This is a genomic window from Armatimonadota bacterium (assembly GCA_025059775.1).
Taxonomy (GTDB): domain Bacteria; phylum Sysuimicrobiota; class Sysuimicrobiia; order Sysuimicrobiales; family Sysuimicrobiaceae; genus Sysuimicrobium.
Genome location: JANXCW010000002.1, coordinates 170685 through 228355, shown reverse-complemented (window position 1 = coordinate 228355; position 57671 = coordinate 170685). Strand labels below are relative to the sequence as shown.

Sequence of the window (57671 nt, the reverse complement as noted above, 5' to 3'; positions counted from 1 at the left end):
GCGGTGGGACTGGTGCCCAACCCCTTTGCGATTCCCTGGCGGGGCGGGCGTCTGGAAGCGCCGGAGGGGCGGCTGCTGCTGCTGCCGCACCGGCACGACACGGACGGATTCTTCGTTGCCCGGTTGAAACGCAGATCATGAGTGCAGCGCTTTCGCCACAGGCCATGCTCCCCGACCTCCGGTCCATGACGGAGGCGGAGATGGTGGAAGCCCTCACCTCCATGGGCGAACCCCCCTACCGGGGTCGCCAGCTCGCCCGGTGGGTGCATGCCCGCGGTGCTACCACCTTTCAGGGGATGACGGACCTTCCCACGGTCCTGCGGGGGGAACTGGAGGCGCGCTTTCGCCTCACCGCCCTGGAGATCCGCCAGCGTCTTGTCTCTCCGGATGGAAGCACCACCAAGTACCTCTTCGCCTGCCCGGACGGGAGCACCCTCGAGGGTGTGTGGATGCGGTACGCGGATGGCCGGCGCAGCGTGTGCGTGAGCACGCAGGTGGGGTGCGCCATGGCCTGTGCGTTCTGCGCCACGGGCCTCACGGGGCTCACCCGAAACCTCACCGCGGGCGAGATCGTGGATCAGGTGTACGCCATGGCCCGGGACCAGGGTGAGCGGCCCACCCACGTGGTGTTCATGGGGATGGGGGAGCCGCTCGCGAACTACGAGGCCACCGTGCGCGCGGTGCGCCTGCTCAATGCTCCGTACGGCCTGGGGGTGGGGATCCGGCGCATCACCGTCTCCACCGTGGGGCTCGTCCCGCAGATCCGGCGCCTCGCGGAAGAAGCCTTGGACATCACCCTGGCGGTCTCCCTCCACGCGCCCACGGATGAGCTGCGCGCCCGGCTGGTGCCCCTCGCCAGGCGCTATCCACTGGGGGAGCTTCTGGAGACCTGCAGGTTCTACATCGCCCGCACCCGTCGCCGCATCACCTTCGAGTACGTCCTGCTGGAAGGGGTGAACGACACCCCACGGGAGGCCCGTGCGCTAGGGCACCTCCTCCGGGGGATGCTCTGCCACCTCAACCTCATCCCGTGGAATCCCGTACCGGGTCTCGCGTTCCGACGTCCGTCCGTGGAGCGGATGCGAACCTTCGCGTGGACCGTGCGGGCCTACGGGATTCCCACCACGGTGCGGGTGGAGCGGGGCACGGAGATCATGGCCGCCTGCGGCCAGCTGTACCGGGCGGGTACCCCGGGCCGCAGGCCCACGCGGATCGGGATGCGTGGGGAGGGGACGGCCTATGGCGCTCCTTGAGCGGTGGGAGGCGCGGCTGGAGGCCCTGGTGGAAGGCCTCCTCTTCCGCACCGGGGGGCGGGTGCAGCCTGTGGAGGTGGCGCGGCAGCTCCTGCGGGCCATGGACCGACACCACACGGTGAGCGTGCTGCGGGTCTACGCGCCGAACGAATTCGAGGTGGCCCTTCCCCCTCAGGACTTCGAAGCACTCTTGCCCTTCCTCCGGGCCCTGGAGGAGGAGCTGCGGATGTTCCTCCGACAGCATGCGGAGGAGCGGAGCTACACACTCGTGGGGCCCATCACCGTCCGCTTCGCGCCGGACGAGGCCCTCCCCGCGGGGCAGCTGCGGATCAGGACGAGGGTGGCACCGGACCCGGAGGAAGCTCCCCAGGGAGCTCAGGCCGTGGGGTCCCGGGACACCCGGGTGTACCGCATGGCGCCCGGCGGCGTCCTGGTGGTGGTGCAGGGCGTACAGCAGGGCGCGCGGTTTTGTCTCCGCAAGAACCCCACCGTGGTGGGACGGCGGCCCACGTGCGACGTGGTGATCCCGGATCCGGGTGTATCCCGGGAGCACCTGCGGGTGGAGCGGGACGAAGAAGGGTGGCGCGTGGTGGACTCGGGTTCCACAAACGGGACGTTCATAAACGACCGGAGGGCCACGATCCACCGGCTGCGGCACGGGGACCGGATCCGCATCGGGTCCACGGTCCTGGAGTACCGCGAGGAGGAGGCGTGAACGAGCTGGTGTTCCTACTCCTCCGGTACCTGCTGCTGGCCCTGCTGTTCCTGTTCCTGTACCGGGCCGTGCGGGTGATGCAGGAAGAGCTCCGCAGGGCGAGCGGGGAGGCATCCGTACCTCCCGCGATCCTAACGGTGGAGGAGGCAGAGGGGAGGGTGCGGCCCGGCCAGGTGTTCGTGGTCTCCGGGGAGGCGGTGATCGGGCGCTCCCCAGGGGCACAGGTGGTGCTGGCCGACGAGTTCGCGAGCCACCGACATGCCCAACTCGTGGTGCGCGGGGGGCGCTACTGGATCGAGGATCTGGGCAGCAGGAACGGAACGTACCTCAACGGGCAGCGGATTGAAGCTCCGGCACCGCTCGCGGACGGGGACCTGGTACGCATCGGGAGCACCACCCTGCGGTTCCGATGGCCCACTTAGGCCCGAGGACGGGGAGCATGACCCGGACGCGGCGAGCGGATCCCGTACTCTACGGCTCCTCGTTGGCCCTGAGCCTCGGGGGATTCGGGATGGTGTACGCGGTCCGCCATCCCGGGGATTCCCTGGTGCCCGTGGGATATGGCGTCCTGGTGCTCCTCAGCCTTCCCGTCATCCACCTGGCCCTGCTCAGGAGCGGGTTCCGGGGGGATGACCTGGTGCTGCCCGTGACCCAGGCCCTGGTGGGATTGGGGCTGGTGGCGCTGTACCGGCTTCAACCGGCGAGCATGGTGCGGCAGGCCACATGGGTGTTGGCGGGACTCGGGGGGTTTCTGCTCGCCTACCACGCGGCATCGACGGCGGAGCGCCTGAGCCGGTACCGCTACCTGTACGCCGCGAGCGCCCTGGTGCTCCTGGCGAGTGCCCTCGTCTTCGGGGTGGAGCGGGGCGGGGCGCGCCAGTGGCTGGACCTGGGGTTCGCGAGCTTCCAGCCCTCGGAAGTGGTGAAGGTGTGCCTCGTGCTGTTCCTGGCCAGTTACCTGGCGGAGCACCACCGGCTTATTGCCCTTCGCCCGCCGCAGGAGGTGGAACGGCGGATCCTGTTGCCCGTGGCGGCGGTGCTGGGCGCAAGCCTCCTCATCCTGGTGGTGCAGCGGGACCTGGGAGGGGCTCTGCTGTACCTCAGCCTCGTGCTCGGGATGGTGTACGTGGGCACCGGTCGGTTAGAGTACGTGGCCGCGGGTACCCTTGCCTTCCTGGTGGGCGCGGGGGCGTGTGCGGCCCTGTTCCCCCACGTGCGGGCCCGCTTGGAGGTCTGGATGGATCCGTGGCGGGACCTAGCGGGTTCCGGGTATCAGGTGGGGCAGGCCCTGTTCGCCCTGGCGAGCGGAGGACTTGCGGGAACCGGGTTCGGACTCGGGTACCCCGAACTCATCCCCGCGGTGCACACGGACCTGGTCTTCGCGGCCATCGGGGAGGAGCTGGGATACGCGGGAGCTCTGGGCGTGATCCTGCTCTACATGCTCCTCGTGACCCGGGGATTCCGGATAGCCCTGCAGGCGAAGCGGGCCTTTCCCCAGCTCGTGGCCGCGGGCGCAAGCCTCGTGCTCGCGACCCAGACCCTCCTCATCCTGGGGGGGTCCGTGCGCCTGCTTCCCCTTACGGGGCTCCCGCTCCCCTTCGTGAGCTACGGTGGGAGCGCTATGGTCAGCAACCTCGTGCTCCTGGGCTTGTTGCTGGGGATCTCGCACCACGAGGAGACCCTGCACGGGAGGCGGGCGTGACAGGACGCATCCGGAGGCTGGCGGGCTTTCTGCTCGCCCTTTTCCTCCTCCAGGTCCTCGGAGCGGCGTACTGGCAAGTATGGGTGGGTCCACGGCTTGCCCAGGATCCTCGGAACCCCCGGCTCCTGCTGGCCGAGGACCGGGTGGAGCGGGGGAACATCCTGGACCGGAACTACGCGCCCCTGGCCCGCACCCGTGTGGAGGCCCGTCGGGCCGTTCGGGAGTACCCAACCGGTCCCCTCTTCGCGCACCTGGTGGGGTACCGGCACCCGCGTCTGGGAAAGGCGGGGCTGGAGGCCAGTCTGGACGGAATCCTCCTGGGGGCCACGGAGCGCACGCCGTGGGAGGAGTGGCGGGATCGAGTCCTAGGCGGAAGGAGGCGGGGATTCGACGTGGTCCTCACGGTGGACCAGGAAATCCAGCAGGTCGCCGCGCAAGCCCTGGGCGGCTGGAGGGGCGCAGTGGTGGCCCTGGATCCCCGGGACGGCGCGATCCTGGCCATGGTGAGCGCGCCGTCCTTTGATCCCAACCTGCTGGAGCGGAACTGGGCCGTCCTCCGTCGGGATCCCACCAGCCCTCTCCTGAACCGGGCCACGCACGGTCTCTACCCGCCCGGCTCCACCTTCAAGGTGGTCACCATGGCCGCGGCCCTGAGCCGGAGGGCCGCGGATCCCGATATGCGCTTTTTCTGTCCGGGGTTCATCCTGGTGCGTGGCCGCCCTATCCTGGATTTGGGCGGGCGGGCCCATGGATCCCTCACCCTGCGGGAGGCCCTGGTGTGGAGCTGTAACGTGACCTTCGTCCACCTGGGCCTGCGGGTGGGAGGGTCTACATTGCGGGAGTTCGCGGCCGCGTTCGGATTGGGAGAAGCACCGCCCTCAGAACTGCCCAGCGAGGCGGGCCATCTCCCGGACCCCGAGGAGGTGGCCGGGGATGGGGTTGCGCAGCTGAGCTTCGGGCAGGGCAGCCTGCTCGTCACTCCCCTGCAAATGGCCCTCCTCACCGCGGTCCTAGCGCGGGGGGGCGTGCGGATCCGGCCCTACATGGTAGCCCAGGTGCGCACGGCAGAGGGAGAGGTGGTAGAGCGGCACCGCGCCAGGTCCGGGGAGCGGATCCTCGTAGAGGGAGTGGCTCGGGTGGTGCGCGATACCATGGTGGAGGTGGTGACACGCGGCACCGGGCGTGCGGCCGCCCTTCCCGGTGTGGCGGTGGCAGGCAAGACCGGAACCGCCACGGCTCCGGGTGGGGCCCCGCATGCGTGGTTCATCGGGTTCGCGCCCGCCCACCGGCCCCGCGTGGTGGTGGCGGTGGTGGTGGAGCGGGCAGGTACGGGAGGGCAGGTGGCGGCCCCCATCGCCCGGGAAGTCCTCCGGCGGGCCCTGGAACGGGTGCCATGATGGCGGTGACCGTGGGGACGGTGCTCGCAGGGAGGTACGAGCTGCTGGAGCCCGTGGGGCAGGGCGGGATGGCTACGGTGTTCCGGGCCCGCCGCCTCACCGACGGCGCGGTGGTGGCGGTGAAGGTCCTCCATGAGCACCACGCGCACGATCGGGAGTTCGTGGAGCGGTTCCAGCGGGAAGCCCGGGCCGCCTCGCAGCTCCGCCACCCCAACATCGTCCCCGTGCTGGAGAGCGGCAGCGACCGCGGTGTGCACTTCATCGTGATGGAGTTCGTGGAGGGAACAGATCTCAAAACCCTTCTGCGACGGCGGGGCCGCCTGCGGGAGGAGGAAGTGGTTCGCATCGCCGTGGAAGTGTGCAAGGCCCTCGCCTATGCCCACGCGCGGGGAATCGTGCACCGGGACATAAAGCCTCAGAACATCCTCATAACCCCTGAAGGAGCCGTGAAGGTCACGGATTTCGGGATCGCCCGGGCCGCCACCAGCGCCACCATCACGGAGGCCGGCACCGTGCTCGGCTCCGTGCACTACCTCGCGCCCGAGCAGGCCCTCGGCAACCCGGTGGGGCCCGGTGCGGACCTCTACGCCCTCGGCGTGGTTCTGTACGAGCTCCTCACGGGCCGGCTTCCCTTCGAGGGCGAGTCTCCCATCGCCATTGCCCTGCGGCACGTGCACGATCTCCCCCCACCCCCCCGGAGCGTGAACCCCGAGATCTCGCCCCGCCTGGAGGGCATCGTCCTCCGGTCGCTCGCGAAGTCTCCCCTCCACCGGTACCGGTCCGCGGAGGAGCTGTCCGCGGACCTGGAGGGACGATCCGATGCGTGGCGGGAGCTGCCCACGGTGGTCATTCATGCACGCAACGCGCCGCCCGCTCCTCCTCCGGGACGGAGAGGACGGCGACGGGGGATTCCTCCCGTGGGCGTGGCGGCACTCCTGCTCCTCGCGGCCGTAGGCGCCACCCTCGCGGCGTGGCGGGTGGTGAACGCTTACTTCACCGTGGCGGAGGTCACGGTTCCGGATCTGCGGGGAAAACCCTTGGGGGAAGCCCAGGAGATCCTGGCGGGCGCGGGCCTGAGATTGGAGGTCCTGCGCCGGGATTACCACGACCGCTATCCGGTGGACACGGTGGTGGATCAGATGCCCCCTCCCGGAATGCGGGTGCGGGAAGGGCGGGTGGTCCAGGTGGTGGTGAGCCAGGGGCCGGAGCTGGTGCAGGTGCCAGATGTGACAAACCGACCCCTCGCCGAAGCCCGCATCCTTCTCGCCCAGGCGCGCCTTCGCCTGGGCACGGTGCAGGAAGCCTACCACGACCGCTTCCCGAGCGGAGTGGTCATCGCCCAGGAGCCTGCCGCACACGCGCAGGTCCCGCGGGCAAGCGTGGTGCACCTGGTGGTGAGTAAGGGACCGGAGCCAGTCCAGGTTCCTGATCTGGCGGGGCTCACCCTGGACGAGGCCCGGGCACAGCTCGCGCCGCTGGGGCTCTCCCTGGGTCGGGTGCGCTACGCTCCCCGCGCGGACGCGCCGCCGGGAACCGTGGTGGAGCAGGATCCCCCTCCGGGAGCCACGGTACGCCGGGGGAGCGGGATCGCGGTGCTCATCGCCACCGCGCCGCCACCCACCCCAGAGCCCTCTCCCGCTCCGCTGCCCTCCCCGAGTCCCCCGATTCCTTCCCCCGCGCCTGCGGAACCCACGCCTCCTCCGGCTCCGGAGACCACGCCGGAGCCGGGCGGGAACACTTCCACCACGGAGCTGGCGGTCGAGCCCGGCAGAGGGGGGAGATGCGACGGGTACGGGTCGTGGTACACCTGCCTCCGGGGGATCCCCAGGAGGTGCGCATCGTGGCGGTAGACCAGCGGGGGGTGCGGGAGGTGTACCGGAGACGGCATCAGGCGGGGGATCGGCTGGTGCGGTGGCTGGAGGTCTACGGATACGCCGTCGTCCAGGTATACCTGGACGGTCGCTTTGTACGGGAGTTTCGGCCCTGAGATGCAGTTTGCCCTGGTGGTGCACCCGGACTGTCGGCGGCACAGGAACCCGCCGGGACACCCGGAGCGACCCGAGCGGTTGACCGCCATCGAGCAGGCGCTCCAGCACGCGGACCTGTGGGAGAGGCTCCCGCGGGAGCAACCGGAGCCCCTGGATCCTGAAGCTCTGCTCGCGGTGCACAGCCGGAACCTGGTGGAACGGATCCAGACCCTGGATCGGGCAGGTGGAGGGCAGTTGGGCCCGGATACCTATGTCTCCGAGGGATCCTGGACCGCGGTGCTGGCGGCCGCCAGCACCGCGGTCCACGCCGCGGAGGCGGTCGCCTCGGGCCGCCTGCATCGGGCCTTCGCCCTCCTCCGACCGCCGGGCCACCACGCCACTCCCACCCGCGCCATGGGCTTTTGCCTCGTCAACCACCTGGCCCTGGCCGCGCGGCTCCTCATGGACCGGCATCCCGTGAACCGGGTGATGATCGTGGACTGGGACGTGCACCACGGCAACGGGACCCAGGAGATCTTCTACCGGGACGGGCGGGTCCTGTTCCTCTCCCTTCACCAGGAGTTCTGGTATCCCGGCACAGGCCAGGTGGAGGAAGTGGGAGCGGGCGAGGGCGAGGGGTTCACGGTAAACGTGCCTCTCCCTCCAGGCACGGGCGAAGGAGGATACCGGACGGTGTTCGAGGAGATCGTGCTCCCCCTGGGGGATGCCTTCCGGCCGCAGATGGTGCTCATCTCCGCGGGATTCGACGCCCACCAGGCAGATCCCTTGGGGCGGATGGTGCTTGTGAGCGCGAGTTTCGGGCGCCTGTGCGGGATGCTGGTGGAGGGCGCGCAGCGGTGGTGCGAGGGCCGCGTGGTGGGAGTTCTGGAGGGAGGCTACGATCCCCAGGGCCTGGGATGGTCCGTGGCCCACACCCTCTCCGTGCTGGCTGGCGAAGCCCTGGAGTCAGCTCCCGCGGAGTCCCTTCCCCGGGAGTGCCCGTACGCCACCATCCAGGCCCGCATCCGGGAGGTGCGGGGAGTCCTGCGGCACTACTGGGCCATCTAGGGAGCGATCCCCTCTGCTTGCCTATAGGGGGAATAGGTGGGTATAATGACTCGCTGCGTGTGACATCACGAGGACAGGGCGGGCCCATGACGGAGGAGAGTCGGACGGAACGTTCGGACGAGGTCACCATGGAGAGCACGGTCCCGCGGGTGGAGGCGCATTCCATCGTGCGGGGTACGGTGGTCCGCATCGACCACGAGGGAGTGCTCGTGGACATCGGAGCGAAGTCCGAAGGGCTCATCCCGCCCCGGGAGCTCCGGGAGGAGGATGCCGCCCACCTCCAGGTGGGCGCGGAAATTGACGTCTACGTGATGAAGGTGGAACAGGAAGAGGGGAACATCCTTCTCAGCAAGCGGCGGGCGGACGCATTGCTGGCGTGGGATCGCGTGGAGAACGCCTTTCGGGAGGGCCGGATTCTCCACGCCATGGTGGTGGACCGGGTCAAGGGCGGCCTGGTGGTGGACATCGGACTCCGGGGATTCGTGCCGGGATCCCACGTGGATCTCTCCCAGGTGAAGGGGCGGCGGTTCGAGAACTTGGTGGGGGAGAGCATTCCCCTCAAGGTCATCGAGGTGGATCGGGAACGCAACCGCGTCATCCTCTCCCACAGACAGGCGGTGGAGGAGGAGCGGGCGCGGTTGCGAGAGGAGCTGTTCCGCACCCTCCGGGAAGGGGACGAGCGGGAGGGCGTGGTGCGGCGAATCACGGACTTCGGGGCCTTCGTGGATCTGGGAGGGGTGGATGCCCTGCTGCCCGTCAGCGAGATCTCCTGGACATACATCAAGCACCCTTCCGAGGTGCTCCGCCGGGGACAGCGCATCCGGGTTCGGGTGATCAAGGTGGACCCGCAGGCCGGGAAGATCAGCCTGAGCCTGAAGCAGGTGCTACCGGATCCGTGGACGGAGGTTCCGCACCGCTACCGGGTGGGTGAGGTGGTCCGCGGAAAGGTGGTGCGGCTTGCGCCTTCCGGTGCCTTCGTGCGGTTGGGGGATGTGGACGGATTCTTACCCGCGAGCGAGGTGGCGGAACGGCGGGTGCCGAAGCTGGAGGAGGTGCTGCAGCCGGGTCAGCAGATCGAGGCCACCATCATCGAGTTGCGGCCAGAGCAGCGCCGGATGGTGCTGAGCGTCCGGCGCCTGGCGCGGGAACGGGAGCGCCAGCAGCTGGTGGAGTACCAGCAGACGCAGGTCCATTCCGGCCGGGTCACCATCGGGGAGGTGGCCGGGGATCTGCTGCGCCAGGCGCTGCAGGGAGGAAAGGAACTCGGCGAGAAGCAGGGTTCGTCCTGAAAGGCGGAGGGAGATTTTCCCGTTCGTCTTGGTGGGATTTGGAAGTTTCGGGGCGTGGCGCAGCTTGGTGAGCGCGCAGCGTTCGGGACGCTGAGGTCGGCGGTTCAAATCCGCCCGCCCCGACCAGCCCCTGTGTTCTCCCGGACAGATCCGGTGATGCTCCAGGACGGGTGATGACCCGGTGAACCGCAAGGCCATCGTCCGTTCGGACGGAGCCTCCCGGGGCAATCCAGGCCCCGCGGCCATCGGGGTGGTGATCGAGACCCCTGCTGGGCGCATCCTCCGGGAGATCTCGGAGCGAATCGGGGTGGCCACGAACAACGTGGCGGAGTACCGGGCCCTGCTACGCGGGCTGCAGGCGGCCGCGGAACTGGGGATCCCACGGGTGGAGATCCGGGTGGACAGTGAACTCCTGGCGCGCCAGCTGCTGGGCCAGTACCGGGTGCGTAGTCCGCAGCTGCGTCCCCTGTACGAGGAGACACGGAGGAAGCTTGCGGGGTTCCGGGAGGCGGTGATCCGTGCGGTCCCGCGGGAGGAGAACGTCCGGGCGGACCGGCTCGCGAACCAAGCCCTGGATACGCCACCGTATATAATGGAACTGAAGACCGGGAGAGGCGGCCGGGCGGCCGCCCTTCGCGTGAGGAGGGAGGAAAGTCCGGGCTCCACAGGGCAGGGTGGTGGGTAACACCCACCGGGGGTAACCCTAGGGAAAGTGCCACAGAAACATACCGCCGGCCACTTGGCCGGTAAGGGTGCAAAGGTGCGGTAAGAGCGCACCGGCGGCGTGGTGACACGCCGGCCAGGCAAACCCCACCCGGAGCAAGGCCAGGTAGGGGGAGAGGAGGTGGCCCGCTGATCCCCGGGTAGGCCGCTTGAGGCCTCCGGCAACGGAGGTCCCAGAGAGATGGCCGCCCCGCCGCCTGTGCGGCGGACAGAACCCGGCTTATAGGTCGCCTCTTCCGGTCGAGATCCGAACGGCGCCGGGGCCAAGGCCATGGATTGCCCGTACTGCGGAAGCCCGAATGTGGTCCCCAACGTGACCATTCGGTGGAGTCAGGTCCGGGGGGTGTTCGTGCCCCGTCGGGGGGCCTACTGCACCTCCTGCGGGAAGGCGTTCGAGGGGAGGGGAGGGGGCGAGCTCGCCCTACGCAGCGTGCTCATCGAGCGCATCACCCCCGCCATCCGGAGCCTCCAGGAGAGCGGGGACCTCATCGTGATCCGGCACCGCAACGGAACCCTCGAACTGGTCTACTGAGCTACGAAAGGCTGTTCTCTTCCATTTCTGAAAACTTTCTTCGAGAATCTTCGTGCACCCGGCAGGAATTGCGTTCCCTATCGAGAAATGGTGGGGAACGGTGGGGAACGGTGGGGAGCCAACGCCACCATCACGCGCCGGGGGCATGTTCAAGGGCGAGTTCCACTATGTGCTGGACGAGAAGGGACGCCTCGTCATCCCGCCTAGGTTCCGGAGGGTCCTGGGAGACCGGTTCGTGGTCACCCGGGGCTTCGATGGATGTGTGGTGGTCTACCCGGAGGAGCAGTGGCGCGTGGTGGAAGAGAAGCTTCAGGCGCAGCCCATCGCGAACCGGCAGTTCGTGCGGTACCTGCTGGGCAGTGCCGTGGAGGTGGAGCTGGATCGGCAGGGCCGGTTCGTCCTCCCCGCACCCCTGCGGGAGCATGCGGGAATCCAGCGGGAGGTGGTGGTGGTCGGGCTCATCCACAAGCTGGAGATCTGGAGCAAGGAGCGGTGGCAGCAGTACCTCGCCCAGACGGAACAGGACGAGGCGAAGCTGTTGGAGGCCATGCGCGATCTCGTTCTATGAAGTGAGGGATGCGCGGAGACCGGGACCCGGTCGAGCACTCGACGAGCCTTGATCGCAGCGACGACGCCGTACCCCTCGCAGTCCCCCTCTGCCCGATGCTCCGCAGACTTCCCTAGACGCGGCGGCACCGGGTCCCGCTCCCCGCGCATCCCGGTTCCCATGACCTCCTGGCACATCCCCGTCCTCCTGCGGGAAGTCCTCACCTGGCTGGATCCCCGGCCAGGCGGCCTCTACGTGGACGCTACTGTAGGCACCGGAGGGCACGCGGAGGCCATCCTGGAGCGCATCCTCCCCGGGGGAAGGCTTGTAGGGTTGGATCGGGATCCGGAGGCCCTCGCGGTGGCCCGAAAGCGCCTGGAGCGGTTCGGGGCCGCCGTGCGGCTCGTGCAGGCAAACTTCGCGGATCTCCAGCGGGTCCTCCGGAGCCTGGGGATCGAGGGGGTAGGGGGGGTGCTCTTGGACCTGGGGGTCTCCGGGCTGCAGCTGGCAGCGCCTCATCGGGGCTTCAGCTTCCGCCTTCCCGGCCCCCTCGACATGCGCATGGATCCCACCGCCCCCGTCACCGCCGCGGACCTCGTGAACCGCCTTCCCGAACGGGAACTGGCGGAACTCCTCCGGCGGTATGGGGAGGAGCCCTTTGCTTTCCGCATCGCCCGGGAGATCGTCCGACGTCGGCCGCTTTCCACCACCCAGGAGTTGCGGGAAGCGGTCCTCCGCGCGGTTCCCCGAAGTGCGTGGCCCCGGAGGGTGGACGTGGCCACCCGGACCTTTCAGGCCCTGCGCATCGCGGTGAACCGCGAGCTGGAGGCCCTGGAACAGGTGCTCCCGCAGGCGGTGGAGGTGCTGCGTCCGGGCGGTCGGCTGGTGGTCATCAGCTTCCACTCCCTGGAGGACCGGATCGTCAAGCGCGCCCTCCGGAATACAGCACACCTGCGGGTGCTCACGCCTAAGCCCGTGCGCCCCTCCCCGGAGGAGGTGCGCCGCAACCCTCATGCCCGCAGTGCCCGGCTGCGGGCCGCGGAGAGGATTTGAGGATGACCGCGCCCCTTGCCCGTTCCATCCCGCGTCCCTCTCCTTCCCACCGACCTAGGGAAGGGCGTGCGACCCGGCGAGCGGGTCGGGCGCTGGGGATCGCGATCCTGCTCGCGTCCCTCCTCGTGGCCAACGTGTGGCTGGAGACGGTGGCGGCGGAACGGGGGGAGCGTCTGCGGGTTCTGCGCGGGGAGGTGGACCGCCTCCAGCAGGAGCAGGCCCGGCTGCGGGCCCAGGTAGGGGTCCTGCGAAACCCGGAGCGCATCGAGCGGCTGAGCCGGCACATGGGACTGGCCCCGCCTACGGAGGCCCAGCGCGCCTTCGTGGTGGTTCCTCCGCCTCCGGAGCCCGCACCCGCCGCGGTGGAGGAACGTCCGTGGTGGGCGCAGCTGGTGGTACGGGTGTGGGAAGGCCTAGCCATCGCCCACGAGCGTCGCTGATCCGGCCTCGTCGCCCGATCTCCGTCCCCCTCCGGGCGCGCGTCCGGATCCTCTTCCTCGGTTGGACGCTCCTCCTCCTGCTCGTAGCAGGTCGGGTGGCGTACTGGCAGGCCACCCGATCCGAGGCCATGCGGAGCCTGGCCGTTCGCCAGCAGCAGGATCTCCTCGTGCTTGCCGCCTCCCGTGGCCGGATCTACGACCGGAACGGTCGGGAGCTCGCCACGAACGTGCCCACCCTGAGCGCCTACGCGATCCCCCGGAACATCCGGAACCCGCAGGCCTTTGCGCGCCGGGTGGCCGCCGTCCTTGGAGTGCCACCCGAGCGCATCCTGGCACGGCTTACGCCGGATCGTTACTTCGTGTGGATTGCCCGCCATCTGGCCCCGCAGGCCGCACAGCAGCTGCGGGCCCTGGGGCTTACAGACCAGCTGGGCTTCGAGCGGGAGGAAAGACGTGCTTACCCTCTCGGTCCGCTCGCCGGGCAGGTGCTGGGGTTCACGGGCATCGACAACCAGGGCCTGTGGGGGGTGGAAGCCCGCTATGACGCGGTGCTGCGCGGAACCCCGGGTCAGGCGGTGCGGGTCCGGGATGCCCTGGGCCGCGAGATCCTGGAGGGCCGGCGTGTGCTCGTTTCTCCCAAAAACGGCGCGGACCTGTTCCTCACCCTGGACACGGTGGTGCAGCACATCGCGGAGCGGGAGCTGCAGGAAGCCCTCCAGGTCCATGGCGCGCGGGCGGGCGTGGCGGTGGTGATGGACGTCCGAAGCGGGGAACTGCTGGCGGTGGCCAATGTCCCCCGCTTCGATCCGAACCGGTATGCACAGACTTCCCCTGAGGTCTGGCGCAACCGGGCGGTGGCAGAGGTGTATGAGCCCGGGAGCACCTTCAAGGTGGTGGTCATGGGCGCGGCCCTGGAGAGCGGTGCAGTGAGCCCAAAGACCTTGTTCCGTTGTCCCGGATCCCTCCAGGTGCCGGGCGGTCACCGCATCCGGGAGGCGCAGGGGGAAGCCCACGGGGAGGTGCGGCCCGCGGACATCCTGCGCCTCTCGTGCAACGTGGGAGCTGCCCTCACCGCGGCGCGTTTGGGTCCGGACCGTCTGTACAAGGCCATCCTCCGGTTCGGGTTCGGGCAGCCCACGGGCGTGGAGCTTCCCGGGGAGGCCGCGGGCATCGTCCGCCCACCCTCGGAGTGGACGGGGCCGGATCTGTATACCCTAGGCTTCGGACAGGGCATCGCGGTGACCCCGCTGCAGCTCCTGCGGGCCGTGGCTGCTATCGGCAACGGTGGTCTGCTGGTGCGTCCTACCCTGATCTCCTTCCTCCGGAGCCCGGACGGGCGGGCCCTGGAGCTTCTGCAGGCATCCCCGCCCGTCCGCGTGCTCAGCCCGCAGACGGCCCGGCGGCTGCTGGAGATGATGGTGCGGGCGGTGGTGGAGGGCACGGGCAGGGCCGCGGCCGTGGAGGGCTACACGGTGGCTGGCAAGACGGGGACCGCGCAGAAGCCAGGGCCCCGGGGCGGGTATCTTCCCGGGAAGTACGTGTCCTCCTTTGTGGGCCTCGTGCCCGCCTCCTCCCCGCGGCTCGCGATCTTGGTCCTGCTGGACGAGCCCAGAGGAGCGTACTACGGCGGGGTGGTGGCGGCGCCCGTGTTCCGGCGGATCGCCTCCCAGGTCCTTTGGCATCTGCGTATCCCGCCGGACGGAGGCCCTACGGTTCCGGAGAGCGGCCCGGAGCTCCGGGACTGAAGGGCGTATAATCGCGAACGGATATCACCCCGCCGAGGTGCGCATGCGGTTAAGGGAACTCCTCCATGCCCTCCCCGCCTGTAGGATCCTGGGCGGGATGGAGGCGGAGATCCACGGGATCTGCTCGGACTCCCGCACCACGCGGCCCGGCGACCTCTTCTGCGCTATCCCCGGCCGGCGGTACGACGGTCACGCCTTCGCGGCGGAGGCGGTGGCGCGGGGTGCCGCGGCGGTGCTGGTGGAGCGGCCGGTGGACGTTCCGGTGCCGCAGATCGTGGTCCCCTCCGTGCGGCGCGCCCTGGGACCGCTGGCCTCCGCCTTCTACGGCCACCCCTCCCACCACCTGCGTGTCGTCGGCGTCACCGGCACGAACGGCAAGGGGACGGTCACCTACCTCCTGCGGGCGGCGCTGGAGGCGGGGGGAGTTCCGTGCGGGGTGATCGGCAGCCTCGGTGCGGTGGTGGGATCGGAGGTGCTGCCCCTTTCCCTCACCACCCCGGAGGCCCCGGACCTCCACGCCCTGTTCCACCGGATGGTGCGAAGCGGCCTGCGATTCGTGGCGGTGGAGGTGGCTTCCCACGCCCTCGCGCAGGAGCGCGTGGGCGGGGTACGGTTTGCCGCCGCCGCCTTCACCAACCTCACCCAGGACCACCTGGACTTCCACGGTACCTTCGAGGCATACCGGGATGCGAAGGCCCTGCTCTTCGAACGGGTGGAGCCGGACGGGATCTGCGTGATCAACCGGGAGGATCCCGCGGGCGCCTACATGGCGGCCCGGAGCCGCACACCGGTCTGCTGGTATGGGTTCGGGCAGGAGGCCCACGTACGGGCGGAGGATGTGTCCATGGATCTTGAGGGAGCCACCTTCACCGTGCGCACGCCCCGGAGCCGCGCCCGGTTCCGGCTGTCCCTGTGCGGGATCTTCAACGTCCTCAACGCCCTGTGCGCCATCGCCCTGGGCGAGCACTTCGGAGTTCCCCTGGACGCCATGACGGACGCGTTGGGACGTTTTCCCGGCCTTCCGGGCCGGTTCGAGCGCGTGGACGAAGGGCAGGACTTCGCGGTGATCGTGGACTACGCGCACACGCCGGATAGCCTGCGGGCCGTACTGGAGACCGCACGGCACATGGCATCCGGTCGGGTGATCGTGGTGTTCGGATGCGGCGGGGATCGGGATCCCACGAAGCGCCCCGTGATGGGCCGGGTCGCCTCGGAGCGGGCGGACCTGGTCGTGCTGACCTCCGACAACCCACGGACCGAGGATCCCCTGCGCATCCTCCACCAGATTCAAGCGGGTGTGCCCGACGGCACGCGGTGCGTGGTGGAGCCCGACCGCGGGGCGGCCATTCGGCTGGCCATCGCGGAGGCCCGCTCAGGGGATGTGGTGCTGCTCTGCGGAAAGGGGCACGAGTCTTACCAGATCGTGGGATCCGAGTGGATTCCCTTCGACGATCGGGAGGAGGCTCGGAAGGCCCTGCGGATGCGGGGATATGGCAGGTCCTGAGAAGTGGCTGACCCTCGCGGAGGTGGCGAAGGCCACGGGCGGCAAAACGCGGGGCGATCCGCAGACCTCCGTCTGCGGGATCTCGGTGCACAGCGCGCGGGTGCGGCAGGGAGAGCTCTTCGTGGCCCTGCGGGGTCCCCGAAGGGACGGCCATGACTTCGTGCAGGAGGCGGCGGCGCGGGGCGCCGCGGCGGCCCTGGTCTCCCGACCCGTGGAGGCGGGAGTCCCGCTGGTCCTCGTGCCAGACACCGTCCAGGCCCTTCTGCCCCTCGGGGCCCTGTGGCGATCCCGGTTCGCGGTGCGGGCCGTCGGCGTGACGGGAAGCGTGGGGAAGACCACCACCGTCCAGCTCATCGCCGCCGTGCTCTCCTCGACCTTCCCCGTGCACGTGAGCGCACCGGAGTGGAACGCGGAGCTGGGGGTTCCTCTGACCCTGTTCGGTCTGGAGGCCGCGCACCGATTCGTGGTGGTGGAGCTCGGCATGCGGGGAGAGGGACAGATCCGGACGTTGTGCGAGGCGGTGCGCCCGGAGATCGGGGTGGTGACGAACGTGGGGACCGCGCATCTGGAACTGCTGGGCTCCGTGGAGGCCATTGCCCGGGCGAAGGGGGAGCTTGTGGAGGCCCTGCCGGAAAACGGCTGGGCGGTTCTGAACGCGGACGACCCCCGGGTGTGTGCCATGGCCCGTGGTGCGCGGGCCCGGGTCGTGTTCTACGGGACCGGGGCCGGAGAGGTCCACGCGGAGGACATCCGGGTGGAGACCCAGGGGGTGCGGTTTGTGCTCTGTACCCCGCAGGGCCGCCTCCCGGCCCGCCTCCCCCTCCCCGGCCGGCACCTCCTCTCCAACGCGCTCGCGGCCGCGGCGGTGGGATGGGTGTGCGGCGTGCCCCTGGAGGCCGTGGGGGAAGCCCTTTCGAGGTTCCGACCGCCCCGGATGCGGCTGGAGGTGCGGAAGTCGCCGCGCGACGTCCTCCTCGTCAACGATGCGTACAACGCGAGCCCGGAGTCCCTGCGTGCCGCGTTCGAGACCGTGCGGGTTTTGCGGGGAGGGCGCAGGTTCGTGGCGGTGCTGGGGGAGATGCGGGAGCTGGGACCGGTTCGGGAAACGGCGCACCTTGAGGCAGGGCGCTGGTGCGCGGAAGAGGGAGTAGAAGTGCTGGTGGCAGTAGGGGAAGGTGGCGCCCTCATCGCCAGAGGGGCCCTTGAGGCGGGAATGCCGGAGGAGCGCGTCCTCCTGGCACGCGATGCAGAAGAGGCCGCCCGGTGTGCGGCGGAGCGGGTCAGGTCCGGCGATGTGGTGCTCATTAAGGCGTCCCGGGCCGTAGGGCTGGAACGGGTGGCGGAGGCGTTGGGATGGAACGGGTGATCCTCGGCACCGCGGTGGGAGGGCTCGGGGTGCTCCTTGGAGGCCACCTCCTCGTTCCGTGGCTGCGGCGGTGGGCCATCCAGCCCATCAGCGAGGACGCTCCGCCCCGCCACCGGCTCAAGGCCGGGACCCCGACCCTGGGTGGCCTGATGCTCATCGGGGCTGTGCTGGTGGCCACCGCGGCCGCCGCGGAGTGGACGCCCGCGGTCGGGCTCGCGGTCCTCGCCCTCTGTGGATACGGGGCCATCGGGTTCTGGGACGACTACCGCAGCGTGCGACGGGGAAGGAATCTAGGGCTGCGGGCCCGGGAGAAGCTGGCGCTGCAACTCCCCCTCGGCTTTGCCCTGGGGTGGGCCGTGGCCCGGGTGGTCCCGCAGGGCAGCACCCTGTACGTTCCCGGGATGGGGACGTGGGAGCTGGGAGGGTGGTATCCCGTGTTCGCCGCGGTGTACGTGACGGGGTTCGTGAACGCCGCAAACCTCACGGATGGACTCGACGGCCTCGCGGCCGGGATCGCGGCGGTGGCGTTTTCGACCTATGCGGCCATCGCCCTGCGCACGGACCAGACCTCCCTCGCGCCCTTCGCCGGGGCCGTGGCGGGCGCGTGTCTGGGCTTCCTGTGGTACAACGCTCACCCCGCGCAGGTGATGATGGGCGACGTGGGCTCCCAGGCCCTGGGTGGGTCCCTGGCGGTGTTGGCGCTGGGCGTGAAGGCGGAGAGTGCGCTCCTGGTGGTGGGCGCGGTGTTCGTGGCGGAGGCCCTTTCCGTGATGCTGCAGGTGGGGTACTTCAAAGCAACGGGCGGCCGCCGCATCTTCCGCAGCTCCCCCCTCCACCACCACTTCGAGCTCCTGGGGTGGTCGGAGCCGCAGATCGTGACGCGGTTCTACGTGCTCGCGGCCTTTGCGGCGCTGGGGGGATTGCTGCTGGTCGGGTACGGTTAGGAGGCGCGGGGATGTCGGATGCGCTCGCTGGGCTGCGCGGACGTCGCATCCATGTGCTGGGCCTGAGCGGCGCGGAGGGATCCGCGGTGGCGAGCTACCTTCTCTCGCACGGGATCCGGACCATCACCCTCCATGATCTCTCCACGCCCGAAACCTTCCCCGAGGTGTTCCGGCGCACCCACGTCTGGATGCCCCCGGAGGACCAGGAAGCCGCCATCCGGCGGTGGCTCCAGGAACCCGTCCCCATCCGGTGGCGGGACCGGTACCTGGAGGGGATCGAGGAGGCGGAGGTGGTGTTCCTGCCGCAGGCGTGGTTCCGCTATCCGGAGAACGAGCCCATCACCCGTTTGCCCCCCCACGTGGAGCGGCACAGCATGACCCGCTTGGTCTTTCAATTGTGCCCCTGCCCCATAGTGGGCGTAACGGGGACCAACGGCAAGTTCACCGTGGGGACTCTCATTCACCGCATGCTGCTCGCACAGGGCGAGCGCGCGCACTTCAGCGGTAACGACCGCACCCACGTCCCCCTCCTGTACACCCTGGACCGGGTCCGCCCCACGGACTGGGTGGTACTGGAGATCAGCAACCGCCAGTTGCTGCAGTTGGACCGAAGTCCACAGGTGGCCGTGCTCACCAACCTCGCCCCCCACCACCTGGACGACCACGGGTCCTTCGAGGCGTACGTGGCGTGCAAGGCCGCCATCTTCCGACATCAGAAGCCGGAGGACGTGGCGGTCCTGGACGCGGACCATCCCGTGTGCGCCTCCCTGATTCCCTCCCTCCGGGCGCGCCTGGTGCCCTTCGCGGTGACGAGCTCCCTTCCCCGGGAACTCGGCGTGGGCGCGTGGGTGGAGGAGGGGTGGGTGATGGCTTTCGGGCGGCGGGTCCTGCCCCTGGAGCGGCTACCGATTCCCGCGGAGCACATGGTCCGCAATGCCCTGGCGGCCTGCGCGGCCGCGGGCGCCATGGGCGTTGGTCCGGACGCCATGGAGCAGGTGTTGCGGGCGTTCCGGGGATTGCCACACCGGTTGGAGCGGGTGGCGGAAGTGGACGGGGTGGAGTGCATCGAGGATTCCCTGGCCACCAATCCCGCGGCGGCTGCAGCGGCCATCCGGGCCATGCGGTGCCCCTTTGTTCTCATCGCGGGCGGGAGGCGTCCCGGGGCGACCCCGGAGGATTTCGCGCCCATGCGGGAGGCGCTGCGGGTTTCACCGGTGCGGGCTGTCTACCTCATCGGGGAGTGCGCGGGAGTCATGCGTTCCGCCTTCCGGGACCTGCCCGCGGAGGTCCTAGAGGTGGGAACCCTCCCCCGGGCCGTTCGGCGGGCGATGCAGCTGGCGCGGCCGGGAGAGGTGGTGCTGTTCTCCCCGGGGTGTGAGTCCTTCGATCAGTTCCGCGATTACCGGGAACGGGCGGAGACCTTCCGGGCCCTGTTGCGTACCCTGCCTTCGTTTCAGGAGGGGAGGGCCTCGTGAAGGTTCCCGTCCGCGGTCATCCGGATCCCCTGCTGTTCGCGGCGGTGGCGGCCCTCTGCCTGGGCGGCCTAGTGGTGATCTACAGCGCGAGCAGCGTGGCGGCCCTGGAGGCTTACGGGGACGCGGCCTACTTCCTCAAGCGGCAGCTGATCTGGGCAGGACTGGGGGGGGTGGGACTCGCCGCCGCCTCCCGGATCCACTACCGCACGTGGCGGCGCTTCGTGCCGGGGTTGCTCCTGCTGGCCGTGGCCTCCCTCCTGGTGGTGCTGGTACCCGGCGTGGGGGTGGTGGTGAACGGAGCCCGGCGATGGGTGGACCTGGGCCCTGTGACCGTGCAGCCGGTGGAGGGTGCGAAGCTGGCGCTCGTCCTGTACCTTGCGCACTTCCTCGCAGGCCGGGGACCTATCCTCCGGGAGCCCTGGAGGGGGGTTGCTCCCCCGCTCCTGGTCCTCGGAGTCCTCGGCGGGCTCGTGATGCGCCAGCCCGACATGGGGAGCGCGGTGGTGTTAGGAGTGATTACCCTGAGCCTGCTGTTCGCCGCCGGGGCGAGGACCCGGCATCTCGGCGCCACGCTGGCGGTGGGGGGACTTGTGGCCCTCTGGCTGGCGATCTCCGCGCCGTACCGCCGGGACCGGTTGTTGGCCTTTCTGGATCCCTGGCGGGATCCCCAGGGGATAGGCTTCCACGTGGTGCAGTCCCTCATCGCCATCGGCTCCGGAGGGATCTGGGGGGTTGGGATAGGGCGGAGCACTCAGAAGTTCTTCTACCTCCCGGAGCGGCACACGGACTTCGTGTTCAGCATCCTCGCGGAGGAGCTGGGACTGGTGGGTGTGGCCGGACTCGTGGCCCTGTACCTCCTCCTCCTCCTTCGGCTCCGTCGCCTCGCGCTGTACGCACCGGACCGGTACGGGGCTCTCCTGGCCGCGGGGGTGGGGAGCTGGATCGCTTCCCAGATCGTTTTGAACATCGGCTCGGTCTCCGGAGCCCTGCCCGTGGTGGGTGTACCCCTCCCCTTCCTGAGCTTCGGAGGTTCGTCCCTGTTCGCGCTTCTAGTGGCGTGCGGCATCTGCCTGAACCTCTCCCGGTATGTCCGGGAGCCTACCCGTCCAGGCGGGCTCCCGGAGCCGGGGTGGGCAGCGTGAGGCCATGCGGGTGGTCCTCACGGGCGGAGGAACCGGCGGGCACATATACCCGCTCCTGGCGCTCGCGGAGACGGTGGCGGAGGGCGTGGAGGTCCTCTACTGTGGGACCCCGGGCGGGCTGGAGGCCCGCCTGGTGCCCCGCAGGGGGGTACCTTTTTGCGCGGTCTCCAGCGGTGGGGTCGTGGGCAAGGGCATCCAGGAGGGCATCCGGAACCTCGGCCGCGCGGCGCGGGGAGTGCTGGAGGGGGCGCGGATCCTACGGCGGTTTCGGCCAGACGCGGTGGTGAGTACGGGGGGGTACGCGGGCTACCCCGTGAGTCAGGCGGCCCTGTTGCTGCGGATTCCCCTGGTCCTCCTCGAGCCCAACGCGAAACCGGGAGTGGTGACCCGCCTTCTGGGACGGTTCGCGCACGCGGTGTGTGTGGGGATGCGCGAGGCGCTGGCGGTGTTCCAAGACCGAGGTGTGTGGACCGGCACGCCCCTGCAGCCTTCCCTGTGGCGGGGAAACCGGAAGCGGGCGGAGGCGCGGTGGGGGTTGGATCCGCATCGAACCACCATCCTGGTCCTGGGGGGAAGCCAGGGTTCTGCGGCCATCAACCGGGCGATGGGGGAAGCGGTCCGGTACCTGCGGGACCGATCCGACCTACAGGTGCTGCATCAGACCGGCTCTCGGCGCGCAGGTGCCATGGCACCCCACCAGGACGGCGCGCTCCGCTACATCCAGGTGGACTACGTCGAGGAGATGGGAGACGCATATGCGGCGGCAGACCTGGTGGTGGCCCGATCCGGGGCCAGCACCTGCGCGGAGATCGCGGCGCTGGGGCTTCCCGCGGTGCTGGTACCTCTTAGGGCCGCCTCCGGCCACCAGCTGGAGAATGCCCGGGTCCTGGAGCGGGCGGGAGCCGCGGTGGTGATCCCGGACGAGGCCCTGGACGGCGTCCGGCTCGCCCACGCCCTCGCAGAACTCCTGGCCGATCCGGGGCGGCTCGTGCGGATGCGGGAGGCGGCTCGAAGGCTGGGTCGGCCCGATGCCGCGGAGGCGGTCTGGCGCGTGGTGCACCGGACCGGGAGGAGGGGATGATCCACTTCGTAGGGATCGGCGGCGCAGGGATGTGCGGGCTCGCGGAAATCCTCCTCTCGGAGGGGCGGAAGCTGAGCGGCTGCGACCTCCGGTGGGGTCGGCCCCTAGAGCGGCTGGCGGCGCTCGGGGCACGGGTGCTGGTGGGCCATGATCCCGCCCACCTGGAGGGATGCGAGCTCCTGGTGGTTTCCCGCGCGGTCCCGCCCACCCAGGAGGAGATCGTGTGGGCCAGACGGCTGGGAATCCCCGTGTGGCCCAGGGCCCGGATGCTGGCGGAGCTGCTGCGCGCCCGGTTCTCCCTGGGGGTCGCGGGGACCCACGGCAAGACCACCACCACGGCCCTTACTGCCACCGCCCTCGCGGCCGCGGGGTATGATCCGTGCGTCCTCGTGGGCGCTGAGGTGCGGGAATTCTGCAGCCATGCCCGGGCGGGCAAGGGGCCCGTGGTGGCAGAGGTGGACGAGAGCGACGGATCCCTGAGGGAGGTGGCGGTCAACGCCGCGGTGGTTACCAGTATGGACCTCTCGGACCACGCGGACCACTACCGGACCTGGTCGCAGCTCCAACAGACCTTCGCTTCCTTCATCCGGGCAGTCCCCTCGGAGGGCTTCGTGGTCCTGTGCGGGGAGATCCCGGAAGTGGCGGCGTTGGCGGAGGTGAGCCGGGCGCGGGTTTTCCGGTACGGCTTCGGGACAGGGGAGGTACGGGCTCGAATCCTCGGGCGCAAGGGCCTGCAGGTCACCTTCGCGGTGACCGTGGAGGGTCGGGAACAGGGAGAAGTCCGGCTCCCACTGCCCGGGGCGCACAACGTGCTGAACGCCACCGGGGCCCTTGCCGCAGGACTGGCCTTGGGGGCACCGTTCGAGCTCATGGTGCAGGCCCTGGAGCGCTTCCAGGGCATTTCCCGGCGGTTCGAGGTGCACTGCTCCGATCCCCTGGTGGTGGACGACTACGCGCACAACCCCGTGAAGGTGCGGGCGTTCCTGCGGGCCCTCCGGGAGGTGAAGCCGGACGCCCGCATCCTCGCGGTGTTCCAGCCCCACCGGTACTCCCGAACCGCCACCACCTACGCTCAGTTCGCCCAGGCCTTCGATGACGCGGACGAGCTGGTGGTGACGGAGATCTATCCCGCGGATGAGCCACCCATTCCCGGGGTGAGCGCCCAGCTCATCGTATGGGCGGTCCAGCCTTATCGCCCAGTGGTGTGGATTCCGGATCTGGAAGGGGTGGCGGAGTACGTCCGGGGTCGGTTGCGCTCCGGGGACGTACTCGCCACCATGGGCGCAGGGGACGTGTGGAAGGTAGCCCGATGGGTGACGGAATCCCTGTGCGGAGAGAAGGGGTGAGCCGCTCCCTGGTGCAGGACCTGCGGACCGTCTGCCGGGATGTGCGCCTGGAGGAGCCGTTGAGCCGCCACGTCTCCTTCCGCATCGGAGGGCCTGCGGAGGTCCTCCTCCTGCCCCGCAGCCAGGAGGAGCTGCGGGCCGTCCTGCGCCTCCTGTTCACCCGGGGCGAACGATTCATAGTGCTCGGGCGCGGCTCCAACGTGCTGGTCTCCGACCGGGGAGTGCGGGGTGTGGTGGTGAAGGTGGGGCAGGGCCTGCACCGGGTTCGGTGGGACGGCACGGAGGTGGTGGCGGAGGCAGGGGTCGGGCTTCCAAGCCTCTCCTACCAGGCTGCCCGCCGGGGGCTTGGGGGGCTGGAGTTCGCCGCGGGGATTCCGGGGTCCGTGGGGGGCGCGGTGGTGATGAATGCGGGGGCTCACGGCCATTGCATGGCGGAGACGGTCCGGGAGGTGCGGGTGGTCACCCCGCGGGGGGAAGAGGTGTGGACGAACGCGGCCCTGGGGTTCAGCTACCGCACCAGCCGACTGCAACGACAGACCGCGGTGGTCCTGGAAGCCGTCCTTCGGTTGCGGCCGGGGGATCCCACGGAGATCCGCTCCCGCATGGAGGAGTGGCTGCGGCTACGGGCCTGCACCCAGCCCGTAGGCCCGCCCTCTTCCGGCTGCATTTTCCGCAATCCGCCGGGCGAGGCCGCGGGAAGGCTCATCGAACTCGCAGGCTGTAAGGGTCTGCGGGTGGGCGGAGTCCGGGTCTCCACCCTGCATGCGAACTACATCCTCAACGAGGGCGGCGGCCGGGCCCAGGACGTTCTCCGGCTGGTGGAGACGGTACGGGACCGGGTGCGGCGCGCCTTCGGAGTGGAGCTGGAACTGGAGGTTCAGCTGGTGGGGGAGTTCTGACCATGCGGTGGATGCGGGGATTGCGCTTCGGCGCGGTGATGTGCACCATCGCCGCGATCTTCTCCTTCCCACATTCGTCCCTCTTCGCCGTCCGCACCGTGGTGGTGTTGGGGAACCAAACCCTTCCGGAGTCCGAGATCCTCCGTTGGGCCGAGCTGCACACGGGCGTCCCCCTGGCCCGTATCCGGACGGAGGAAATCGCCGCGCGCCTGCTGCGGCATCCCCACATCCGCACAGCCCAGGTGGAGTTCCGGTGGCCGCATACCGTGGTGCTCCGCATCACGGAGCGGCTCCCCGCTCTTGCCGTGGTGGCGGAGGGGCATGTTCTGGTGGTGGACGGGGAGGGCATAGTGCTGGACGGAGAGAGGGAGGACCTCCTCCCCCTCCTCGTGGCTTTCCGGGTTCCTCCCGCCCCGCCCGGCACGCCGCTGACCTCCCCCCAGCTGCAGGCCGCGGTGCGGGCTTTGGCGGCTCTCCCGAAGGAGGTGCGCGATCGGCTGCTGCTGGTACGGCTTCTCCCGGAGGGAGAGCTTTCCCTGCAGCTGCGGATCGGCCCCTGGGTGCGGGTGCCGCTGGAGGGTGATCTCCAGCGGAACGTGGAGGTGGCGGAGGCGGTGGTGCGGGCCATGGAGCAAAAGGGGATCTCGGTGGAGTCCGTGGACCTCCGGTTCGGGGATCGGGCCATCGTGCGCCCCCGAGGGAGGACTCCCGAGACTCCCGTGGAATAGGGCAACCACCCCGGATGGAGGAAGGCGGTGGCGAGACCACATCCGCTGGTGGGTCTGGACATCGGGACCACGAAGGTGTGTGCCGTGGTGGCCCAGGCGGAGGCAGAGGACCAGCTGCGGCTCCTAGGAGCGGGGACCGCGCCCTCCGCGGGCCTCCGACGGGGCGCGGTGTCGGACCTCCGCGCGGCCACGCAGGCGGTGGAGCGGGCCGTGGAGCGGGCGGAGAAGGCCGCGGGCCGTGAGATCCGGTCCGTATACGTGGCGGTCTCCGGGGATCACGTAACGGGCCAGAACACCCGGGGCGTGGTGGCGGTGAGCTCCCCCGATCGGGAGATCTCCTCCACGGACGTGGCCCGGGCTCTGGAAGCTGCCCGCATGAGCGCGGTTCCCGCCGCGGACCGTGAGGTGCTCCACGTGCTGCCACGACACTTCGTGGTGGATGGAACGGACGGCGTGCGCAACCCCGTGGGGATGTACGGGGTGCGGTTAGAGGTGGAAGCTCACGTGGTGACCGGATCCAGCACCCAGGTGGCGAACCTCGTGAAGTGCGTGGAGCAGGCGGGCCTGGAGGTGGAGGGGCTGGTGCTTGCGGTGCTGGCCTCCGCGGAGGCCGTCCTCACCGTGGCGGAGCGGGAGCTCGGGGTGGCGGTGTGCGAGGTAGGGGGTGGGGTCACGAGCCTTGGCATCTTTCAGGGCGGAGCCCTCTGCCACACCGCGGTGGTCCCTGTAGGTGGCCAGCACATCACCAGTGACCTCGCGGTGGGCCTGCGCACCTCCCTGGAGGAGGCGGAGCGGATCAAGCTGCGCTTCGGGGCCGCCACCGCCCGCATGGCGGAGGAAGGGGAACTCCTGGAGGTGGCGGAGATCGGTGCCCAAACCCCAAGGATCGTCCCGCGGCGGGGGGTGTGCGAGATCATCGAGGCCCGGGTGGAGGAGCTGCTGGAACTGGTCCGCGCGCAGCTGGAACGGTGGGGGCCCGTGGCCCAGCTGCCCGCGGGGGTGGTCCTCACGGGGGGCAGTACCCTCCTATCCGGTCTCGTGGAGCTGGCCTCCGAGCGGTGGGGGCTTCCCGTGCGGGTGGGACATCCTCGGGGAGTGGTGGGGCCCGCGGCCGCGGTGAGCGGGCCGGCGTACGCCACCGTGGTCGGCCTGCTGCTGTACGCGCACCATCAGGCGGTGGAACGCTCGCGAAGGCGGGATGGCGCGGCTCGGGGGATTTTGCAGCGGCTGCGCACCTGGCTTGTGGGAGAATAGCCAAGAGGAGGGGGCGATCATGGCGAACCTGGACCGGGACCTGCGGCGCTTCGCATCCATCAAGGTGGTGGGGGTGGGCGGCGGCGGCAGCAACGCAGTGAACCGCATGATCGCCGCGGGCCTGCGCGGGGTGGAGTTCATCGCGGTCAACACGGACATCCAGGCCCTAGCCCTCTCGCAGGCGGAGCGCAAGATCCACATCGGCAGCAAGCTCACCCGGGGACTGGGAGCTGGAGGGGATCCGGAGATCGGCCGCCAGGCCGCGGAGGAGAGCAAGGACGACCTGTACGACGCCCTGGAGGGCGCGGACATGGTGTTCGTCACCGCGGGGATGGGCGGGGGCACCGGTACCGGCGGGGCCCCCGTGGTGGCCCGCATCGCGCGGGAGCTAGGGGCCCTGGTGATCGGGGTGGTCACCAAACCCTTTGCCTTCGAGGGCCGCCGGCGCGCGGCCACCGCGGAGGAGGGAATCCGCCGGCTCAAGGAGCAGGTGAACACCCTCATCACCATTCCCAACGACCGCCTGCTGCAGATCATCGACCGCAAGGTGAGCCTCATCGAGGCCTTCCGGGTTGCGGACGACGTGCTCCGCCAGGGGGTGCAGGGGATCGCGGATCTCATCACGGTACCGGGCCTCATCAACCTGGACTTTGCGGATGTGCGGGCGGTGATGTCGGAGGCGGGCAGCGCCCTCATCGGGATCGGAGTCGCCAGTGGGGAGGATCGGGCGGTGCGGGCCGCCCAGGCGGCCATCAGCAGCCCGTTGCTGGAGACCTCCATGGACGGCGCCCGGGGCGTGCTCATGAACGTCACGGGTGGACTGGACCTGGGACTGGTGGAGGTGAACGAGGCCGCCCAGATCATCGCCCGGACCGCGGATCCGGACGCCAACATCATCTTCGGCGCGGTCATCGACGAGGGCATGAGCGATGAGGTGCGCATCACCGTGATCGCTACGGGGTTCGAGACCGCCCAGATCCCGGTACAGGAGCCCCTGCCGGAGCGAGAGGCCGCGCCCAAGCCGGAGCCGCAGCCCGTGCGCCTCATCGACGACTACCTGGACATCCCCACGTTTTTGCGCAGACGCGGCTCATGATCCCCTCGGCGGACGATCTCGCCCTCCTCGTACACCGTCACTTCCCGGTACGGGAGACGTGGGTGCAGGACGGCCTCCCCGTGTTTGCGGTGTTGCCCACCCACGATCTGGAGGAGCGGTTCGAGGCCCTGCGGGAGGCACTCCGGTCGCAGGGACAGATGCCGTTGCTGCGCCGCCGGGACGGGACCGTGCTCCTCACCGTGGTACCCAAGCCGCATCCTCCGCTCGCCCGCCTGTGGCTGCACGCAGCGCTCTTCCTGGCCACGGTGGCCACCACCTTCGCCACGGGCTACATCGGATCCCTCCGGTTCGCGGAGGTGCTGCAGCGGGTGCCGGACGCCGTCCTGCGGGCGGGGTACGCCCCGGAGCCTCTCCGGGACGGGTTCGTGTTCAGCGCCGCGCTGCTGGGGATCCTCCTGGTACACGAGCTGGGGCACAAGCTGGCGGCCCGCATCCACGGGATTGACGCCAGCTGGCCCTACTTCATCCCCTTTCCGCCCGTGATCCTGGGACAGGTGTCCATCGGGACCATGGGGGCGGTGATCGTCACCCGGGAGCCTGCTCCCAGCCGCAATGCCCTGTTCGACCTCGGAGCGAGCGGACCTCTCGCGGGCCTGCTGGTCGCCATTCCCCTCCTCCTGCTGGGCCTGGACCGCACGGTGCTGCTGGACCTGCGGCGGATCCTCCCCCACCTGGGGGGTCTGCCGGCCTTTCCCTTCCCCTGGTCCGTGACGCGCCTGCTGGAGTGGCGGTTCGGCGCGGGTGCGGAAGTGGTGTACTACACGGATCCGCTCACGGATGCCGCGGTCATCGGGCTCTTCGTCACCGGCATCAACCTGCTTCCGGCCAGCATGCTGGACGGCGGGCACGCGGTGCGGGCTCTGCTGGGCCCCCGGTGGCACCGGGTGGCCTCCTACGCCGCGGTGGTGCTGTTGCTCCTGCTGGGCCTCATTCCCATGGCCATCCTGCTCCTGTTCCTCACCACCCGCGGACACCCAGGACCCGCCAACGACGTCTCCCCCCCCTCCGGCTCCCGGATCGCGGTAGGGATGCTGCTCCTGGTGGTCTTCCTCCTGGCCCTCCCCCTCGACTACTTCCTCCTCCCCCTCCGCCTCCTCCAGTAACCGCGCGGAGGAGAGACCCTGGGGAATCGCGCACCTTCGGAGGATTTTGACGGCTTGACCCCGACCACTTTTTGCCACAATATTTAGAGGTGGACCCAGAGGGAACTCTCTAGATCTAGGGGCCGATGGGGAAATGCGGTGTCCGTACTGCGGGTATGGGGACAGCCGGGTGTTGGATAGCCGTCCGGTGGAGGAGGGGAATACTATCCGACGGCGGCGGGAGTGTCCCCGGTGTGAGCGGCGGTTCACCACCTACGAGCGGGTGGAGGCGGTCCCCCTCATGGTGGTGAAGCGGGACGGCCGGCGGGAGTACTTTGATCGCTCGAAGATCCTCACGGGGTTGCTCAAGGCCAGGGGGAAGCGTCCCATTCCCATCGAGGCCCTGGAGGCCCTGGTGGCGGATGTGGAGCGGGTGGTGCGCCATCGGGGCGAGGCGGAGGTTCCCAGCAGTCTCATCGGGGAGCTGGTGATGGAGCGGCTACGGTTCCTGGATGAGGTGGCCTACGTGCGGTTTGCCTCCGAGTACCGGCGGTTTTCGGACGCGGACAGCATCGTGGAGGAGGTGGCCCGGCTGCGGGCCCAGAAGGCCCGGGAGGAACTGCTGCGGCGCCAGATTCCCCTTCTGCCCGTCCCGGAGAACCAGAGCAACGGGCGGTATTGAGGGCATGCCATGAAAGGAGGAGGGCGCGATGACCACCGTTATGGAACCCAGGACCCTCTCCGAGGAAACCCTCCGGTGGTTTGCGGGGGATGAGCTACGCGCCCGGGTGTTCCTGGACAAGTACGCCCTCCGGGATGCGGACGGCAACATCCTGGAGCGCACCCCGCCGGAGATGTGGGATCGGGTGGCCCGGGAGATTGCCCAAGTGGAGCCTACGGAGGCCCTGCGCCGCGAGTGGGAGGAGAAGTTCCGGTGGTTGCTGGAGGACTTCCGGATGGTGCCCGGAGGCCGCATCCTCTTCGCCGCCGGGAATCCCCGTCGGGCCACCGCCAGCAACTGCTACGTCATTCCCATCAAGGGGGACTCCCTGGAGGACATCTTTGAGTGGTGCAAGGAAGCGGCCCGAACCTATTCGCTGGGCGGCGGGGTGGGGGGAGACATCAGCGTGCTGCGGCCCCGCGGGAGTCCCGTGAACAATGCGGCCATCACCAGTACGGGTGCGGTGAGCTTCATGGAGCTCATGTCCACCACCACAGGCACCATCGGACAGGCCGGTCGGCGGGGCGCCCTCATGATCACCATCGCCAACGACCACCCGGATGTGGTGGAGTTCTGCTCTATCAAGCGCAACCTCGACCGGGTGCGCTACGCCAACATCAGCGTCCGGGTCTACGACGACTTCATGCGGGCCGTGGAGAGCGATGGGGAGTACGTGCTGCGCTTTGCGAACGAGAAGGCCCGCGTGGAGCGTCGGGTTCGCGCCCGGGACCTGTGGAAGGAGCTCGTGGAGGGAGCCTGGGGATGGGCGGAGCCCGGTGTCATCTTCTGGGACACCGTGAAGCGGTACTCCACCAGCGAGTACGGGGGCATGGAGGTTCTCACCACCAATCCCTGCAGCGAGATTCCCCTGGAGGCATACGGATCCTGCAACCTCGCCAACGTGAACCTGGCACGGTTCGTCCTGGATCCCTTCATGGATCGGGCCCGGGTGGACCTGCAGGCCCTGCTGCGGGCGGTCCGCTACACGGTGCGGTTTCTCGATGACGTCCTGGACTACAACATGGACCGGCATCCTCTCCCGCAGCAGCGGGAGGCAAGTCGCCGGGCCCGACGGATCGGGGTAGGGTTCACGGGGCTGGGGGATATGCTGGCGCAGCTGCGGCTGCGGTACGACACGGAGGAGGCCATCGCCTTCGTGGACGGGCTCTTCCACCGCATCAAGAACGCGGCCTACGAGGCCTCCGCGGAGCTCGCCCGGGAAAGAGGGCCCTTCCCCGCCTTCGATCCGCAGCAGCATTTCTACCGGGACGGAGCACCGCACCCCTTCCTGAGGGGGCTGGATCCGGAGGTGCTCCAGAAGTGCCGCACCTGGGGACTGCGGAACGTGGCCCTGCTCACGGTCCCGCCCGTGGGCAGCGGCGCGGCATTGAGCGGGGTCACGAGCGGGATCGAGCCCATCTACGATCTCTTCTACCTGCGCCGCAGCGAGTCCCTCAGCCAGCGGGAGTTTAAGGTGTACCACCCGCTTGTCAAGCAGTACATGGATGAGTTCGGCTGCGACGAGGCTCACCTGCCGGAGTACTTCGTGACAGCCCACCGCATCGCTCCGGAGATGCGGGTGCGCATGCAGGCCACCATCCAGAAGCACATCGACCACAGCATCAGCTCCACGGTGAACCTGCCACGCGAGGCCACGGTGGAGGACGTGGAGCGGATCTACTTCCTCGCCTGGAAGCTGGGCTGCAAGGGCATCACCGTGTACCGGGAGGGGAGCCGGGAGGACATCCTCCGCAGTCTGAGGGAGGAGAAGCCGCAGGAGGGGGAGACCCGATCGAGCACCCCGCGGGCCCCGGAGACCCCGGATGCTGGACGCAGGGCCGTGGCAGTGCGGGTGCGCCCCAAGGTCACCCAGGGACGCACGGAGCGCATCGAGACCCCCCGGGGCCGGGTGTACGTGACGGTGAACGAGGACGAGCTGGGGGTGTGCGAGGTGTTCGTGGAATCCCTGGACGTGGAGGCAGAGGCCATCGGGCGGCTCAGCTCCCTCGCCCTACGGGCTGGGGTGGACGCCCGGGAGGTCATCGAGCAGTTGTGGCGGGTGCAGTCCAAGGAAGCGGTGATCGACCGCAGCAGCGACGGCACGCCCGTGCGGGTCAGTACCATCGCCCAGGCGGTGGCCCTGGCCCTCGGCCGGACCCTGTACGGGGAGGGCTTTCGACCCGACCGGGAGTTCCCGCGCGCGGCAGTTCTCCCCGAGCCGGTGCCGCGCGCCCGCCAGGAGCGGCTGCGCTTTGCTCCCGCGCAGCCGCTCCCTCCCTCGGGAGCGGCGAACGGGGCTGTGCCCGTGGAGTTCGCGGGCATCTGCCCGGACTGTGGGGAGAATTTGATCTACGAGAATGGGTGCGCGGTGTGCCGGGCGTGTGGGTACTCCAAGTGCTAGGTCTGGAGCCGTTCGAGAATCCGCCGGGTCGGTGCGGGCACCGGGATCTCCGGGGTATGGGGGGAGGTGAAGCGACCTACCGCGGGCAGGGAACCGGGGGAGACTTCCACCACCTGGAAAGTGGCCAGGAAGTGGGTGAAGGCGTGCCGCAGGGTCGCGAAGACCTTACGGTTTCGGCGTCGTAGGCGGACGCCTAGGACACGTTCGAGTCGGGGCCGGGCCTGCCTCCAGGTCCGGGCCTCCACCTGGGGGAGAATCCACAGCCCACCCCACAGTCCCCTCGGGGGTTGACGCACCAACAGCACTCGACCCTCCGCGTCCCGCACGAGGACGGCCACGAAGTGGCGGTGGGGCTTGGGAGAGTTTGCCCGACGTACGGGAATGCGGTCCTGGATTCCCTGAGCCGCGGCCCGGCACCACCTCCGCACCGGGCACACCCCGCACCGGGGAGCTCGTAGGGTGCACACCGTGGCACCCAGGTCCATAAGGGCCTGGTTGAACTCCCCGGCTCGGCCCTGGGGGAGCAGGGCCTCCAGGGCCGAGCGGATGCTCGAGCGAGCCCGGGGATCCGAGAGCGGATCGCGGACGGCCAGGAGCCTCGCCCCTACCCGTAACCCGTTGCTGTCTAGAGCCAGCACGTCCTGGCCGAAGGCGATGCTAGCAACCGCGGCCGCGGTGTAGGGACCGACCCCGGGCAGGGCGCGCCATCCCTCCATAGTGGCGGGGAAACCGCCCTGCTGCACGATTCGACGCGCGGCCCGGTGGAGCCCCCGAGCCCGGGCATAGTACCCGACCCCAGCCCAAATCCGCAGGATCTCTTCCTCCTCCGCCGCGGCCAGGGCCTCCACCGTGGGAAAGGCGGCTAGGAAGCGGTGATAGTAAGGGATGGCGATCTCCACCCGGGTCTGCTGCAGGAGGACCTCCGCCACCCAGATGGCATAGGGGTCCCGGGTCTCCCGCCAGGGGAGCGAGCGCGCGGCGCGGGCATACCACCGGAGCAATGCACGCGTAAAGGTGGGCTCCACGGAGCAGGGAATTCCCTGCAAACGTACTGGTTCCTCTGGTAGTTCCAAATTTGGAACATCCGACGGTTGTATTCCCGGATTGAGCGGGAGTAAACTGGAGAGGGTGTTCCATGGTAGGAACAGCTGATCCGGCGGAGTCCAGGGAGCGCGCACGGGCGTTCGGCAACTACATCCGGTCCCTGCGGCAGAACTTCTACGGCCGGGGCAAGGGGAAGAGTCTGCGACAGCTCAGCGAGGAGACCGGGATCCCCCTCAGCGTGCTCTCCCGGGGGGAGCGGGGCCTGCAGGATCTCCGCAAACCCTGGTACATCGAGCGGCTGGCCCCTGCCCTGGGGGTTCGGCCCTCCGTGATGAAGCGGGTGGCGGCCCTGGTGACCCCCATGGACGTGGTGGAACTGCGCAGCACCCGGCCCGAGCCCGCGAGTCCGGTCCTGTGGGCCCGGCTCCAGGCCAACCTCGAGAAGCTGCGGGCGGCCCCCGCGGACGTGGTGGAGGCCCTGCTCCTGTACGTGGAGTTCCTGGTGGATCGCTTCCAGCGTGGCGAGCGCAAGGCAGTTTAGCCAAAACCCCACCGTGAGGAGGGAACGATGGCGTACGTGATCGCGGAACCCTGTATCGGAACCAAGGACCGGTCCTGCGTGGAGGTGTGCCCGGTGGACTGCATCCACCCACGGGCGGAGGAGGACCAGGGCGAGATCATGCTCTACATCAACCCTGACGAGTGCATCGACTGCGGTGCCTGCGAGCCCGTCTGCCCCGTGCAGGCCATTTTTGCGGAGGCGGACGTGCCCGAGCAGTGGAAGGAGTACGTGGAGATGAACGCGGACTACTACCGGCTGAGCCGGGAGGAGTTCGCGGAGAAGTGGGGCCGGGAGCCCTAAGTCGGAGCCGCCCGGAGTGCGCTTCTGGCGCGGGAGGGAACCCCCTCCCGCGCCCGTTTTGTCTAGCGGATGGATCCCATGCCCTTCGGAGGGGACTTCGAGCCCGTAGAGGTAGAGGGGCTGTGGTGCCTGCGGAGCAGGCTGCTCCAGGAGGCGACCTCCGTCCGACATGCCTTCACCACCCGTCGGGCCCGCGCCGGATTCCCTGATCCCCTTGCGGATCCCGCCTTCCGGGCTCGCCTCCTGGCGGCTTTGGGTTTCGATCCACACCGGACCGTGGCACTCGCCCAGCGGCACACCGCCCGGGTGGTGGTGGCGGAGGAGCAGGATGCGGGCAGGTATCTGGGCGTGGCGGACGGCGTGGTGACCGCCACGCCTGGCCTGGTGCTGAGCGTACGGACCAGCGACTGCCTCCCCGTGCTCCTCGCGGACCCGGGGGCGGGGGTGGTGGCGGCCGTGCACGCGGGATGGCGGGGGCTGGCGGGAGGGATCCTGCAGCGCGCGGTGAAGACCATGGTGGCCCGGGGCGCCCGGGCCGACCGCCTTACGGGGGCGGTGGGTCCTTGCGTGGGCCCGTGCTGCTATGAGGTGGACGCGCCCGTGGTGGCGGCCCTGGAGCCCTGGGTGGAGGGAGCCATGGAGCCCACCCGCCCCGGCCACTGGAAACTGGACCTGCGGGAGGTGGCCCGCGCCCAGCTCCGGGATGCCGGAGTATCCTGGGAACGGGTGAGCCTGTGTCCCGCCTGCACCGCATGTCACGCGGAGTGGTTCTTCTCGTACCGTCGGGACAGGCGGGTGGGTCGCATGGAGGGTCTCATCTCCCTGGGACCATGAGGGTGGAAATCGGACCAGATCTGGTGCGGCAGAGGCTCGAGAGCGTGCGGGCGCGCCTTGCAGCCGCCTGCGCCCGCTCGGGGCGGAACCCGGACTCCGTGCGCATCGTGGCGGTCACCAAGGGGTTTCCTGTGGAGGTGGTGGTGGCCGCGGTGCAGGCGGGCGTAACGGATCTGGGGGAGAACTACGTGCAGGAAGCCCGGGCTAAGGTCCAGGCGGTGCCGGGGGCCACCTGGCACCTGGTGGGTCACCTGCAGCGGAACAAGGCCCGGGAGGCGGTCCGGTTGTTCCCGTGGATCCACTCCCTGGACTCCCTCCCCCTCGCGGAGGAGCTGGATCGCAGGGCTGTGCGACACGGCAGGAGGCCCCAGGTGCTCATCCAGGTGAACGTGGCGCAGGAGGCGCAAAAGCACGGCGTTCCGCCTGAGGAGGCCGTGGGGCTCGCACAAGCCGTGCTGCGGCTACACGGGCTGCAGCTGCGGGGGCTTATGACCATTGCGCCCCTCAGCCCCCATCCGGAGGGGATCCGGTGGGTGTTCCGGACACTGCGGACCTTGCGGGACGACCTCGCGCACCGCCTGGGCTTTCCCCTCCCGGAGCTCTCCATGGGGATGACGGACGACTTCGAGGTGGCGGTGGAGGAGGGCGCTACCCTGGTGCGCCTGGGCCGGGCCCTCTTCGGGGAGCGGCCGGAGAAGGGATAGGGAGGGTGAGGGGCGAATACGCAGCAGGACCACGGAAAGCGGGGTGGACGGTATGGGAGCCATGGCGCGCCTGATGCAGTTCCTGGGTTTCGACGAGGAGCCGGAGGAGGAACCCCTCCTCGAGGAGGAACCCCGACGCCGCAGGACCCCCATCCTCAGTCTGCACACAAACCGACAGATGGAGATCGTGGTCCTGGAGCCCAAGAGCCTGGAGGAGGCGCGGGGGGCCGCGGACTGCCTCAAGCACCGGCGACCCGTGATCGTGAACCTCCGGGACGTGGAGCGGGAGGTGGCGCAGCGGATCGTGGACTTCCTCTGTGGGGTGGACTACGCCCTGGACGGGCACCTCCAGCAGGTGGGGGAGGAGATCTTCCTGTTCGCGCCCAGCCACGTGGTGATCACGGCTCCCGCGGCCCAACCACCCCGGGCCACGGGTCCCCTCTTCCCCATATAGGCGCGCGGATGTCCCTCCACAGCATCGCCTGGCGCCAGGATGCCCTGGAGGTCCTGGATCAGACCCGTCTCCCCCACGAGGTACGGGTGCTCCGGCTGCGGGGTTGGCGGGAGGTGGTGCAAGCCATCCGGGAGATGCGGGTGCGGGGCGCTCCTGCCATCGGAGCCGCGGGGGCATACGCCCTCGCCCTCGCGGCCCGGGAGGCTGCGGAGGAAGCGGACGCCTTTGAGGCCCGGGTCCAACAAGCGGCGGAGGAGATCCGCAGGGCGAGGCCCACCGCGGTGAACCTGCACTGGGCGGTAGAGCGCCTGCTGCGGTGCCTGGATCCCCGCCGGGATCCGCGGGCCAACGCGGAGGCCTTACTCCGGGAGGCACACCGGATTCTAGAGGAGGATCTGGAGGCGAACCGTCGCCTGAGCCTCCTGGGGGCCGCGCACATCCGACCCGGGGAGCGCATCCTCACGCTCTGCAACACCGGGGCCCTGGCCACGGCGGGGATAGGGACCGCCCTTGGCATCCTCCGGGCGGCCCATGCCTCGGGGAAGGGAATCCATGTGTACGTGTGCGAGACCCGCCCGGTGCTACAGGGAGCTCGGCTCACCGCCTGGGAGCTGCTGCAGGAGGGGATTCCCTTCCACCTCCTCCCGGATGCGGCCGCGGGGTGGCTCATAGCGCGGGGGATGGTGGACCGGGTGATCGTGGGGGCGGACCGGATCGCGGCCAACGGGGACGTGGCGAACAAGATTGGCACCTACACCCTCGCGGTTCTGAGCCGGCATCACGGGGTTCCGTTCTGGGTGGCGGCCCCGCGCACCACCGTGGATCTCGCCACGCCCAGTGGAGCCGCCATCCCCATCGAGTCCAGGGATCCCCGGGAAGTCACCCATGTCGGAGGGATCCCCGTGGCGCCGGAGGGGACGCCTGTGCTCAACGACGCCTTCGACGTAACGCCCGCGAAGCTGATCACCGCCATCGTCACGGACGCGGGGATCGCTCTCCCCCCCTACGAGGAATCCCTGCGGCGCCTGGTCCAGACCCCGAAGCCTCTGGAGGTCTAGCACCATGCGGGCCCGGCGGCCGGAGGTCCTGCTCTGGGTGGTGGCGGGGGGAGTCGTGTGGGCGGCCCTCCTCTCATACAGTGTCCGTACCCACGATATCCGGTGGCTGCAGGTGGTGCTTCTTGTCTACTCCCTCTACGGCATGGGCATGCACCTGCTCGGGGTCGTGGCCCGGTTCCGGCCCCGGTCCGTGCCCTCCATGGATCGCCTTCCCTTCGTCACCGTGCTCATCCCCGCCCGCAACGAGGCGAGGGTGATCGGCCGCAGCGTGCGCTCCAGCTGCTCCCTCCGCTACCACGACGCTCAGGGGAGGCCCCGGTTCGAGGTGATCGTGCTGGACGATGGGAGTACGGACGGGACCGCGGAGGTGGTGCGGGCGATCCAGGACTCCCTCCCCGTGGTACCCCGGGTGGTGCAGGTCCCGGAGAGTGAAGGGGGCCGGAAGGCATCGGTACTGAACGTGGGGATGCGGCACGCGCGGGGGGAGCTTGTGGCGGTGTTCGACGCGGATGCTCGCGTGCACCCGGAGTTCCTGCTGCGGGCGGTCCCGTACCTGCTGGAGCCGGGGGTGGTGGGGGTACAGGGTCGGCGGCTCTTCTACCATCCCGTGCGCACGCTCCTGAGCCGGGGACAGGAGGTGGAGTTCCGGGTCTTCCAGACCCTCATGCAGCGGGCCCGGGAGCACTTCGGCGCGTGCGTGCTCCTGGGGGGGAACGGCATGGTCATCAACCGCCGGGCCCTGCTGGCTCTGGGAGGCTGGAACCCCCTTGCCCTCACGGAGGACACGGACCTCGCCATCCGGTTCTGGGCCGCGGGCTGGAAGGTGCGGTACTGCGAGGAGGCGGTGGTGTGGGAGGAGTCCGTGCCCGGTTGGCGGGGCCTCGTCCGCCAGCGCACCCGATGGTCCGAGGGGGCCCTCATGGCCCTGGGCGACTACTTCTTCGGGATCCTCCTGGGACGTACCACCCTCTTCCAGAAGCTGGACTTGGTGTTCTTCCTCACGGGCACCGTGGCGATCCCCGCGGCCATCTTCGCGAGCTACGTCTACGGCGCGGCCCTGTTCCTGCGGAACCTGCTGGAGCCCCTCTACCTTCTACCCATCGGCCGCGCCCTCGCCCCGGAGGCCACCAACGCCGCCTTCCTCCTGTTCACCGGAGCCCTCGCCACCGCCATCGGGACCCAGATGGGCTTCCGCCCGGTGCGGGTGGTGGGGGCCCTGTTGAGCTACCTCCTCATGGGCTCGCACCAGATGCTGACAGCTCCCCTCGCCCTCCTCCGGTACGTCAGGGATACCCTCGCGGGCCAGGGGGAGTGGCTGAAGACGGAGCACCGGGGCGCGCCCCGAGCGGAAGCCGTCTAGCCCACGAAGGTGGGCTGGGAAGAGGGGATCTCCTCCACGCCTGCCACCACACGATCCACCAGCTCCTCCACGGGCAGGACGCGTTCTGCTGCCTCCACCTCCTGCAGGGAAGGCCGGGTGCGGGGGTGACGGGGCACGAAGAGGGTGCAGCAATCCTCGTAGGGCAGGATGGAGAGCTCGTACGTGCCGATGCGCTCCGCGAGGGTCACGATCTCCTGCTTGTCCATGCCCACCAGGGGCCGCAGCACCGGCAGGTGCGTTGCCGCCTCGATCACGTGCAGGGCCTCTACGGTCTGGCTCGCCACCTGCCCCAGGTTCTCCCCGGTGACCAGGGCCCGCGCGCCCGCGGCCTCCGCCAGCCGCTCTGCTACCCGCATCATCATCCGCCGCATCACCAGGGTCCACAGGGGCTCCGGGACGCAACGCCCGATGGCCTGCTGGACCTCCGCAAACGGCGCCACGCGGAGCCGCAGGGGGCCCGTCCACGTGGCAAGCCGCTCCACGATGCGCACTACCTTCTCCTTCGAGCGCTCGCTCGTAAAGGGGAAGGTGTGGAAGTGCAGGGGAAGGATCTCCATCCCGCGCCGGGCCATCATCCACAGGGCCACGGGGCTGTCGATCCCCCCCGAAAGCAACCCCACCGCGCGCCCTCCGGTCCCCACGGGGAGGCCTCCGGGGCCGGGATGCGTCCCGGTGTACACGTACGCCTCCTCCCGTACCTCCACACCCACCTCGATCTCCGGGTCCTTCATGCGGGCCGCCAGTCCCGGAAACCGCTGGAGGAGAAGGGCACCCAGGTGCCGCTCCAGGTCCACGGACCGGAGGGGGAAGCGGGAGTTGCTGCGGCGGGCACGGATCCGGAAGGTGGCCGTGGTCCGATTGCCCAAGGCCCGGCGCATGGCCTCCACCGCGGCCTCCTCGATGGCCTGCAGCTCCGCGGGGACCAGGAGGGCGGGGCTTGCGGAGACCACCCCGAAGGTGCGGGTGATCCGGGCTACCGCCTCTTCCTGGTCCTGGGGGGCCCGCACCACGAACCGGTCAAACTGGTTCTCCACCTCACCCCCTAGGTCGGCCAGGCGGGCACGAAGGTTGCGCTCCAGGTGCCTCAGGAAAAAACCGCGGTTACGGCCCTTGAGCCCGATCTCCCCGTACCGGACCAGGATCACTTCCTCCATGGCTACCGTCGCACCGGCTGCATCCGGAGATCCCGTACCGCCCGGTGGATGGCTTCCACCGCCGCCCGGATCTCCTCCTCCGAGGTCTGGGGCCCCAGGCTCACGCGGATGCTGCTCATGGCCTCCTGCTCCGTACGCCCCATGGCGAGCAGCACGTGGCTGGGGCGGGCCTTCCGGGAATGGCATGCGGACCCCGTGCTCACCACCACCCCTTCCTGTTCCAGACGATGCACCAAGACCTCCCCCCGCACGCCGGGTACCGCGAAGTTCAGGATGTGGGGGGCAATGTCGCGGTCCGGCGTGTTCCAGATCACACCGGGGAGCCCGGAGAGGAGTTCCCGGAGCAGGTCCCGCAGCGTCCGCATGCGCTCCGCGTCCCGCCGCCACGTGCCGAGCTGGGCCCTTACGGCAGCGCCGAACCCCGCCGCGCCCGGGACGTTCTCCGTACCGGGCCGAAGACCCTGCTCCTGGTCCCCGCCTCCGAGCAGCGGGACCAGCCGCACGCCTCTTCGCACGTACAGGGCTCCGATCCCTTTAGGTCCGCCCACCTTGTGTCCCGATAGGCTCACAAGATCGAACCGTTGGGTGCGGGGCCGCACCTCGACCTTCAAAAATCCCTGGACCGCGTCCACGTGCAGCAGCGGCCTGCGGCCGGATCGTGCCTCTACTTCGTTCAGGATCCGGACTACCTCCCCGAGGGGCTGGACCGTCCCCACCTCGTTGTTCACCAGCATCACACTCACCAAGTTCGTGCCAGGACCCACCAGCTGCTGGAGGACGTCGGGCCGCACAAACCCCTCTCGGTCCACGGGCACCACGTCCACCCGCACCCCTTCCTGCCGCATGCGGTGGGCCACCTCCAGCACCGAGGAATGCTCCACCGCGCTCACCACCACGTGCGCTTCCCGCCGGCCCCTCGCGATGCCCCACAGGGCCAGATTGTTGGCTTCCGTGGCCCCGGAGGTGAACACCACCTCCTCCGGATCCACCCCCATGGCCGCGGCGAGGGCCGAGCGGGCCTCCGCGAGAAGCCGCTCCGCCTCCAGCCCCATCCGGTGGAGGGAAGAGGGATTCCCCCACCGCTCCGTGAGGGCCCGGTGCACCGCCTCCACCGCCTCCGGAAGCGGCCTCGTGGTGGCGCTGTGATCCAGGTAGATCATCCCGACCTCCAGTAGTCTACCGGACGTCCGCCCGCTCCAACGAGGCGTAAGGGACGGCCATTCCTTCGCTACACTGGTGGGCGTGAGGGTGGCCCTGTTCAGCGACTCGTACCGACCCCGGCTGAGCGGAGTGGTGCACTCCGTGGCGGCCCTGGTACGGGCCTTGCGCCATCGGGGAGTCCGCGCGCACCTCTTCGCACCCGCCCACCCCGGCTACCGGGACCCGGAGCCGGACGTACACCGCCTCCGAGCCTTCCGCCTCCCGCAGTATCCTGACTTCCCCATCCTCCTGCCCTTCCAGCCGGGCGTGATGCGGCGGATGCGGGCCATCGGGCCGGCGGTGGTGCACGTGCACTCTCCCTTCACCGCGGGTCGGTTGGGGCTAGCGGTCGCCCGGGCGCTGGGCGTGCCCGTGGTCTTCACCCACCACACCCTCTATCCGGAGTACGTGCACTATGTCCCTTGGGTCCCCCGGGCCGTGGCCGCCCAGGTGGTGCGAACCCACGTGGTGCGGTTCTGCAACCGCTGTGACGCGGTCATCGCCCCTTCCCGGGCTGTGCGGGACCTCCTGCAGGCGCAGGGAGTACGGAGCCGGATCGAGGTGATCCCTACTGCCGCCCTGGACCTCGCGGGCATCGCCCGGATCCGCCCCGCGGACCGACGGGTGCTCGGGATCCCTCCGGACCGGATCCTGCTCGTGTACGTGGGCCGGCTGGCCCGGGAGAAGAGCCTGGACCTGCTCCTGGAGGCGTTCGCGCGGGCCTGCCAGGATCGCCCCCTGCACCTGCTCCTCGTGGGCCATGGCCCCGAGCGCATGGAGCTGGAGCGCAGGGCACGGGAGGCGGGGGTCTTGGATCGGGTAACCTTTGCCGGTGCTCTCCCGCACGAGGAGGCCCTGGCCTGGATGAAAGCTTCGGACATCTTTGTGTTCGCCTCCCGGACGGAGACCCAGGGCTTAGCGGTGGTGGAAGCCATGGCGTGCGGATTGGCAGTGGCCGCGGTGGAAGCCACGGGGACGAGTGAAACCGTGGCCCACGGGCGGACCGGCCTGCTGGTGGATCCGGATCCGGAGGCGCTGGCCTCCGCCATGGCGCGGCTCGCAGACCTCCCGGGTCTCCGGCGGGAACTGGCAGAGCAGGCCCGGGCTGCGGCTACCCAGTGGTCCGAGACCGCTCAAGCGGACCGGGTGCTGGCCTTATATCGATCCGTGCGGGAGGGGAGGCGGTAGGGGGACGAAACCAATCCTCCTGACGGCTTAGCGGAGGCCCGGATGTACCTCAAGCGCCTGGAGCTGGTGGGGTTCAAAACCTTTGCGGACCGCACGGAGCTGGAGTTCGGTCCCGGGATCACCGCCATCGTGGGCCCCAACGGGGCCGGAAAGAGCAATCTCTTCGACGCCATTCGATGGGTGCTCGGAGAGACCTCTCACCGGGCCCTGCGGGCCCACCGCACGGAGGACGTCATCTTCGCGGGGACCAGTACCCGCCGCCCTCATGGCATCGCCCAGGTGGAGCTCACCCTCGACAACGGGAGCGGGATCCTGCCCCTGGAATTCTCCGAGGTCACCGTAATCCGCCGGGCCACCCGGGCCTCCGAGAGCGAGTTCTTCATCAATCGGATCCCGTGCCGGATGCGGGACGTGCAGGCCCTGTTCCTCGGTACGGGGCTCGGTGGCCGCTCCTACGCCATGATCGCTCAGGGCGAGGTGGAAGCCATCCTGGAAGCCTCCCCGCAGGAGCGACGGGCGTGGTTGCTGGAGGCGGCGGGCATCGCCCGCTACCACCGCCGGCGGCAGGAGGCGGAACGGCGGCTGCAGCAGGCTCAGGAGAACCTGGAGCGGCTGCGGGATCTCCTGCAGGAGCTCGAGACCCAGCGGGCTTCCCTGGCGGCCCAGGCGGAAGCCGCGAGCCGGTATCGGGCCTGTGAGCGGGCGCTGCGGGAGGTGGAGAAGCTCTTGCACGTGGAGGCGGCCCGGCGGTTGACCGCTCAGATCCAGCGTCTGGCTGCCCAGCACGAGACCGTGCGGGAGCGGTACGCGGAGGCAGAGAGGCGGGCGCAAGCCCTGGACGGCGCTCTCCGTGAGAAGCGGCAGTGCGCGGAGGCCGCGGCGGTAAGGGTGGAGGCCGTGCAACGGGAGCTCCTCTCCACGGTGGAGGCGGCCCGGGCATGCGAGGCCCGTCTGCAGCTGCTCGCCGAGCGGCTCCGGACCCGGAGGGAGCGGGACTCCCAGCTTGCGGTGGAGATCCCGCGCCTGGCGCGGGAGCTTGCGGTCCTCCGCGAGGCCGAGGAGGAAGCCCGGACACAGCGGGCGGCTGTGGAGGCCGAGATCGCCTCGGCCCGCAGGGCGGAGGCGGAGGTCCGGAGGCAGGTAGAGGCGCTCACGGAGGTGGTGCGGATCCACCGGGAGGAGGAGGAACGGCTGCGGGCAGACCTGGTGGAGCTGGAGCACGCCCGTGCCCAGACCCAAGCCCAGCACGCGGCTCTCCACAGCCGCCTCCAGGCCCTGCGCGCTCAGCGGAAGCGCCTCGAGGAACGCCTGGCACGTGCGGAGGAGGAGCGCCGGGCCGCGCAGGCCCGGCGGGAGGCGCTGGAGGCCCAGGTAGGCCAGGGCATGGCCCAGGGAGAGGTGCTGAGGGGACGGGCGGAGATGCTCCGGGAACGGATCCAGCGCGTGGAGGCGGAACTGGAGCGGGTTCAGGCGGAGGAGCGGGAGGTGGAGATGAACCGATCGGCCCGTCTGGAGCGGCTCCGCTACCTGGAGGAGGCGCAGGCGGGCTTGGTGGGCTACGAGCAGGCCGCCCGGGAGATCCTGCTTGCGCGGGGCGAATCCCCGGAGCTGCAGGGGGTGCAGGGAGCCCTCGTGGACTTCCTGGAAGTGGAGCTTCCACACCGGCATGCGGTGGAGGCCGCCCTGGGTCCTGCCCTCTTCGCGCTCCTCGCGGACTCCCTGGAATCCGCCCGCATCGCCCTCCGGTGGCTCCAGGATCGCGCGAGCGGAGCTCGGTTCTTGATCCCCGAGCTCCTCTGCGTTTCCCCGAACGGCTCCTCCCCGCCGGAGGGCGCGATCCCAGCCCTGGAGCTTTTGCGTTGTCCCCCCCAGGTGGCGCCCTTTGTCGCTGTAGCCCTGGCGGAGACCTGGGTGGTCCGGGACCTGGAAACCGCCCTCACCCTCCGGAGCCGGGGGGTCTCTGGCCGTCTGGTGACGTTGGCGGGCGAGGTCCTGAGCCCGGAAGGGGTGCTCGCCACCCGGCGGGTGAACCCCGACCATCCCCTGGGCCGCGCCCAGGAGCTGGAGGCGCTCCGAGGTGTCCTCGCGGACCTGCTGGCCCGCTGGAAGGAGGTAAGGCGGCAGCGGGGAGCGCTGGAGCAGCAACGGGATGCCCTGAGGGCCGAGCTGCAGGAGACCACCCGGGCCCTTCAGGCCATGGAGATCCAGTTGGCGAGTGTGCGCCGCGCGCTCGTGGCGGTGGAGGAGGACTTGGCGCGCGTGGACCGGACGGAGGCCGAGCTCCGATCGGAACTCGAAGCCGTGGAATCTGAGGCACAGGAGACGAGGGACGCCCTTCAGCGCGTGGACACGGATCTCGCGTCCGTGGAGGCGGAGCTGGAGCGAGTACGGACCGCGTTCCACGCGGCCCGGGAGAGGCTGTCCGAGGGGGAACGGACCCTGGAGGCCGCCCGGGCGGAGCACACGAGGGTTCGCCTGCACCTGGTGGGGCTCCAGGGGCTGTGGGAAGCCCTGCACCATCGGGTGGAGCACGGAGAGGAAGCGCGGAGGTCGGTGGAGGAGCATTTGGCCGCGGCGCGGGCGGAACAGGCGGCGCTTTTGGAGGAGGCGCGCTGCCTGCTCCGGGAGCAGGCAGAGGCACGGGGGATCCTCGAGGCGCTGCGGGCGCGGGAGGAGGCACTTCGGGGCGACCTCGAGGCGGGCGTACAGGAACGGGACCGGGCCATGGAGGAGGCGCAGGCGCTCGTGGAGGCGAGCGAGGCGGCATGGGAGGAGGTTCGGGGCCACGAGGAGGTCCTGCACCGGATCGCGCTCCGCAGGGCACAGGTGGAGGCCGAGTACAGGTCCCTGGCGCAGCGGGTGGCGGAGGAGTTCGGGATAGACCTTCCGGCTGCAGAAGCCGCCGCCCCCCAGGAGCTCCCACGTGAGGAGCTGGTGCGGCGGGCCCAGGAGCTGCGCGCGCAGCTGGAGGCCCTGGGGCCGGTGAACCTCCGGGCCATGGAGGAACACGCGCGCCTTTGCGCACGCCTGGAAGGCCTGCGGGCACAGGTGGAGGACATCGAGCGGGCCCGATCGCTCCTGCTGGAGGAGATGGAGCGGCTGGGTCGGGTTCTGGACGTGCGCTTTCGCCAGACCCTGGAGGAGGTGGACGCGGCGTTTGGGGAGTGTTTCCGATCCCTGTTCGGGGGAGGGAACGCCTCCCTGGAGTGGGTGGCGGAGGAGGACGGGGAGGAGGGGATCGAGATCCGGGTGCAGGTGCCCGGCAAGAAGGTGCGGGATCTAGGCGCCCTGTCGGGCGGAGAGCGGGCCATGGCTGCCCTGGCCCTCATCTTCGCCCTCCTGCGGGTGCATCCCAGCCCTTTCTGCGTCTTCGACGAGGTGGAGGCAGCCCTGGACGACGAGAACACCCGGCGCCTTGCGGTGCTGCTGCGGGAGCTCGCGCAGCGCAGTCAGGTGATCATCATCACGCACAACAAGGGCACCATGGAGGCCGCGGACACCCTCTACGGGGTCACCATGGAGGAGCCTGGGGTCTCCCGCATCGTCTCCGTGCGGGTAGTGGAACACAGGCCGCAGGCCTTGCCATCTTCTCCGGCCCAGGGAGGATGAACCGGGACACCGCGGGGCTGCCGCCCCTGGCGCTCAAGGAGGGAGCGACCTCACGGTTGAGGGGGTTCTGCGGGACCCGGCGCGGACAGGACTGGACGCACCGGTTCGAAGCTCTGGCGCAGGGTCCCCGGGGGACGATCCCAGGGACGGCGGCAGGAAACGCGACCCCCGAAGAAGAAGTTTCTGCACCACGCTCCGATCGCGTAATTCCGCGCAGCCGCGGGGAGGGGAGGGATGCCGGAGGGCTTTGCGTACCGGTTCCGCAAGCCGCTGTGCCGTCCGGAGGAGGTGGGGGTTACAGGACCGCGGCCCAGCCGCACGGTGGAAGCGGGGATGCTGGTGGAGCGGGACGTGGCCATCCCTCTACGGGACGGGGTGCGCATCTATGCGGACGTCTTCCGGCCCACAGAAGGTCCTCCGGTTCCCGCGCTGCTTGCCTGGAGCCCCTATGGCAAGCACGAGGGAACCCTGCAGTACCTCGTGCGGGCCTTTCCCGCGGCTGGGGTTCGGGAGGAGGACGTCTCCCCCTACGCGGTCTTCGAGGGCCCGGACCCCGCCTATTGGGTCCCCCGGGGATACGCGGTGGTCAACGTGAATCCCCGGGGGACCTGGTACTCGGAGGGAGTAGCCACCTTCCTCTCCCCGGAGGAAGCGCAGGACTGCTACGACGTCATCGAGTGGATCGCCCGCCAGAGCTGGTGCAGCGGGAAGGTGGGGATGACGGGCGTGAGCTACCTCGCCTGCATCCAGTGGAAGGTGGCGGCCCTGCATCCCCCGCACCTCGCGGCCATCAACCCGTGGGAAGGGTTCACGGACCACTACCGGGAGGTCTCCCGGCACGGCGGGATTCCCGAGACCTGGTTCCGGCCCTACTGGAGCCTGCAGCGCATCGGCATCGGTCTCGAGCTCGTGGAGGACCTCTTCGCGGAGGAGCTGGAGCACCCCCTCTTTGATGCCTTCTGGGCCTCGAAGCTCCCGGATCTAGCGGCCATCCGAATTCCCGCCTATGTGGTCGCCAGCTGGAGCGATCACGGGCTCCATACCCGGGGAACCCTGGAGGGCTTCAAGCGCATCCGGTCGGAGCCCAAGTGGCTGGAGATCCACGGACACAAGAAGTGGGCCTACTACTACCGCCGGGAGAGTCTCGAGCGCCAGGCGGCCTTCTTCGACCGGTTCCTCAAGGGGGAGCGTACGGAGGTGGAACAGTGGCCCCGGGTGCAGGCCTTCGTGCGGGAACGAGGGATGGAGGGGGTGTGGCGGACCTTTGAAGGGTGGCCGGTTCCGCAGACCCGTTACCTGCGGTTGTACCTGAACCTCCCCGAGGGCCGCCTGCAGGAGGAACCGATCTCCGAGGAGGCGAGCCAGTGGTATCTTGCCACGAGCGGGGGATACGACCGGCTGCGACGGGAGCTGGGGCGGGTGGTGCTCGAGTACACCTTCCGGGAGCGGATGGACGTAGTGGGCTACATGAAGCTGCGGGTGTGGATGAGCACCCCGGACGGAGAGGACATGGACGTGTTCGTGGGCATCCAGAAGGTGGACCGGGAGGGTCGGGTAGTTCCCTTCATCCACTACGCACAGTACGAGGATGGGCCGGTGGCCCTGGGCTGGCTGCGGGCCAGTCATCGGGAGCTGGATCCGGTGGCCAGCACGGAGTGGCAGCCCATACACCCGCACCGCCGGGAGGAGAAGCTGCGACCGGGCGAAGTGGTGCCGATGGAGATCGAGATCTGGCCTTCCGGGACCAGGTTCGAAGCGGGGGACCGACTGCGCCTGATCCTGCAGGGACGGGACATCCAGGACTACCCCCGGCACCTCCCGTACGCACGGCACGAGGCCACGGTGAACGTGGGCCGGCACGTGATCTGGAGCGGAGGCCGGTTCGACTCGTATCTGGTGGTGCCCTGTGTCCTATGAGGGTGACAAAATATAATACTTCTGAGGCGGTCCCCAGCAATTCAGTGGAGGGGGTGTGTGATGAGACCGTGGATCGGACTTGCGCTTGGAGTTGTCCTCCTCCTGACCCTTTCCCTCTCAGGCTATCCTCAGCCCGCTCCGGTCCGGATCGGACTTGTGCTCAGCTTCGCGAGCCAGCCCGTCCAGTCCAGGGGGGTGGAGGATGGACTGCGGCTGGCCCTGGAAGAGGCCGGAGGCCGAGTTGCGGGCAGGACCTTCGAGCTCTTCCGGGAGGACGATGAGGGAAGCCCCACGGTAGGACTTAGCAAGACCCGGCGCTTGGTAGAGGAACGGCAGGTGGATTTCCTCGTGGGAACGGTGTGGAGCCATGTGGCGTTGGCCCTGGTGGACTACCTGCGCACCCGGGATGTCGTCTGGATCATCCCGGTGGCTACCACCCGGCTCCTGATGACCCCGGAGCGGGCAACGCCCAGGATGTTCCGGCTCGTGGACACCAGCGACCAAAACAGCTTCCCCCTGGGACGATGGGTGGTGAACAAGCGCGGGCACCGGAACCTGGTGGCCATTGGCTTCGACGTGGCCGCGGGGCACGATGGAATCGGAGCGTTTGAGGCGGGCGCGCGGGCCGCAGGGGGCCGCGTGCTCCGGAAGATCTTCGTGCGGGTGGGCACCGTGGATTTCGCCCCCTTCCTCACCCCCGCGAACCTGGAGGGAGCGGACGCGGTGTACGCGTGGTTTGCCGGGGTGGACGCCATCCGGTTCCTGAAGCAGTACGACGCCTTCGGATGGAAGGCGCGGCTTCCCCTGTACGGCGGAAGGCCCATGGTAGACGAAGCGTACGTGAGCGAGGCCGGCGACTCCGCGCTGGGAGTCACCGCCATCACCCCGTACACCCCGCTGCTCGATACCCCGCAGAACCGGCGATTCGTACAGGCCTTCCGGCAGCGGTTCGGGCGGCTACCTTTCTCTTACGAGGAGAGCGGGTATACCACCGGGAAGCTTATCCTCGCGGGCCTGCAGGCCATGCAGGGGGATACCAGCCGGAGGGACGAGCTCGCCCAAGTGATGCGCCGGGAGGCGCCGAAGATCGTCACGCCCGCCGGCCCGCTCCGGCTGGACCGCTACAACCAGAGGATCTTCGACCAGTACGTGGTCCGGGTGGAGCGCCGCGAGGGCCAGCTGCTGAACGTCCCCATTGACCGGATCGGACAGGTGGCCCAGGTGGACGTGTGGCAGTGGTGGAGGCGGTGATCTCCGCCTACGGGCTGCAGGCGCTCAACGGACTCGTCCACGGTACCGTCCTCTTCCTGGTGGCGGTGGGCCTGAGCGTGGGGATCGGCGTGCTCCGCATCGCCAACCTCGCCCACGGATCCCTCTACCTCCTGGGAGGATACGTGGCGGTGAGTGCAGCCCGGGCCCTGGGGAGCTGGGGAGCGGGAGCCGTATGCGGGCTCCTGGCAAGCATCGGGGCCGGGTTTGCGATCTTCGAACTGCTGCGGCAACCCTGGGCGAGGACCCTGTTCGCCCAGGTGTTGCTCACCGTGGGGGTCCTGTTCGTGGCGGCGGATGTCTTCCGGTTCGTGTGGGGGGGGATTCCTACCCTTGTGGCGGCGCCTACCTGGGCGCAGGGGGCGGTTTGGCTGGGCGGGATCACGGTGCCGGTCTACCGGTTGATCCTCGTGGCTCTCGGCGTGGGGATCGCGGGGATCCTCTGGTGGGTGGTGGAGCGCACGCACTGGGGTGCCCTGGTTCGGGCCGCGGTGGACGACGAGGAGATGGCCCGGGGGCTGGGGATTGATGTGGTGCGGATCAAACGCTGGGTGTTCGGGATGGCTTCGGGTCTCGCGGGCCTGGGAGGGATCCTCGGAGGGATCATCACCGGGGTCGGCCCCGGACTGGATCTGGAGATGCTGGTGTCCGCCCTGGTCGTGGTGGTGGTGGGTGGGGTGGGGAGCGTGCTGGGGACGTACCTCGCCGCACTCCTGGTTGGCGTGCTGGACACGGTCCTGACCGGGAGCTGGCCCGAGATCTCCATCTTCAGCCTGTTCGCGGTCATGGTGGCGGCCCTGATGCTGCGGCCGGGCGGGCTGGTGGAGCGGTAAGTTCCGGGGCCCCATGGATCGGGTCGTTCCCTCCCGGCTGGTAGGCCTTGCCGCGGTCCTGGTTTTCCTGCTCCTTCCCTGGATGCTCTCCGAGTACCAGCGGACGCTGCTGAGCCTCACGTTTCTGTATGCGGTGTTCGCCATGAGCCTGGACCTGATCCACGGGTACGCGGGGATCGAGTCCCTGGGTCACGCCGCATTCCTGGGAATCGGTGCGTACACCGCGGGCCTGCTGGGCGCCCGCTTCGGGATGCAGAACATGCTCCTCGGGACGCTGGCCGGGATGCTTGCCGGAGGGATCCTGGCGGCGCTCGTCGGGCCCGCCATCCTCCGGACCCGGGGGATTACCTCCCTGATGACGTTCCTCGCCATCTCCATGATGCTGTGGGGAGGCGCGGTGAAGTGGCGGTCCCTTACCGGAGGCGACGACGGGCTTACGGGAGTTCTCCGGCTTGGGGAGGTCCTGGGGCCCGTGGGGGGAGGGATTGCGGAGTACTACCTTCTTTTTTTGGTCTGTCTGGGTTGCCTGATCCTCCTACGTCGGGTGGGACAGTCCAGCTTCGGGCTCGTGCTCCAGGGCATCCGGGAAAACGAGCCCCGGATGCGGACCCTGGGGTACCACACGCAGCTGCACAAGTTCCTGGCCCTGGTGGGCAGTGGTGCCCTGGCCGGGATGGCAGGGGCCCTCCTCGCCTACCACAACGGCTTCGTGGGCCCCACGGAGCTGCACGTTCTCACCTCCGCGGAGGGGCTGGTGATGGTGCTCGTGGGAGGGGCTGGGACGTTCGTGGGGCCCGCGGTAGGGGCCTTGGTGGTCACGGTGGTGAAGCACTGGATCAGTGCCTATACCCAGTACTGGGGTGCCCTTTTGGGCATCGCGTACATCCTCCTCGTGCGGTACGCCCCCGCAGGCCTCTACCCGCCCCTCGCGGCCGCGTGGGCGAGGCGCAGGCAGCGGGAGGCGTGGAAGGGCCCCGCGCCCCTGGAGATCGGCCAGAAAGGAAGCCAATGAGGGAGGTTGGGACGGGCGTGGGCCAGATCGTCCTGCGGACGGAGGGGCTCTCCAAGGCCTACGGAGGGGTGCGGGCGGTGGATGGGGTGAACCTGCAGGTAGAAGAGGGGGAGCGCCGGGTGATCATCGGGCCCAATGGGGCGGGCAAGACCACCCTCTTTCACCTCCTGAGCGGGGAGGTGCGAGCCACCCATGGCCGGATCCTGTGGCACGGGAAGGAGATCACGCATCTCCCCCCGTATCGCCGCACCGCCCTGGGGATCGGGCGCACCTACCAGGTGACGAACGTCTTCTTGAAACTGACCGTCCTGGAGAACGTGCTCCTGGCCCTGTGGGGCCTGCGGCGCGAGCAGTACGATCCGTTCCGGCCCGCCCTCTCCCACCAGGAACCCCGGAGGAGGGCCCAGGAGTTGCTGGAGACCTTCGGGCTGTGGGAGAAACGGGACTGGCCGGCGGCAAGCCTGTCCTACGGGGAACAGCGGGAGCTGGAGGTGGTGCTTGCCCTCGCGGCAAACCCCCGGTTGCTCCTGCTGGATGAACCCACCGCGGGCCTGTCGCCTGCGGAGACCCAACGGATGGTGGAACTCCTGCGGTCTTTGGATCCTGCCATGACCGTGCTCCTCATCGAGCACGACATGGACGTGGCGTTCACCATCGCCCAGCGCATCACGGTCATGCACCTCGGCAGAATCCTCGCGGAGGGTACCGTGGAGGAGATCCGGAGGAACCCGGAAGTACAGGCCATCTACCTGGGCAGGGAGGGGTGAGGGAGTGCTGGCGGTGGAGGACATCCACACCTATTACGGGGAGAGCTACGTCCTGCAGGGACTGAGCCTGCGGGTGGGGGAAGGACAGACGGTGGCCATCCTGGGACGCAACGGGGTGGGGAAGACCACCCTCATCCGGAGCCTCATGGGGTTCACGTCCCCCCGGAGAGGGCGCATCCGGTTCCGGGGAGAGGACATAACCCAAAAGCCCTCCCATGAGATCGTCCGGAAGGGCATCGGCTTGGTCCCCCAGGGACGCCGGATCTTCCCCTCCCTGACGGTGGAGGAGAACCTCCGGGTGGCGGCGCACGGGACGGAGCGCGGCTGGACGCTGGAGCGCGTGTACGGCTTGTTTCCGCAGCTGTGGGAGCGCCGACGCCTGCGCGGGAACCGGTTGAGCGGCGGGGAGCAGCAGATGCTGGCCATCGGGCGGGCCCTGATGACCAATCCCTTCCTCCTCCTCATGGATGAGCCCTCCGAGGGACTGGCTCCGAGGCTGGTGCAGGAGCTGGGGCGGACGCTCCAGGCTCTCAAGGCGGAGGGTCTGTCCATCCTGCTGGTGGAGCAGAACCTCCCCCTCGCTCTCCGGGTGGCGGACTTCGTGTACGTGATGAGCAAGGGGACCGTGGTGTTTGAGGGAACCCCCGCACAGCTCCGGGAGGCGCAGGACGTGCGGCAGCGCTACCTGGGCGTTTAGCCTCTGCGGGGCTGTGGCATGTTCCTTGCCTACCAGGCCTCCGGAGGGATGCCGTGGAAGTGCGGGGGGAGCAGGACGAGGAGCTGTGGCGCCGGCGGATCCAGGCCCGGCAGATCGCCTTCTCGGGACTCGGGCACCTCTCGGGCTTCTTGATCCTCCTCCTGGTCCGGCACGCGGGTTTGGCCTCCTTCTCGGATCTCGCCCTGCTGGGCGTGGCGGCGTTGGGAGGTGGGGGTACCGCGATCCTCTACGGCCTGGCCCGTACGGGCCTCCATCGGGTGCTCTTTCCCTGGGATCCCCACTGGGTGTACATCCCCCTTGCCTTCACCGTCCTCCTCCTCAACGCGCAGATGCTCCTCGCTCCCGCGGCCCGGTGGCTCCTCATCCACGGGTGGCTTGCGGCCCTCGCCATGGCCTCTGGGTACGTGCGATTCCTCCCCGCGGTGGGGCTTACCGCTGCCATGGGCGGGCTGTATCTGGCGTGGGCGACCCGCTTGCCCGAGACCACGGTCATCCGGGAGCTCCTCCCCGTGCTCAACGTGGGGGTTTCCGCGTGGATCCTCGCCCTCGTCTCCGAACGGGTGCGGGCCCGGCGGCGGGAGGTGCGGGAGCTGACGGAGCAGTTGCGAGAGGTAAACCGGCGCCTGGCGGAGATGGCCCTCCGGGATCCCCTCACGGATGCCTTCAACCGTCGGTATCTCGAGGAGCAGCTGGCCCTGGAGGTGAAGCGCGCCCGGAGGAGCGGAAAGCCCCTCGTGGTGGCCATGATGGATCTGGACGGCTTCAAATACTACAACGACACACACGGGCACCTGGCCGGAGACGAGGTGCTTCGGCTGGCGGCCGCGGCCATGCGGGCATCGGTGCGCAGGGGCGACCTCGTGGCCCGCTACGGGGGCGACGAGTTCGCCGTGGTGCTGGTGGACATCTCCCCTCAGGATGCCCTCCGGGTCCTGGAACGGATCCGGAACGCGGTGGCCTCCCTCCGCCTGGCGGGTGGGGAGTTCTCCGGGGGGGTCACCCTGAGCGTGGGGGCCGCAGGCTTTCCCCGGGATGGGAGTACGGCGCAGGAGTTGCTGAGCCGGGCGGACCAGGCCCTGTACCGGGCCAAGAGTCTGGGCGGGGACCGGGTGGAGCTGGCAGGCGCCGCGGAGGATCCGTGCGGGTCGCCCCCCGGAGATGGCATAGCGCTTGCTTACTGACGTCCCCGGGATGAGGCGGGGCCCACGCGCGGAGGGAATCCTGCGGGCCGCGGTGCAGGTGGCGGAGCGGTTGCTCCTGTGTCGGCCGTGGGATCGGGCCGTGAGCGAGGTACTAGCGATCCTCGGGAGGGCCACGGAGGTCAGCCGCGTCTACGTATTCGAGAATCACCCGGGGCCGGGTGGGGAGCTGTGCACGAGCCAGCGGTACGAGTGGGTGGCACCGGACATCACGCCCCAGATCGCGAACCCGGAGCTGCAGAACTTCCCGTGGATCGAGGGTGGATTCGCGCGGTGGGTGGAACGGATGTCCCGGGGAGAGGCGGTTTTCGGCTTGGTGCGGGATTTCCCGCCTGCGGAGCGGGCGGTCCTGGAATCGCAGGAGATCGTCTCCATCGTGGCAGTACCCATCTTCGCGGAGGGGCGGTGGTGGGGGTTTCTGGGGTTCGACGAGTGCCGTCGAGCCCGCAGGTGGAGCCCGGAGGAGATCTCCGCCCTGATGCTCACCAGCCGTCTGCTGGGGGTGGCCATCGAGCGGCAGGTGGTGGAGGAGGAGCTGGAGGAGGCCGCGGGGCTCGCCCGGAGGCTATTGGAGGCGAAGTCCTGGGAGGCGCTTTTGGAGGCGGCGGAGCCCGTTCTACACCGGCTTCTGGCCCCGGACGGACTCCACCTGTTCGTCACGGATCCCTCCCGGAGCTTCCTGCAGCTTGTGGCGGAGAGGCATGAAGGTGGCCTGCGCGCGTACCGGGCCAGCGTTCCCCTGGATCCCCCCGAGGACGACTGTGTGGCCTGGGTTGCGCACCGGGGTGCCCCGTACTTCGTGCAGGATCTCGGTGATCCGACCCTTCCCTTTCGGGTGTCGGAATCAGCCCGGGAAGCTGGGGTGCGATCCGTCCTTCTCATTCCGCTGGCCGCGGGCGGGCAGGTCACCGGGGCCTTGGTGGTGGACTTCCGTTCCCCCCGGCAGCTCAAGCCCTCCCACCTCCGCGCGGCAGACTTCCTGGGCTGGATGGTGGCCGTGGCCGCGGAACGGATCCTGGAGTCCCAGGCCTTTCGGGACCTCTTCGAGCGGGTTCCGGTAGGTCTGTACCGTTCTACCCCTGAGGGCCGGCTGCTGCGGGCAAACCGCGCGCTCGCGGCACTTCTGGGCTACCCCACACCCGAGGCCCTCCTGGCGCGGGACATCAGAGCCGTCTACGCCCACCCTCGGGACTACCGGCGATGGCAGGAAGCCCTCCGCCGGAACGGCAGGGTGGAAGGGTTTGAGGTCCAGTGGGTCCGGTCGGATGGCGAGCGCATCTGGGTTCTGGGGTCGGCTCAGGCCGTGCCGGGCCCTGAGGGTCGGCCCGCGTACTACGAGGGAAGCGTGGTGGACATCACCCGGCGCAGGGCCCTCGAGGAGCAGTTGGCCTTTCTCTGGGGTCACGACCCGCTGACGGGACTGGTGAACCGGCGCCGGTTTCAGGAGGAGCTGGATCGGGTGCTGGCGAGGGCGGAGGGGAGAGCTGGGTGTGCGGTGGTGCTCCTGGACCTGGACCGCTTTCAGGAGGTGAACGAGCGGGTCGGGCAGCGGGCCGCGGATCAGGCCCTCCAGGCCGTGGCCCGCTCCCTCCGGGCGTCCCTGCGGGCGGGCGACCTCCTCGCACGGGTAGGCGGGGATGAGTTCGGAATCCTGCTCTTTCCCGTGGACACGCGCCAGGCCCGGAGAGCAGCGGAGCGGCTGGTGCGGAGGCTGCGGGAAGCACCCCTCACCGTGGAGGGCCGTTCCCTGCAGCTCTCCGTGAGCTGCGGGGTGGCGGTCTCCGGCCGGGAGAAGACCGATGGCGAGACCCTCCTCGCCGCCGCGGAGGCCGCGTTGCACGAGTCCAAGCTCCAGGGCGGGGTTCGGCTTTCCTGCCCCTCGGTCGGTCTCCGCATCGTGGACCGCTGGGAGGACCGCCTGCGGCGGGCCCTCGACCGAAGCGGATTCCTCCTGATGGGGCAGCCCATTTGGGACCTTCGGACGGATCGCTCCGGCCGGTGGGAACTCCTGCTCCGCTTGGTCGAGGGGGAGGAGGTGATCCTGCCCGGGGAGTTCCTGCCCGCGGCGGAGCGCACGGGGCTGGTGGTGGAGATGGACCTGTGGGTGCTGCGCAGGGCCCTGGAGTGGTTGAGACGGTTCCCCTTCCGGATCCACGTGAACTTCTCCGCCCGGACCCTGGCGGAGGAAGCGGCGTTGCAGCAGGCGGTGCGGTTGCTGCGAGCGCAACCGCGGCAGGCGAGGCGGCTCGTGGTGGAGATTACGGAGACCACCGCGGTGTCCGACCTTCCGCAGGCCGTGCGGTGGATCCGGGCCCTCAAGCAGGAGGGCTGCGGGGTGGCCCTAGACGACTTCGGCGTGGGCTATTCCTCCATCGCCCACCTGCGCTCCCTGGAGGTGGATGTCCTGAAGGTGGACGGGAGCTTTATCCGGGCCCTGCGGAGCGATCCGCGGGACCGCCACCTGGTCCACGCCATGGTGGAGCTGGGACATAGGCTGGGGTGCCTGGTGGTGGCGGAGTGCGTGGAGGATGCGGAAACCCTGCGGGTGGTGCGGGCGCTCGGGTTGGACTGCGCGCAGGGCTACCACCTGTCCAAACCCGTCCCCTTCCCACCGCAGCCCGGGCCCTCTAGGCTCCGGGCCTGGTCCCATCGTCGGCGGACGCTGGTCTCCACCTGAATCGTTCTGTCCATCCCGCCGGGCTGTCGCGGTATAATCCTTCCGGGATGACGGAACTGGGGCGGTCGCTGGTGATCTTCGGTCTTGCGCTGGTGGCGGTAGGGCTTGCTCTGACGCTCCTCCCGCGCCTGGCTCCCCCCCGCCTGCCAGGGGACATCCTCATCCGGCGGGATGGCTTCACGTTCTATTTCCCCCTGGTCACGAGCCTCGTGGTAAGCCTGCTCCTGACCCTCCTCCTGAACCTCCTCTTCTGGGCCCGCCGCTGAGATGCCCGCATCGGTGCCGGCCCTCCGGATCCCCTTCGGGCGCTTGATGGGGCTGGTAGGTGGCCTGGTGGTGCTGACTACACCCTCCCTCCTTCTCGGCCAGCCCCAGACCCTGATCCGGGTAGGGATTCTTCTGGGGCAGGCGCAGGCAACCCTGGCCGCGGAGGCGACCCTCGAGGTGTTAGACGTCGCCCTGGATCGGATCGAGTACCTGGGGCCTGGACCGTGGGTCTTCCGAGCGGTGCCCGAGGGAATTGAGGGGGCGGGCCGTACCTACGGGGACGTCCTCCGGGTAAGAACCCAGACAGGGATCCCCATCCGTCTGGTGGAACGGCAGCGGGCCTATCGGGGGGTGGTGGAGCTCCGCCGCGTGGGTCGGACGCTCGTGGTGGTCAACGAGGTGGACCTCGAGAGCTATCTCTATGGGGTGCTCCGGCTGGAGGTAGACCCTGCCTGGCCTCCGGAGGCCCTGAAGGCCCAGGCGGTGGCCGCCCGGACCCTGGCCCTCGCGAGCCTGGGGCGCTTCCGGCGGGAGGGGTTTGACGTGCGGGATACCACGGAAGTGCAGCTCTACGGCGGGGCCACCTTCGAGGACCCCCGGACGAACGCCGCGGTGGATGCCACCCGGGGAGTCGTCCTCCTGCACGAGGGGAAACCCATCCATGCGGTCTACCACGCGGACTCCGGAGGGCAGACGGAGGCGAGCGAGCACGTGTGGGGAGTGGCCTACCCATACCTGCGCAGCGTGGAGGACCCGTACGTGGCGGGCAGTCCCTACCAGCGGTGGACGGTGGTGGTACCGCTCGCCCACCTGGAGGATCGACTGCGTGCTGGCGGCGTCCCGGTGCAGGGGATCACCGGGATCGAGATCCTGCGCACCACGGAATCCGGACGGGCGCTTGCGCTCCGCATCCTCGCGGGTTCCGAAGGCGTGGAGCTGGTGGGAACCCGCCTCCGATCCCTCCTCGGGCCCAACGTACTGCTCAGCACCCGGTTCTCGGTACGCGTGGAGGGCCAAAACGCCATCTTCGAGGGAAGCGGGTGGGGGCACGGCGTGGGGCTCTCCCAGTGGGGCGCCCGGGGGATGGCCCTTGCGGGCGCTTCCTTCGACCGCATCCTCCGCCACTACTATCGGGGCGTGGAGCTCCTTTCGCGCTGAGGGGATGCGCCTGAGCGACTTCGACTACGAGCTCCCACCGGACCGGATCGCTCAGCAACCCGCAGAGCCCCGAGATGCGGCGCGGCTTCTGGTCCTGGACCGGCGCACCGGCACGATCGAGCACCGGATCTTCCGGGACCTCCCGGAGCTCCTGGCTCCCGGGGATCTCCTGGTGCTCAACGACACCCGGGTGATCCCTGCCCGCCTGCGGGGTGAGAAGGAGGGCACGGGCGGGCGGGCGGAGGTGCTGCTGGTGTGGCGGGAGGAAGGGGAGCGGTGGCGGGCCTTGGTGCGGACCCGTCGGGCCCGGAAAGGAACCCGGATCGTCCTCGCGGAGGGGCACCTGCGGGCAGAGCTCCTAGAGCGACGCGAGGACGGCACGTGGCGCATCGGCCTCGAAGGAGACGTCTCCGCGGAGGAAGCCATCCAGAGGTGGGGGGAGGTGCCGCTTCCGCCCTACATCCGGGAGCGCCCCCGGGATCCGGAGGCGTACCAAACGGTCTACGCACGCTCCCCGGGAGCCGTGGCGGCGCCTACCGCGGGGTTGCACTTCACCCCGGAGTTGCTGGAGCGCCTCTCTGCCCGCGGGATTCCGCATGCCTTCGTGACCCTGCACGTGGGCCCAGGGACCTTTCGGCTCATCACCACGCCGGATCCCACCCGCCATCGCATGGACACAGAGCCCTACGAGATCCCCCTCGGAACCGCGGAGGCCATCGCGGCGGTGCGGGCGCGGGGGAACCGGGTGGTGGCGGTGGGCACGACGGTGGTGCGGACTCTGGAGACCGCCGCCCAACCGGACGGCACAGTTCGGGCGGGAGCCGGCTGGACGGAGCTCTACATCTACCCCGGCTACCGGTTCCGGGTGGTGAACG

Annotated in this window: 52 protein-coding genes, 1 tRNA gene, 1 other RNA gene and 1 pseudogene (2 of these 55 cut by a window edge); 52 read left to right on the top strand and 3 right to left on the bottom strand. The window is 69.6% G+C overall.

Annotated elements, in window-relative coordinates:
* The 32 genes and pseudogenes from rsmB to N0A24_02425 form a co-directional block, all read left to right on the top strand.
* Positions 1-141, top strand: partial view of a 16S rRNA (cytosine(967)-C(5))-methyltransferase RsmB gene (gene rsmB / locus N0A24_02580; GenBank protein ID MCS7172289.1) — the 3' portion only. The gene continues 1182 nt to the left of window position 1, outside the view; only the last 141 of its 1323 coding nucleotides appear in the window; the start codon falls outside the window, past its left edge; the stop codon is at positions 139-141.
* Positions 138-1253 carry a 23S rRNA (adenine(2503)-C(2))-methyltransferase RlmN gene (gene rlmN, locus N0A24_02575; protein MCS7172288.1) on the top strand — a complete coding sequence of 372 codons (1116 nt, stop codon included), beginning with the start codon at positions 138-140 and terminating at the stop codon, positions 1251-1253. The genes rsmB and rlmN overlap by 4 nt, the downstream gene beginning before the upstream one ends.
* Positions 1240-1968 (top strand): FHA domain-containing protein, encoded by a 729-nt coding sequence (locus tag N0A24_02570; GenBank protein ID MCS7172287.1) that lies wholly within the window; start codon positions 1240-1242, stop codon positions 1966-1968. The genes rlmN and N0A24_02570 overlap by 14 nt, the downstream gene beginning before the upstream one ends.
* The gene (locus N0A24_02565; GenBank protein MCS7172286.1) at positions 1965-2390 is read left to right on the top strand and encodes an FHA domain-containing protein; all 426 of its coding nucleotides are present in this window, start codon (positions 1965-1967) and stop codon (positions 2388-2390) included. The genes N0A24_02570 and N0A24_02565 overlap by 4 nt, the downstream gene beginning before the upstream one ends.
* 17 nt (positions 2391-2407) lie before the next feature.
* Positions 2408-3670 (top strand): FtsW/RodA/SpoVE family cell cycle protein, encoded by a 1263-nt coding sequence (locus tag N0A24_02560; GenBank protein ID MCS7172285.1) that lies wholly within the window; start codon positions 2408-2410, stop codon positions 3668-3670.
* Positions 3667-5067 (top strand): penicillin-binding transpeptidase domain-containing protein, encoded by a 1401-nt coding sequence (locus tag N0A24_02555; GenBank protein MCS7172284.1) that lies wholly within the window; start codon positions 3667-3669, stop codon positions 5065-5067. Before N0A24_02560 ends, N0A24_02555 begins: the two co-directional genes overlap by 4 nt.
* Positions 5064-6917, top strand: coding sequence for a PASTA domain-containing protein (locus tag N0A24_02550; GenBank protein MCS7172283.1), 1854 nt, complete (start codon positions 5064-5066; stop codon positions 6915-6917). Before N0A24_02555 ends, N0A24_02550 begins: the two co-directional genes overlap by 4 nt.
* Positions 6908-7054 (top strand): hypothetical protein, encoded by a 147-nt coding sequence (locus N0A24_02545; protein MCS7172282.1) that lies wholly within the window; start codon positions 6908-6910, stop codon positions 7052-7054. Before N0A24_02550 ends, N0A24_02545 begins: the two co-directional genes overlap by 10 nt.
* 1 nt (position 7055) lies before the next feature.
* Positions 7056-8102, top strand: coding sequence for a histone deacetylase (locus tag N0A24_02540; protein MCS7172281.1), 1047 nt, complete (start codon positions 7056-7058; stop codon positions 8100-8102).
* 86 nt (positions 8103-8188) lie between these two features.
* Complete coding sequence (locus N0A24_02535; protein ID MCS7172280.1) at positions 8189-9391, top strand: S1 RNA-binding domain-containing protein; 1203 nt, start codon at positions 8189-8191, stop codon at positions 9389-9391.
* Between the two features lie 48 nt (positions 9392-9439).
* Positions 9440-9517, top strand: a tRNA-Pro gene (locus N0A24_02530).
* A 55-nt stretch (positions 9518-9572) separates the two neighbouring features.
* Positions 9573-9950: pseudogene (locus N0A24_02525) on the top strand (ribonuclease HI family protein).
* A gap of 51 nt (positions 9951-10001) precedes the next feature.
* An RNA gene (rnpB, locus tag N0A24_02520) (RNase P RNA component class A) lies at positions 10002-10353 on the top strand.
* A gap of 74 nt (positions 10354-10427) precedes the next feature.
* Positions 10428-10646, top strand: coding sequence for a hypothetical protein (locus tag N0A24_02515; GenBank protein ID MCS7172279.1), 219 nt, complete (start codon positions 10428-10430; stop codon positions 10644-10646).
* A gap of 145 nt (positions 10647-10791) precedes the next feature.
* Positions 10792-11214: a division/cell wall cluster transcriptional repressor MraZ gene (gene mraZ / locus N0A24_02510; GenBank protein ID MCS7172278.1), complete on the top strand. Its 423-nt coding sequence runs from the start codon at positions 10792-10794 to the stop codon at positions 11212-11214.
* 159 nt (positions 11215-11373) lie between these two features.
* Positions 11374-12246, top strand: coding sequence for a 16S rRNA (cytosine(1402)-N(4))-methyltransferase RsmH (gene rsmH / locus N0A24_02505; GenBank protein MCS7172277.1), 873 nt, complete (start codon positions 11374-11376; stop codon positions 12244-12246).
* Between the two features lie 2 nt (positions 12247-12248).
* Positions 12249-12686, top strand: a complete 438-nt coding sequence (locus N0A24_02500) for a hypothetical protein (protein ID MCS7172276.1) — start codon at positions 12249-12251, stop codon at positions 12684-12686.
* Between the two features lie 95 nt (positions 12687-12781).
* Entirely contained in the window at positions 12782-14431 is a 1650-nt protein-coding gene (locus N0A24_02495; GenBank protein ID MCS7172275.1) for a penicillin-binding transpeptidase domain-containing protein, read from the top strand.
* A gap of 43 nt (positions 14432-14474) precedes the next feature.
* The gene (locus N0A24_02490) at positions 14475-15935 is read left to right on the top strand and encodes a UDP-N-acetylmuramoyl-L-alanyl-D-glutamate--2,6-diaminopimelate ligase (protein ID MCS7172274.1); all 1461 of its coding nucleotides are present in this window, start codon (positions 14475-14477) and stop codon (positions 15933-15935) included.
* Positions 15922-17301, top strand: coding sequence for a UDP-N-acetylmuramoyl-tripeptide--D-alanyl-D-alanine ligase (locus tag N0A24_02485; GenBank protein MCS7172273.1), 1380 nt, complete (start codon positions 15922-15924; stop codon positions 17299-17301). Before N0A24_02490 ends, N0A24_02485 begins: the two co-directional genes overlap by 14 nt.
* The gene (gene mraY / locus N0A24_02480; protein MCS7172272.1) at positions 17289-18245 is read left to right on the top strand and encodes a phospho-N-acetylmuramoyl-pentapeptide-transferase; all 957 of its coding nucleotides are present in this window, start codon (positions 17289-17291) and stop codon (positions 18243-18245) included. Before N0A24_02485 ends, mraY begins: the two co-directional genes overlap by 13 nt.
* 11 nt (positions 18246-18256) lie before the next feature.
* Positions 18257-19720, top strand: a complete 1464-nt coding sequence (gene murD / locus N0A24_02475) for a UDP-N-acetylmuramoyl-L-alanine--D-glutamate ligase (protein ID MCS7172271.1) — start codon at positions 18257-18259, stop codon at positions 19718-19720.
* Entirely contained in the window at positions 19717-20862 is a 1146-nt protein-coding gene (gene ftsW / locus N0A24_02470) for a putative lipid II flippase FtsW (GenBank protein MCS7172270.1), read from the top strand. Before murD ends, ftsW begins: the two co-directional genes overlap by 4 nt.
* Positions 20863-20866: 4 nt before the next feature.
* Entirely contained in the window at positions 20867-21943 is a 1077-nt protein-coding gene (gene murG / locus N0A24_02465) for an undecaprenyldiphospho-muramoylpentapeptide beta-N-acetylglucosaminyltransferase (GenBank protein MCS7172269.1), read from the top strand.
* Positions 21940-23289, top strand: coding sequence for a UDP-N-acetylmuramate--L-alanine ligase (gene murC / locus N0A24_02460; protein MCS7172268.1), 1350 nt, complete (start codon positions 21940-21942; stop codon positions 23287-23289). Before murG ends, murC begins: the two co-directional genes overlap by 4 nt.
* On the top strand, positions 23286-24188 hold the full coding sequence (gene murB, locus N0A24_02455; protein ID MCS7172267.1) for a UDP-N-acetylmuramate dehydrogenase: 903 nt from the start codon (positions 23286-23288) through the stop codon (positions 24186-24188). The genes murC and murB overlap by 4 nt, the downstream gene beginning before the upstream one ends.
* 2 nt (positions 24189-24190) lie before the next feature.
* The gene (locus tag N0A24_02450; protein MCS7172266.1) at positions 24191-24916 is read left to right on the top strand and encodes an FtsQ-type POTRA domain-containing protein; all 726 of its coding nucleotides are present in this window, start codon (positions 24191-24193) and stop codon (positions 24914-24916) included.
* Between the two features lie 27 nt (positions 24917-24943).
* Positions 24944-26170: a cell division protein FtsA gene (ftsA, locus tag N0A24_02445; GenBank protein MCS7172265.1), complete on the top strand. Its 1227-nt coding sequence runs from the start codon at positions 24944-24946 to the stop codon at positions 26168-26170.
* Between the two features lie 19 nt (positions 26171-26189).
* Positions 26190-27266: a cell division protein FtsZ gene (gene ftsZ, locus N0A24_02440; GenBank protein MCS7172264.1), complete on the top strand. Its 1077-nt coding sequence runs from the start codon at positions 26190-26192 to the stop codon at positions 27264-27266.
* The gene (locus N0A24_02435; GenBank protein MCS7172263.1) at positions 27263-28390 is read left to right on the top strand and encodes a site-2 protease family protein; all 1128 of its coding nucleotides are present in this window, start codon (positions 27263-27265) and stop codon (positions 28388-28390) included. The genes ftsZ and N0A24_02435 overlap by 4 nt, the downstream gene beginning before the upstream one ends.
* Before the next feature lie 133 nt (positions 28391-28523).
* A complete protein-coding gene (gene nrdR, locus N0A24_02430; GenBank protein MCS7172262.1) occupies positions 28524-29051 on the top strand; it encodes a transcriptional regulator NrdR in 528 nt (175 codons plus the stop codon).
* 28 nt (positions 29052-29079) lie between these two features.
* Positions 29080-31491, top strand: a complete 2412-nt coding sequence (locus tag N0A24_02425) for an adenosylcobalamin-dependent ribonucleoside-diphosphate reductase (GenBank protein MCS7172261.1) — start codon at positions 29080-29082, stop codon at positions 31489-31491.
* Here the strand turns inward: N0A24_02425 and mutY are convergent.
* Complete coding sequence (mutY, locus tag N0A24_02420) at positions 31488-32516, bottom strand: A/G-specific adenine glycosylase (protein ID MCS7172260.1); 1029 nt, start codon at positions 32514-32516, stop codon at positions 31488-31490. The genes N0A24_02425 and mutY overlap by 4 nt on opposite strands.
* A gap of 110 nt (positions 32517-32626) precedes the next feature.
* Here mutY and N0A24_02415 point away from each other — a divergent pair, with 110 nt between their 5' ends.
* The 7 genes from N0A24_02415 (at position 32627) to N0A24_02385 (ending at position 37807) form a co-directional block, all read left to right on the top strand.
* Positions 32627-33076, top strand: a complete 450-nt coding sequence (locus N0A24_02415) for a helix-turn-helix domain-containing protein (protein MCS7172259.1) — start codon at positions 32627-32629, stop codon at positions 33074-33076.
* Positions 33077-33103: 27 nt separating this feature from the next.
* A complete protein-coding gene (locus tag N0A24_02410) occupies positions 33104-33397 on the top strand; it encodes a ferredoxin family protein (protein MCS7172258.1) in 294 nt (97 codons plus the stop codon).
* A 78-nt stretch (positions 33398-33475) separates the two neighbouring features.
* Positions 33476-34231: a peptidoglycan editing factor PgeF gene (gene pgeF, locus N0A24_02405; protein MCS7172257.1), complete on the top strand. Its 756-nt coding sequence runs from the start codon at positions 33476-33478 to the stop codon at positions 34229-34231.
* Entirely contained in the window at positions 34228-34935 is a 708-nt protein-coding gene (locus N0A24_02400; protein MCS7172256.1) for a YggS family pyridoxal phosphate-dependent enzyme, read from the top strand. Before pgeF ends, N0A24_02400 begins: the two co-directional genes overlap by 4 nt.
* Before the next feature lie 52 nt (positions 34936-34987).
* Positions 34988-35389, top strand: a complete 402-nt coding sequence (locus N0A24_02395) for a cell division protein SepF (protein ID MCS7172255.1) — start codon at positions 34988-34990, stop codon at positions 35387-35389.
* Between the two features lie 8 nt (positions 35390-35397).
* A complete protein-coding gene (mtnA, locus tag N0A24_02390) occupies positions 35398-36447 on the top strand; it encodes an S-methyl-5-thioribose-1-phosphate isomerase (protein MCS7172254.1) in 1050 nt (349 codons plus the stop codon).
* 4 nt (positions 36448-36451) lie between these two features.
* A complete protein-coding gene (locus N0A24_02385) occupies positions 36452-37807 on the top strand; it encodes a glycosyltransferase family 2 protein (protein MCS7172253.1) in 1356 nt (451 codons plus the stop codon).
* Here the strand turns inward: N0A24_02385 and thiI are convergent.
* Positions 37804-38982: a tRNA 4-thiouridine(8) synthase ThiI gene (gene thiI, locus N0A24_02380; GenBank protein ID MCS7172252.1), complete on the bottom strand. Its 1179-nt coding sequence runs from the start codon at positions 38980-38982 to the stop codon at positions 37804-37806. The two genes, N0A24_02385 and thiI, sit on opposite strands and share 4 nt — an antisense overlap.
* Positions 38983-38984: 2 nt before the next feature.
* Positions 38985-40142 (bottom strand): cysteine desulfurase, encoded by a 1158-nt coding sequence (locus N0A24_02375; GenBank protein ID MCS7172251.1) that lies wholly within the window; start codon positions 40140-40142, stop codon positions 38985-38987.
* Positions 40143-40224: 82 nt separating this feature from the next.
* On the opposite strand from N0A24_02375, the gene N0A24_02370 reads away from it, so the two are divergent.
* The 13 genes from N0A24_02370 to queA form a co-directional block, all read left to right on the top strand.
* Positions 40225-41370 (top strand): glycosyltransferase family 4 protein, encoded by a 1146-nt coding sequence (locus N0A24_02370; protein MCS7172250.1) that lies wholly within the window; start codon positions 40225-40227, stop codon positions 41368-41370.
* Between the two features lie 42 nt (positions 41371-41412).
* Positions 41413-44979: a chromosome segregation protein SMC gene (gene smc / locus N0A24_02365; protein ID MCS7172249.1), complete on the top strand. Its 3567-nt coding sequence runs from the start codon at positions 41413-41415 to the stop codon at positions 44977-44979.
* 234 nt (positions 44980-45213) lie between these two features.
* Positions 45214-46896: a CocE/NonD family hydrolase gene (locus N0A24_02360; GenBank protein MCS7172248.1), complete on the top strand. Its 1683-nt coding sequence runs from the start codon at positions 45214-45216 to the stop codon at positions 46894-46896.
* Between the two features lie 60 nt (positions 46897-46956).
* The gene (locus N0A24_02355; GenBank protein MCS7172247.1) at positions 46957-48147 is read left to right on the top strand and encodes an ABC transporter substrate-binding protein; all 1191 of its coding nucleotides are present in this window, start codon (positions 46957-46959) and stop codon (positions 48145-48147) included.
* Positions 48126-48998, top strand: a complete 873-nt coding sequence (locus N0A24_02350; protein MCS7172246.1) for a branched-chain amino acid ABC transporter permease — start codon at positions 48126-48128, stop codon at positions 48996-48998. The genes N0A24_02355 and N0A24_02350 overlap by 22 nt, the downstream gene beginning before the upstream one ends.
* 13 nt (positions 48999-49011) lie before the next feature.
* Positions 49012-50010, top strand: coding sequence for a branched-chain amino acid ABC transporter permease (locus N0A24_02345; GenBank protein MCS7172245.1), 999 nt, complete (start codon positions 49012-49014; stop codon positions 50008-50010).
* Positions 50007-50777: an ABC transporter ATP-binding protein gene (locus N0A24_02340; protein MCS7172244.1), complete on the top strand. Its 771-nt coding sequence runs from the start codon at positions 50007-50009 to the stop codon at positions 50775-50777. The genes N0A24_02345 and N0A24_02340 overlap by 4 nt, the downstream gene beginning before the upstream one ends.
* 4 nt (positions 50778-50781) lie before the next feature.
* A complete protein-coding gene (locus N0A24_02335) occupies positions 50782-51474 on the top strand; it encodes an ABC transporter ATP-binding protein (protein ID MCS7172243.1) in 693 nt (230 codons plus the stop codon).
* Between the two features lie 53 nt (positions 51475-51527).
* Positions 51528-52676: a GGDEF domain-containing protein gene (locus N0A24_02330; GenBank protein MCS7172242.1), complete on the top strand. Its 1149-nt coding sequence runs from the start codon at positions 51528-51530 to the stop codon at positions 52674-52676.
* A gap of 10 nt (positions 52677-52686) precedes the next feature.
* A complete protein-coding gene (locus N0A24_02325; GenBank protein ID MCS7172241.1) occupies positions 52687-55371 on the top strand; it encodes an EAL domain-containing protein in 2685 nt (894 codons plus the stop codon).
* Between the two features lie 47 nt (positions 55372-55418).
* Positions 55419-55637 carry a DUF2905 domain-containing protein gene (locus tag N0A24_02320; protein MCS7172240.1) on the top strand — a complete coding sequence of 73 codons (219 nt, stop codon included), beginning with the start codon at positions 55419-55421 and terminating at the stop codon, positions 55635-55637.
* Between the two features lie 13 nt (positions 55638-55650).
* Positions 55651-56796 (top strand): SpoIID/LytB domain-containing protein, encoded by a 1146-nt coding sequence (locus N0A24_02315; GenBank protein MCS7172239.1) that lies wholly within the window; start codon positions 55651-55653, stop codon positions 56794-56796.
* A 4-nt stretch (positions 56797-56800) separates the two neighbouring features.
* A protein-coding gene (queA, locus tag N0A24_02310; protein MCS7172238.1) for a tRNA preQ1(34) S-adenosylmethionine ribosyltransferase-isomerase QueA crosses the window boundary here: on the top strand, positions 56801-57671 show its 5' portion. Its footprint extends 152 nt past the window's final position; only the first 871 of its 1023 coding nucleotides appear in the window; it begins with the start codon at positions 56801-56803; its stop codon lies beyond the right edge, outside the window.

Bases quoted from the DNA above. Each gene is read 5' to 3' on its own strand.
- N0A24_02450 (MCS7172266.1), top strand. From the start codon at position 24,191: ATGCGGTGGATGCGGGGATTGCGCTTCGGCGCGGTGATGTGCACCATC.
- N0A24_02395 (MCS7172255.1), top strand. From the start codon at position 34,988: ATGGGAGCCATGGCGCGCCTGATGCAGTTCCTGGGTTTCGACGAGGAG.
- N0A24_02550 (MCS7172283.1), top strand. From the start codon at position 5,064: ATGATGGCGGTGACCGTGGGGACGGTGCTCGCAGGGAGGTACGAGCTG.
- N0A24_02415 (MCS7172259.1), top strand. From the start codon at position 32,627: ATGGTAGGAACAGCTGATCCGGCGGAGTCCAGGGAGCGCGCACGGGCG.
- rlmN (MCS7172288.1), top strand. From the start codon at position 138: ATGAGTGCAGCGCTTTCGCCACAGGCCATGCTCCCCGACCTCCGGTCC.
- N0A24_02385 (MCS7172253.1), top strand. From the start codon at position 36,452: ATGCGGGCCCGGCGGCCGGAGGTCCTGCTCTGGGTGGTGGCGGGGGGA.
- N0A24_02345 (MCS7172245.1), top strand. From the start codon at position 49,012: ATGGATCGGGTCGTTCCCTCCCGGCTGGTAGGCCTTGCCGCGGTCCTG.
- murD (MCS7172271.1), top strand. From the start codon at position 18,257: ATGTCGGATGCGCTCGCTGGGCTGCGCGGACGTCGCATCCATGTGCTG.
- N0A24_02325 (MCS7172241.1), top strand. From the start codon at position 52,687: ATGAGGCGGGGCCCACGCGCGGAGGGAATCCTGCGGGCCGCGGTGCAG.
- N0A24_02425 (MCS7172261.1), top strand. From the start codon at position 29,080: ATGACCACCGTTATGGAACCCAGGACCCTCTCCGAGGAAACCCTCCGG.
- N0A24_02410 (MCS7172258.1), top strand. From the start codon at position 33,104: ATGGCGTACGTGATCGCGGAACCCTGTATCGGAACCAAGGACCGGTCC.
- N0A24_02485 (MCS7172273.1), top strand. From the start codon at position 15,922: ATGGCAGGTCCTGAGAAGTGGCTGACCCTCGCGGAGGTGGCGAAGGCC.
- ftsZ (MCS7172264.1), top strand. From the start codon at position 26,190: ATGGCGAACCTGGACCGGGACCTGCGGCGCTTCGCATCCATCAAGGTG.
- nrdR (MCS7172262.1), top strand. From the start codon at position 28,524: ATGCGGTGTCCGTACTGCGGGTATGGGGACAGCCGGGTGTTGGATAGC.
- N0A24_02320 (MCS7172240.1), top strand. From the start codon at position 55,419: ATGACGGAACTGGGGCGGTCGCTGGTGATCTTCGGTCTTGCGCTGGTG.
- N0A24_02535 (MCS7172280.1), top strand. From the start codon at position 8,189: ATGACGGAGGAGAGTCGGACGGAACGTTCGGACGAGGTCACCATGGAG.
- thiI (MCS7172252.1), bottom strand. From the start codon at position 38,982: ATGGAGGAAGTGATCCTGGTCCGGTACGGGGAGATCGGGCTCAAGGGC.
- rsmH (MCS7172277.1), top strand. From the start codon at position 11,374: ATGACCTCCTGGCACATCCCCGTCCTCCTGCGGGAAGTCCTCACCTGG.
- N0A24_02360 (MCS7172248.1), top strand. From the start codon at position 45,214: ATGCCGGAGGGCTTTGCGTACCGGTTCCGCAAGCCGCTGTGCCGTCCG.
- N0A24_02340 (MCS7172244.1), top strand. From the start codon at position 50,007: ATGAGGGAGGTTGGGACGGGCGTGGGCCAGATCGTCCTGCGGACGGAG.
- N0A24_02560 (MCS7172285.1), top strand. From the start codon at position 2,408: ATGACCCGGACGCGGCGAGCGGATCCCGTACTCTACGGCTCCTCGTTG.
- smc (MCS7172249.1), top strand. From the start codon at position 41,413: ATGTACCTCAAGCGCCTGGAGCTGGTGGGGTTCAAAACCTTTGCGGAC.
- N0A24_02435 (MCS7172263.1), top strand. From the start codon at position 27,263: ATGATCCCCTCGGCGGACGATCTCGCCCTCCTCGTACACCGTCACTTC.
- N0A24_02540 (MCS7172281.1), top strand. From the start codon at position 7,056: ATGCAGTTTGCCCTGGTGGTGCACCCGGACTGTCGGCGGCACAGGAAC.
- N0A24_02355 (MCS7172247.1), top strand. From the start codon at position 46,957: ATGAGACCGTGGATCGGACTTGCGCTTGGAGTTGTCCTCCTCCTGACC.
- murG (MCS7172269.1), top strand. From the start codon at position 20,867: ATGCGGGTGGTCCTCACGGGCGGAGGAACCGGCGGGCACATATACCCG.
- mraZ (MCS7172278.1), top strand. From the start codon at position 10,792: ATGTTCAAGGGCGAGTTCCACTATGTGCTGGACGAGAAGGGACGCCTC.
- pgeF (MCS7172257.1), top strand. From the start codon at position 33,476: ATGCCCTTCGGAGGGGACTTCGAGCCCGTAGAGGTAGAGGGGCTGTGG.
- N0A24_02500 (MCS7172276.1), top strand. From the start codon at position 12,249: ATGACCGCGCCCCTTGCCCGTTCCATCCCGCGTCCCTCTCCTTCCCAC.
- murC (MCS7172268.1), top strand. From the start codon at position 21,940: ATGATCCACTTCGTAGGGATCGGCGGCGCAGGGATGTGCGGGCTCGCG.
- mtnA (MCS7172254.1), top strand. From the start codon at position 35,398: ATGTCCCTCCACAGCATCGCCTGGCGCCAGGATGCCCTGGAGGTCCTG.
- N0A24_02490 (MCS7172274.1), top strand. From the start codon at position 14,475: ATGCGGTTAAGGGAACTCCTCCATGCCCTCCCCGCCTGTAGGATCCTG.
- N0A24_02375 (MCS7172251.1), bottom strand. From the start codon at position 40,142: ATGATCTACCTGGATCACAGCGCCACCACGAGGCCGCTTCCGGAGGCG.
- mraY (MCS7172272.1), top strand. From the start codon at position 17,289: ATGGAACGGGTGATCCTCGGCACCGCGGTGGGAGGGCTCGGGGTGCTC.
- N0A24_02400 (MCS7172256.1), top strand. From the start codon at position 34,228: ATGAGGGTGGAAATCGGACCAGATCTGGTGCGGCAGAGGCTCGAGAGC.
- N0A24_02570 (MCS7172287.1), top strand. From the start codon at position 1,240: ATGGCGCTCCTTGAGCGGTGGGAGGCGCGGCTGGAGGCCCTGGTGGAA.